Source organism: Streptomyces sp. NPDC059201 (genome assembly GCF_042754585.1).
Lineage (GTDB): Bacteria > Actinomycetota > Actinomycetes > Streptomycetales > Streptomycetaceae > Streptomyces.
The window spans coordinates 1-53512 of sequence record NZ_JBHZBB010000021.1 but is presented as its reverse complement, the minus strand read 5'-3'; the positions used below and the strand labels follow the sequence as shown (position 1 = coordinate 53512).

Here is a 53512-nt window from a genome sequence, read left to right as displayed (position 1 = left end):
GGGTGGGGCGCGGCGGGAGACCGCCGGCGACGCGGCACGCGTCGAGGTCGAGGTGGTAGACGGGCACGGTCAGGCGGTCCTGTCCCGGGTCGGGCACGGGCCCGAACCAGGTGTCGCCGGGTCCCTGCGCCGTGATCCGTTCGCCGCAATGGGCGCAGCGGGGTACGGGCGGAAGATCCCAGGACGCTTCGATCGCGGCAAGGTCGTCGGTGCGGCTCACCGGCCGGCCCCGGCCGTGGCGTAGGGGTCGGGCAGCGGGGTGGCGGTCGCCCAGGTGCCGTCGGGGCGCTGGTAGGCCATGGACGCGGTGGCGTGGCAGACGGTCGTGTCGGTGTCTCCGTCGAGCAGGACGCGCAGGTACTGGCCGGCGGTGTCGGTGATCGTGCCCTCGCGCTCTTCGTGGCGGACCCGGACGCCGAGCGCGGCCGTGACGCCCAGGCGCTCGGGCAGGCGGTAGTAGGTGTTGATGTGGTCGAGTTGGCCGGCCTGGCGGCGCCGGGTGAACGCGGCCTCGTCCAGGTCCTCGTCGTAGTCGGTGTAGTCGGGCACGGGGGGTTCTCCCGGGGCGTGGGGCTTCGCCGGTGGCGGAGCCGGATGGTGGGGCGGGGAGCTACGGGGTGATGTGGGGCGGCTGGATGGCGAAGCCGCTGCCGAAGAGCGGCCGGCTGATCTGGTAGCCGAAGGAGCGCAGGACAGTGCCGAGTGCGGTGTTCATCGTGGTGCGGACGGTGTCGTAGCGGGTGACGACGTCCTCCTCGGGGCGGTTGGCTTCCACCATGTCGAGGGCGGCGGCGTCCAGGCGGCGGTGGGTGAGCCAGTCGACCGTGACCTGGTGGTTGTCGTCGAGGTAGACCGCGACGCCGCCCTGGTCCTCGTCGGCTGACGACTGCGGCGGCGCCACGTGGAATCCGGCGCTGGCCAGGTCGAACCGCACCCGGTCAAGCAGGAACTGGGCGGACTCGTGGCCGTTTCCGGGAGTGGTGGGGTGCTTGTCGTCGTAGGGCATGGGCGCGGTCAGGCGAGGCGGGTGAGGTGCAGCGTGTGATGGCTGTGGCCGGGGCGGTGGAGGGTGAGGGTGTCGGCCGTGGTGGAGGTCAGAGCGGAGATGTCGCGGTAGGAGGGGTGGGCCAGGATCGCGGGGGCGACGATGGCGGACAGCGGGCCCGCGGGTGCGGGGCCTGGAAGGTGGTCGGGGAGGTAGCCGTCCAGGTCGGTGTGGAGGGTGAGCGCCCACGTGCCGCCCTGAGCGGTGAAGGTCAGGTCCGGTTCGGGGGTGAGGTGCGTCGGGAACGCGTGGGCGTCGGTGACGTCCGGGTGCGCCAGCAGGGCTTCCGCCAGAGCCATGATTTCCTCGTCGGCTTCCGCGAGCGGGCTCTTGTCCCGATCGGTGTTCCGAGCGTTGAGGATGTCGGAGACGCTGATTTCTGGATATGGGTCTGATTCAGGCACGAAATGGCCTTCCTTTTGAGCCGAGGCTCGATAGTTGTCACCAGGGGAGTTGGATGAGCTGCCGGAAAGAGGCGATCGGAGCATCCTGGTTGTGATAGGCGAGGCATCCGGCCTGTCACACAACCTCGTTCAGCGACCCTGCTGTCACCAGAAGCCGCCCCCACGGACCTGTACGACGCTAGCGTCAGTGCATGATCGTATGGCTCAACGGCACCCACGGTGCAGGCAAGACAACGACCAGTGTGCTCGTGCAGCGGCTGATCCCCGGTTCACGGGTGCTCGACGCCGAGAAGGTCGGCGAGACGCTCATGGACATCACGCCGGGGCTGCCCGCGACGGACAACTTCCAGCACTGGCCGCCGTGGCGGCCCCTCGTAGTTGAGACCGCCCGTCGCGTACTCGATTACACCGGTGGAACCCTGGTGATGCCCATGACCGTCCTGGTCGAGGAGTACTGGCGCGAGATCAGCTCGGGCCTCGCCGAGCACGACATTCCGGTCCGGCACTTCGTGCTCCACGCCGACCAAGACACCCTCCGCGAGCGCATCGCCGGCGACACCGTCCTCGGCCCCGACTCCCCGTTCCGCCTCCGATACCTCGATCCCTACGCCAAGGCGGCCCACACGTGGCTGCACGCCGAGGCCGAGGTCGTCGACACCACGCACCTCACCCCCGCCCAGGCCGCCCAGCACATCGCAGAGGCCATCAAGAGTTGAGATCTTCCAGCGCCGCGCCCTCGCAGGTGACGACAAGAGACCGCCTATGTGACAACTACCGTGCGTCGGCTCACCTTTTAGGTTTGATTTCCGGTGGGTGGTGTGGATTTCAGTACTCGAAATCGATGTAGTCGATCGAGTTGAGTTCCACTTCGTACAGACCTGATGCGCGTCTTCCGCCGTCCTGGAAATAGACCTCTTTGAGTCCGTCGGCGACGATCTGGCGCATCATCTGGTCGGCGGCGCCGGAGCGGCGGGCGTCGAACAGTTGTCGGGCGTAGTAGTTGGGGAGGTGGACGGTGAGTCGGCGGAAGCGGGGTTCGTCGGTGGAGCCGATTGCGGCGCGGTAGCCGATCTGGGCGCGGAGTTCGACGGTGATGCCGCCGCTGTCGGCGGCCTGGCGCTGGCGGCGCTGGCGTACGCCGGGCTGCCAGCGCTGCCGTACGGCGGCGTCGATCTTGGCGGCGACGTCGGCGCGGGGGTGTTTGCGGGCGCCGCGTCGGTAGCGGGTGACGGAGTCGGCGGTGACGCCGATCTCTTCGGCTACGGCTTTGGCGCTGCCGAGTTGTCGCAGGAGGTAGCCGATCTGGCCTTTGAGGGTCTTGGGGGGCTCCTGGGTGAATCCGTCGCGGTCGGCGCGCTCCAGGGCGTCCTCGATCTCTCGCACGGTCACTCTCCTGCGTCGAGGACGGCGTCGTGGCCGTCGCCCTTGATGTGGCGGGCCGGGTTGTAGCCGTGCTCCATCAGGTCGACGGCCCAGGCCATGGGCTGGACGCCTTCGAGCTTGGCCAGGCCCGGGGTGGGGCCGAGGCGGAAGCCGCCCTGGGGCTTGCCGGAGATGGACCGGGGGAGGAGGTCGAGGGGGCTGGCGCCGGGCGAGGGGTAGACGACGCAGTCGGAGAGGACGGCGAGCGGGAACAGGCCCGTCAGCGCGGCCATGTTGCGCATCTTGCGGTGCATGTTCACGCGGGCCTTGCTGATGATGTCGGCGCGGATGTCGGGGCGCCAGGTGGGGCGTTCCAGGGCCGGCCAGCGCTCGCCGTCGCGGTACTCCTTGCCCTGGGGGCGCTCACGGAGCTTGCCGAGTCCGCCCTTGATGGTGGCCTTGATGGCGGCGAGGACGGCGGTGAGCGCGGGATCCGCCTGCTTGTGGTGCTCCATGGCGGCGAGGAACTCGGCGTCCGTCATGTCCCGGGTGACGCCGAGGTCGGCGAGGGTGTCGAGGTAGGCGGTCTTGAGGCGTTCGTGCCAGGGGTCGAGGTAGGCGCCGGTCTCGTGGCGGAGGTACGCCTCGGTGGGGTGGACGTCGTGGCCGAGTTCCTGGGCGTAGGCGAGGGTGTGGGTGCGGTACCAGGCCGGGCCGGTGGGGCGGGTGCCGTCCGGGGTGAACGGGGAGGGCATCCGCAGGTCGGTCTCGATGTGGGAGAGGTCGGCCAGCCAGGACCCGGGGGTCTTCGGGGAGAACTGGGGGGCGTGGACGTGTTCGGGGGCGGACAGGCCCACGGCGAGGCGCGCGGCGGCGGCGAGGAACGCGGCGTTCAGGTCGAGGCCGAGGGCGTAGGGGAGGGCGGTCTCCGGGCCGGTGAGGAGGTCGACGGGCCGCACCCACTGGTACGCCTCTTCGTCCAGGAATCCGCCGTTCCAGCCCTGGGCGACGGGGTGCTCGGTGATGGCCTCCGGCGGGGCGGGGTCCATGGGGTGCTTGCCGAGAGAGCCGGGGTTGTGGCCGGAGACCCAGGCGTTGGTGGACTTGTCGCGGACGGCGCGGGTCGGCGGGCGGAGCGCGGTCATCAGCTCCAGGCCGCAGACGGCGGTGGCGCCGCGCGGGGTGAGGACGCGCTGCGCGTAGGTGCCGAGCGCGCGGGCGATGTCGGCGGGGTCCATGTCCGTAACGCCGGGCCAGGAGCGGTCGTCGAGCGCGTCCCAGGACAGCACGGCGAGCTGGACGCACTGGCGGGTGCCGCCCTGGGGGGTGCGGTAGATGCGGGGCCAGGGGCCGAAGCCGCGGCGGGTGAGCTGCCAGCCGGCCTGCGTGACCTCCTGGACGACGGGGTGGTCCTCGGGCAGGCGCAGGGAGCGGCGCTGCTCGTGGCCTTCCAGGCGCTCGGGAAGGCCCAGCTTCGCGGCGGCGGCGGGGGTGAGGACGACGAGGGGGTCGGAGTCGCGGCCGTTGCGGTGGAGGCGGGGGGCTCCGAGGTGGGAGGCGAAGGCCCACTCCACCAGGTCCACAACGGTGCCGGCGGGGCAGTCCAGGACCCTGCCGCCGATGTCGTACGCGGTGCCGTCGCCGTCGAGGACGACGAGCGGGCCGTTACGGAACCGGGGATCGGTCGAGGCGGCGGGGGCGGCCTTGGGGGCGGCCGGGCGGCGGGACGTCGCGGGCCGCGCGGCCGGGACCGGCTGCGGGGCGGGGGCGGGTGCGGGGGGCGTCGCCACGGCCGGGGCCGGCTCGGGAAGCGTCGGCGCAGGGGCGGCCGGGGCGAAGGCGGCGGGCGCGGCCGGGGCCGGCTGCGGCGCGGGGGCGGGGTAGGCGGGGTACTTGGCGGCCCAGCCGTCGAGGATCCGCTGGTACGCCTCCAGGCGCGGCGGCTTCGGCTCGGTGCGCCCGTTCTCCCAGTTCTTCACGGTCTGCGTGGTCGTCTGGAGCGCGGTCGCGAGGCGGGCCTGGGTGATGCCGGCCGCTTCGCGGAGGCGGGCGCGTTCAGCGGGGGGCGGGAGCTGGGGTTCCTCCGCGAGGAGCGCGTCAGCGGCGGCGAACAGGGCGTCCGCGTCAGGGGTCTTGGGGTTCTGGTTGGTTCCCATGCTCCCGACCATAGCAGCGCTTAACCCTTTCGCTTACCCTTTTCACTTAACCCTTTTGATTGAGTGAAGAGGGCGGGTGCTGACGGTCGGCACGGACGTCCGGGAGCGCGCCCGGCATCCCGGCGGCCTCCACCGCGCACACGGCGGCGCCCCGCCCGGGGGACTTCCCCGGGCGGGGCGCGGAGGGCCACGAAGGGCCTTGTGAGGACGGTGCGGGCCCGCCGCTACGCGGGGGCGTGAGGGAGCGTCAGCGGAGCCGTACGCAGAGCGGCTGACCGAGATCGCGGAACTGAATGCAGATCTTCGTGCCCTTCGGGTACTGGGGCCCGGTCCTGCCGTCGCGGCCCCAGCCGGTCTCCACGAAGGACGTGTCCGCGCCGGGGCGCTTGGCCTTCTTCCAGCCGGTCGCGGCCGTCAGCTTGCCGCCGGGCCGCTGGTACAGCCACCGGGCCTCGTACGTCCTGCGCTGCCCGGTCATCTCCGTCGAGGCGTACACCCAGCCGACGCCGCGCTTCGCCGCCCCCTTCTTGTGCCAGTGCTTGACCACGATGCCCGGCATGCACCGGCCCGGCCCCCGCGCCCCCACGCGGCAGTCGGCCTGCCGGTCGTACGCGTACGACGCTGCGGGGGCCGGGGTGGCACCGATGGCCACCAGGAGCAGAGCGAACGCCGTCGACGCTGCGGTACTGATGAATCGCTTCATGATCAGACAACCGGCCGGCGCCCGTGCGGGGGACGCCCTCGCCGCGCACACCACACCCCCGAGTGAGCCGAGGAGAAGTCGGAGGAGGAGTCGGCGGACGCGCGGGGCCGGCCGGGGCGGGGCCCGGTACGGCTTGCTGCGGGCCGGACGGAGACCGCCCCGCCCAGGGGAGGCCGGATACGGCGGGATGGCCGCCACGGCGGCACAGGGGGCGCAAATGGGCATCTCCGGCCCTGGTGACCGGGACGCGGCGGGGAGAGTATGGAGGAAAGGCAGAGCTTGCCGGGCCGGGGCGAGCACGTCCCGGTCCGCACCCCGCTCGCGGGTCACCCGGGACATGCGGCTTCATTGCCCATTTCGGACAACCGGGTGGCCCGTGTCCTGCCGTCTCCGGCATGAACGCGGTCAGACGGCGTCGGCGTGCCGTGGGCGCCCACCGGATCCTGCTGGGCGGGCTCCCCGAGGTGCCCGCCGGACCCCCAGGTGCCGACCCTTCCGGGCGACCGGCCGGTCAGCTTCGCGATGTCCCGGACCCCGTACAGGGCGTCAGGGTCGATCGCGTGCACGTGGCCGGTCAGGGGATGGCGCCTCATGGGGGAGCCCTCTCTACGGGTGGCTGATGCGGCTGGCCGTGGGAGGGCGGGCCATCCCCGCGCGTGCGGGGAGCAGACAGCGAGGACGCCACCGGTCGACGTCGAGGAGGGGAAACGGCGGGGAGCACCCCCGCGATGCGGGGGGGCCTCGCTGTGGAGGCGGGACCGCCGTACCGCGCGGGAGGGCGCCCTGAGGGGCTTTCCGGTCTCCCGGGACGCCCAGGGGGCGAGGGCCCGGATCCGGGTGGCCTCGCCCCCTGGTGCCGCTACGGGCGGGTGAGGTGGGTGCAGCGGATGCCGCCGGCGGGGTGCCACTCCATGGCGGGGGCAGCGGCGGTTCCGTGGTCGGGGCAGTAGGAGGTGGGGATGATGCCGCCGCAGTCCTGCGAGGGGCACGGGCAGTCGGCGCCCGGGGCGGCGTAGGGGAGGGCGTGGCGGAGGAGTCCGCCGACCGCGTCCGGGGCGGCGTGGCCGCGCAGCCGGCTTGGCCAGGCGAGGGTGACCCGCAGTCCGCCGGACCCGGGGCGGAACCGGTCGGTGACCCGGACCCGGCCGGGGACGGCGAGCGGGGGCGTCCCGGGCGCGGTCAGCCGGTCGATGGAGGAGTCGGCGGCGAGTACGGCGAGCGCGTCGGCGTCGTCGTCGGTCATCCATCCCGAGAACCGGTCCTCCGCCTCGGGGTCGCCGCTCAGCTCCAGGCAGGGGGCGCCGAGGTGGAACCGGCGGGGTGTGTCGCCGGTGGGGTACATGACGAGGGTGGCGGTCGGGACGGTGGCGGGGACGGCGATCTTGTCGTGGGCGAGGAGCCAGGCGACGACGGCGGACCGGGCGAAGGCGGGGTGGACGGTGGCGGGGCCGGCCGGGGCGGGGAAGTCGGCATGGCGGCGGCGCCAGTTCACCACCGCCGCGCGCCCCACCCCGGCGATCCGGGCGACCTCGGCAAGAAGCACGACGTCTTCGCCCGGGTCGGTCGGGGTGAGCGCAGCGAGGGGGGAGCGGCGGCCGGCGGGGGTGGTGGTGAGGGCGTGCCAGTCGACGGCGGGGCGGGTGAGGGGCAGCAGGGCGACGTCCTCGCCCGAGTACAGCGGGATCGTCGTCACCCCGCCGTGGTGCTTGTAGTCGATGGCGACCGTGCCGGTGGGGGTGATCCAGCCGAGGCGCACGACCTGGTCGAAATCGGTGCGGCGGACGCCGAGGCGTACGGCGGCCTGGTCGGGGCCGAGGGGGACGTGCCGGTCGAGGAGGGCCGCCAGGTCGCGGCGGCGGCCGAGGGCGGCGACCTGGTCGGGGTGGACATCGGGGTAGGCCGGGTCCCCGCCCAGGTAGGTGAGGAGGCCGGCTCGCACGAGACGGCCGATCGCGGAGGCGGTCACACGCGGGCGGCAGCGCGGCAGCGGGTCGCCCAGGGCCGCGGTCAGCCGCTGTGCCGCCCAGGAGGCGGCCACCGGCCCCCGCAGGGCCGCCCTCACCGCCTCCGCGTCCACGCTCTCCACCACGGCGCGGGACCACAGCCCCTCACCCGCGTCGGCGTGCGGGGCGATCCCTGCGGCGGTCGCCCACCTCCAGGCCGCCACCGACACCCGCAGCCGGCCCGCCGCCTGATCCTCGTCGTACGTCTCACGCATCACGTCACTCCGCTCTCGTGCCAACGGCGCGGCCCCGATCAGGGCCGCGCCGGAAACATGCCGAAAGATCCTGTTTGCTGTCAATAGCCGGAATTCTGGTGGGAGTTGGGGGCGGACCGCACAAGTCGCGCTCACGTACGCGAGGGCAGATCTTCACCCGGACGGGTGAGCCGCGGCGGGCCCGGAAACGACGAAGCCCCCTGCGCCGAGGCGCAGGGGGCGACGGGGCCGGCGGGCGGGGCGGCCAGGCCGGCGGCCGGTCCCCCGCCACGGGGAGTGCGGGGGACCGGGACGGGCCCGCAGGAGTAGGGACTTGACCAGTCGTCACCTGCGGGCCCGGGAGCAGAGTAGCGGCGGTACGAGGGCGGGTCAGACGTCGTCAAACCCGCTGTCGAAACCATGGAGCAGCGGGGACAGCTCGGCGGACACACCGCACAGGACACCGCACGCCCGAGTGAGCGCCGGGACGGTGGCTGCTACTTCGCGGGGGTGTGGGTGGTGAGGAGGTCGGCGGCGGCCAGCCACGCCTCCAGGCGCAGGGCGGCGGCCGCGCACAGGGCGTCGGCCAGGGTGAGGGTCCAGCCGTCCTTGGCAGCGGTTTTGGTCAGGCCGACGGCGACGGCGGTGTCGTGGGCGAGCGTCGCGCGGTGCTTGGCCGGGCCGGGGACGCGGACGCCGAGGGCGCCGAGGTCGGCGAGGAGGGCGTCGAGGCGGTCGTGGATGCCCGCTTGGGCGAGGGTGGTGACGAGGTCGGTGACGGCGGTCTCGGGCAGCACCGCGCAGGCCAGGAGGCTATCCGTGCGGTGGTCGTCCGGAGTGGTGAGCCAGGACAGGACGGCGCGGGCGGTCAGGACGACAGGCTGGCCTTCCCCGTAGAGCCGCTGGAACGCGCGGGGGTCGTGCGCGTCCTGCCCGAGCACCGGGCACAGAGTGGTCATCCCGGGCCCGGTGAGGCGGGGAAGGCCGGCGGGGTCGGGAAGGTCTTCCGGTTCGAGGTCCCGGCCGCCAATGTGCAGAACGATCGGCCCGGCGGGGGCGTGCCCGGTGAGCAGCGGGCCGTAGGTGGCGCGCAGCCGGGTCCGGAGCGTCCAGAGGGGTTCGATGGTGATCGTGCCGTCCGGGCTCGTGCGCAGGGCGACCTTCACTCCCTGCCGGATGTGGGTGGCGGCCTGGACCTGGGCGGGGAGGATGATGCGGCCGCGCTGGCCGATGCGGGTGGTGGTGACCGTGACGGGGTCGGTGTGCTCCATGACCGGACCGTAGGCCCCTGGCCGCACCGTAGTGAGCAGATGCCGAATTGCTCACCCTCACGTGGGACGGTCCGCCGAGGCGGCCCTCGGTGGTGGTGTCCGCCTCGCAACGACGTCGCCCCCTGCGCCGAGGCGCAGGGGGCGACCGGGCCGTCGGGGTGAGGCGGCGGGGCGAAACCGCCGGTCCCCCGCCACAGGGGGCGGGGGACCGGGGCGGGCCCGCAGGAGCGGGGACCTGACCAGTCGTCACCTGCGGGCCCGGGCCAGAGTAGCGGCGGAGCGGGGGTGGATCCGCCCGCGCGTGGAGACCAGGTTCCTACGGGGCGGGGGTGTAGTGGACCACGGTCGTCTCGCACGCCTCCGCGTACACGGCGAGCGCGTCGGCCTCTGCCTGGTCGGCGGACAGTCCCCAGCGCAGCTTCGTGGCGGTCCACTCCCCCGCGTACCGGCAGTGGACCTCGGGCAGCGGTGGCATCCACTCGGCCGGATCGCGGTCAGATTTCGACTGATTGACGCGGTCGGTGACCGCGACGAGCGACGTCGCGGAGTCCTGGTCGTTCGCGTACGCCTCCCGGCGCGTCGCGGTCCAGGCGCTCGCGCCGGAATCCCACGCCTCGGCCAGCGGCACCATGTGGTCGACGTCGACGTCGATGGGCTTTGTCAGGGTCCGGCCGTCGTAGTAGCTGAACCACCGGCCTCCGCTCAACTTGCAGCGCTCGCCGACCAGGGGGGCCTCGATGGCCTCGTTGAGCATGACCTCGTAGCGGGTGTGGCAACCGTCGGCGGGGTCGAGTCCCTTGTTCCAGTGCTTGAAGCTGTCCCTGGCGTAGCCGGTGCGATCCTCGACCGCGACTGGGATCCGGCCGACAGCGTCGGCAAGCGGCAGAACCCCCGCGGCCACCGGCGCGGCCTGGGAGGCCACGGCCGGAGTGGAGATCGTGAGGGGGGCAAGAGCGAGGAGAAGCGCGGCGCTGTGGCGCGCGAGGTTCTTGATCACGAACGCAGAGCCTGCCGTACCGGTGGCCTGCGCCGTACGGAAAGGTACTGCACGGTCCGTCATCCGGGTGGTGGATTCACCGGCGAAACGATCAGCCGCAACTGCCGGTTGACGTCCACTCGTACAGCCTGCCGGTGCTGGTCTACACCGAACTAGCGGAAGGGGTCTACCCCTGCTGGGTTGGTCGGCGCGCCTGCTTGGAAACGCGCCAGGAACCTCAGCGCGACCGGCACTTTCGAGCACGCCGTCTCCCACGAACAGAGCGAGCGGCCACTGCCGGAGCCTGCACCTCCGACGGGGGCCGCTCTCAGGAAGGTTCCTTACGTCACCCGAACGCGTGTTGGCGAAGAACTTCCTCTCCTTGCGCTTGTGCCACCACTGGTACCAGCGGGCGTTGTAGGAGAGTTCCTCCCGGCAGACGTCGAGGAAGACCCTCTGTGCGGCGACCACCGCGTCCGCCTGGTGCTGGAAGAGGGCCTCGTCCTTTGCGTTCAGCTCCAGGTCTCCGGCGGCCGCGACGAGCTTCTCCGCGGCGTCGATAACTTGGACGCTCCCGCACAGACGGACCCCATTGAGCGCGCTGAGTAGTTCGCTGCCGACCTCCCACATAGCGGGGGCCTGCGCCATGAAAGTTTGTTCGCGGCCTGCTTCGCCTCCCGCCTCAGGTGGGTGAACTGGTAGCCGTAGCCGAAGGAACGGGTGGAGGCGTCCAGAAGCCGGCGGTCCGCCGCGGCCCGGCCCTCCTTACTGCCGAGGCGGGGCGCACCCACAGGCCGGTAACGGCCTATCAGGGCGCCGAGCGGACTGCCGGCGGCCATGATGCCCGCGGCGGCCGCGCTGGAAGTGATCAGGTCCATGCCCGGTTCTGCCACCCGGCACCGACACAACCGTCCCCTCTACCGTGTGTTACCCATCGCCGACGAAGGAGCGTTCGTCCTGCGGTGCTGCTTCTGGAGCCCTGACGCCCAGAGCGCGGCGCCTGCGGCCGGGCGTACGGGTGGGCGGCGGGCCGAGGACTCCCCGTGCGCGCAGGCCGTTGAGGTCGGGGAACCCGATGCCGGGCAGGTCGCGGACCAGGTCGGCCTCGGTGGCGCGGATCGGGGTGCGGGGGCCGTCACCCAAGGAGCGGCGTGCGGGTGTGGTCACGCGTGCATCGTAGGGCGCCCGGCTTGGTCTGGGGTGCGGCGTCGGTCCGGTGCGGGGGCCCTATGCGTTTGGTCAAGCGGTTCGAAACTGTTGCTCAGCTCTCGGTGGCTGGCTCAGGGCCGGTGTAGGCGTAGATCCAACCGGCCCGGACGTCGGTTGAGCGGACCGCTTCGTAGGCATGGCGAATCGGGCCGGCTGAGCCGCCGGATTTGCGTATGACGGCGGGCGGCATTCCGTCCTCATCGAGAAGCACGATCTTGGTCCGGTCGTCGACCGAGCCGCCGGCGATCTTGATGCCGACTGCGTTGTTGACGGTTTCGCCCTCGACCCAGTGGTGGATGAGCGCCAGGTGCTCAGAATTCTTGTCACGGCATGGGCCATGGGGAAGGCGGAGTTGAACCGTCGTTCCCATCGGAATGCACAGCTGAGTCGGCCGCCCGATAGTCAGCCGAGGTTCAGGGGCGGGGCGGGCAGTCAAGGATGAGCGCAGCTCATCACCGCAGGCGTCCTTGACGGCCCGCCTCGGCCCGCGCACTTCGAGTTCGGGCGGCCCCCCTCAGCCGGCACGGTCGTGGCGATGCCAGCGCGTGGGGACAATGGAGGTCGAGATGGGGAATTGCGTGAACGCTGACACGGGCTCTACAGCGGCCGTGCGAGCACCAGAGCCAGGGCGGCGAGGGCCGCAGTCAGGACCCAGGTCTGCCACCAGGCCCACCACGGAGGTGGCCGTCGGCGGCATTTTCGGCGGCGGTTGGTGCTCATGGGGCGGGATGGGTGGCGGGGGTGATCGGGGCGGGGTCGGCGAGGGCGGAGACGTCAGTGGTCCACTCCGTACCGCCGCCGGCCGGGAGTAACCATGCCTTGGGGCTGGGGTCGTCGCCTTCGGGGGCGACGGCCCGCAGGATGCCGCGGCGGCCGGTCATCGTGTCCTCGACGTCGCGGCCGAGCCAGCGGTGCGGGCAGTGCAACAGGCTCATGGCCTCTCGCCTCCCGCCGGGCGCGGGCCGCATGGGCTGGTGGGGCGGAGGCGGTCGAGTTCCGCGTGCAGGCCGACGACAAGACGGGCGCGGACCAGGGCGGGGTCCAGGGCGCCGGTCGGGCTGAGAGCCGGTCGGGCCAGCAGGGAGGCGGCTTCCGTGCACACCTCCTGGACCCGTTCCCCGGCCGAGGTGGTCTGGGGCACGGCGGCGGTGGCGCGGCGGAGTTCATCGACGAGGAGGCGGGCGTATCCGGCGAGGACCAGAGCGGCCTGGTCGATGTCCGCCCGCGCAGGCGGCGTGCCGCCTTCGCGCCCCCAGCCGAGAACTTCTGCCGCCAACTGTTCGTGCGGGGCGCGGTCAAGCGGGAGGCGGGTGTCGAGGGTACCGGTCGGGTCGTAGACGGTCCGGGCGCGCTTCGCCGTACCGCGTGGTTCGGGGCGGCAGTCCGGCGGCGGGTGGGTGTCGGGCACGGGTCTGCCTCCTGGGGTGGGCTGTCGGCGTCCTGCCTCCAGCCAACCGCGCGAACCGGCGGCGGGTGCATAGCGAAGTCGCGGAACCTTCCCGCCCGTTCCCTAGCGACTTGACTGTTCTTTGACCTTTGGCGGGATGCCCCGACGCTCTACCGTGAGGGGATGGCTCAGCGGAACGAGGCATTCGTCGCCTGGATGGAGCGTGAAGGGTGGTCGGCGCCCGCGCTCGCGAAGGAACTGGACGCCGCCGTGCGGCGGCTGACACAGCGGACCGGGCCGGGGCGGGGACTATCGGAGATCACGGTCCACAAGTGGCGCTCGGCCGAGACGCGCTGGCCTCAGCAGAGGTACCGGATCGCGCTGGAGCAGGTCAGCGGACTTCCCGTGACGGCCTTAGGGTTCGTGCCCCGGCGCAAGCCCGCACCCGACCCAGCGCTGTCCGAGGATCCCGACATGCACCGTCGCACGCTCTTCGGCGCGGCCGCCGGCACCGCGGCCGCCGCCCTTCCCCTGGCGGCTCTCGCCCCGTCCCGTCCCTCGCGGGTGGGCACAGCCGATGTGATCCGGCTGCGCGACGGTGTCGAGCGGCTGATCGCGCAGGACGCCGACCGCGGCGGCCACGGCCTGGATCAGGCCGCGCTGTCCGGCGCCGCCGAAGCGCTTCGGCTCCAGAAGGAGTCGGCCCCCCAGAGGATCCGCCGGCGGCTGTACGCGCTCGCGTCCGACTTCACCTCGACGGCCGCCTGGTCGCTGATCGATGCCGGCCGTCTCGACGGCGCCGGCGTTCATCTGGACCGGGCGCTGGCGCTCGCGGGCCTGGCGCAGGACTCCGAGCGGCTGATGCAGGCGTGGAACCTGCGGGCGATGCTCGCCCGGCAGCGCCGCGACTATGCCGAGGCCGTCGCGGCGGCCCAGGCCGCCCAGGCCACTGCCGTCACCCGCCGCTCCCCCCTGCATGCCTCCCTTGCCCATGCCCGCATCGCCGTCGGGCTCGCGCACAGCGGCGACCGGCGCGGCGCGCTCGCCGCGCTGGGCCGCGCACAGCACTGGCTGTCCCGGGCGGACCTCGCGCAGCCGGTCGCCTCATGGATCGCGTTCTACGGGCCGGCCGAACTGCACTCTCTGTCAGCGATCGTGCACGACGTCGTCGGTGACGCCGCCGAGGCAGAGGCCGCTTCCTACCGGTCGCTGGCCTGCCTGCCGGAGAACTTCCGGCGCAACCGCGCCTACACCACCGTCCGGCTCGCGCTCGCGCAGCTGCACCAGGGCGACGCCGAACAGGCGCATGCGACCAGCACTAACGTCTTCGCCATCATGGCCGGCACGCCGCTCCCCGGACGGATGCGGCTGCTTCTCGGCGACTTCCAGCGCGACCTGCTCGCCCTGTCCCCGGCCCTCGCCCACACGTGGGCGGACCAGCACCGCACCCAATGGAGCAGCTCATGACCTCGATCGACATCCGCCGCTTCACCCACGCGGACCTGCCGGTCATACGGCAGACCCTCCTCGACGTGCACGCGGACGCCTACGCGGCTGAGATGGAGGACGAGTTCGTCCAGAGGTTTCCATGGTTCGTCGACTACTGGGGCAGCAGCCCCTCCTTCGCCTGCGTCATCGGCTACGACGGGAGCGAGCCGGTCGGCTTCGCCTACGGGGCGCCGGCGACACGCGGTCGGGAGTGGTGGCGCGAGCACCTTGACCGGGCCCCGGCCGACGATGCGACGTTCTCCGTCTCGGAGCTGATGGTCCGTCCCCACTGGAGGGGAACCGGCGCCGCCGGGCTCCTGCACACCGCGCTGCTCGCCGCCCGTCCTGAAGCGCTCGCGCAGCTCCTGGTCGACCCCGGCCACCCCAAGGTGAAGGCGCTGTACGAGGAATGGGGCTACAGGGACATCGGCCGACGCCAGCCCTTCCCCGATTCCCCGAACTTCGCCGTGATGCTCCGCAGCCTGGCACCGGAGGCGGGCCACGAGGCGTAGGCCCCGGGCGACAAGCGTCCGGGGCTTCCCTTCGGCCGGCGGCTCCGTCGGCCGCTGCCCGGGGCCCCGGCAGCGCCCGGTCGAACGCCTGCACTCCGTCGTCATGCTGGTGCCGTTCATTCCCCGACGGAGGACGGCCACCGCGAGCCGTGGGTGGAGACAAGCCGTCAGCGGCATCCACCGCCTGGGAGCCGATGCCGGCGCCGCGCACACCAGCCACCACAACATTTAACCTGCTGCGACACCTAGGGCGATCGTCAGCCGCCGAGCCGCACAGCCCCAGCCCACCCGAGGGGACACCCATGCCAGACCGCGACCGCGAACCCGCCCCCGCCGACCAGCCGGGCCTTCCCCACCAGCAGTACGTCGAGGCCGTCGCGCACATCGACGGCGGGCCCTCCGGCCGGTACGCGCCGGACGAGTGGGAGGCCGACCGCGAGGGCGATCACCTCGTCGCGCACCTCTACTACCGGCACACCGAACCGCGTACGGCCCTGGATCCCTACGACCGGCCGGTCCTCTCCGAGCCGGTCGTCTCCGCCACGCACTGGCCGGAGGGCGTGTGCGTGCGCTGGGACTCCGTCTCCGGCTGGCAGTACGGGCCGATCGAGGGCCCGTACATCCCCGGCGCCGTCTGGCTGGAGCCTCTGCCCGTCCCCCTGCTCGCCGCGCCGGCCGCGATCCTCCGACTGCTCCCGGCTCTGCTGCGGGGAGAGCGTGACGCCCTGCCGGAGTCCGCCCAGCAGTGGACCGAGCCAGGGCTGCGGCGGAGCCTCGCCGAGCAGCTCGGCCTCGCCGAGACGCTGGCCCGCACCGAGCCGACTCCCGCAAGGAGGCCCGCCATGCCCGCGGGCGCCGGGCAGAGGCCTGCGCCCGAGGAGGAGCAGCGCCTGGCCGCCACGGTGGCGGGCCATCCGATGCTCGGCAGCGTCGGCGCCCTCGCGTCTCTGCTCGCCCGGCTCCCCTCGGACATGCCGCTCGCGCTCGACCATCTCGTCCGCGCGGATCCCGACGAGCGGGACGCCGTCTACACCGTCACCCCGCGCGTCACCGGGCTCGTCTGCGCCATCGGCACCGAGGACGCGCACATGACGCCCGGCCTGGAACTGGGCATGGTGTACGTCCCCGCCGGCGCCGATCCGGCTGCGCAGGCCGCTGTGGCCGTCCGCCGGGACCTGCCGCCGTACGGCGTCTACGACCGTGCCGAGGAGCGGATCGAGTCGGGCTCGCTGCCCGACGGGCTCGCGGATGTCGCCACCGTGCTCCGGGACGCCGCCAGCCTGCTGTCGACCGCGCGGGAGTGGCTGGAGCAGCACTCCCCGGAGGCGGAGTCCCTGAACGTCGAGACCGCGAGGATCTCCCAGGCCGCCGCGCGCGTCGCCCAGCTCGCCAGGAACATCACAAAGGGATCCATCTAGACCGAGGCTGGGAAAGGCCGAGGTCGTTCTCGGGCGGCGGGCACGCGGCCACCCTGCCCTCGGCGAGGATCCGCACCTCGAAGCATGCCGCCCAGCTCTCCTCCAGGTCCGCGGGCGGAGCGAGGGGGCCCCGCACGCCCCGTGCGTCCGGACGCGGTCAGCGGCCGGTGACGCGGACCCGCAGCTCGTACCGGGCGCCACGGCTGATCGCCTCGGCCTGCTCAGCGAGGTCGGCTCCGGTGAAGCCGAGCAGGGCGACGTCGGCGGCGCGACGGAGCAGGGGGACGATCTCGGCGACGGGCCGACCGCGATGCGTGGCGGCGATGTCGGCGAACGCCTGCTGGTAGGACCCGACGGCGGGGCGGGCGCTGTCGTCGAGGAGACGGTGCACGTCGTCGGCGGGGATCGAAAGGGTGCCCATGGCGGTCTCCCGCGGGGTGGGTGGCCCGGCCGGTCCGGGCCCTCGATTCGACGGTAGGGCCCGGGACTGACACTTCCCGGTGGGTCAGGCGTTCTGCGGGACCACTGGGGCTGGGGTGTCGACGTTCTCGTCGTGGCCAGGGCCGCGGCGGCGGCACAGCGGGCACCAGGGCTGGAGCCTGCGGTGGGTCTGGGTGCTCCAGATCTCCGCGGCCAGGTAGGCCGCCGGCAGGGGCTTGACGATCCGGATGAGCCGACTGTCGCTGTCGGCCACTGCGAGCAGGATCAGGGGGAGCGCGTAGAGGCTCCCGAGGATGCCGAAGCTGCGCCACATGGTGATCCAGTGGGTGTAGCGCAGGAGCGGGAGCCTGGTCTGCGCTTGTTCTGCGGCGTCGAGGGGCATCTCGCTGATGCACGTCTCGCACAGGGGGCCGCGGAGGTGCCCCATCCACAGAACGCAGCCCAGCGCGGTGCCGGCGGTGGTGACCCAGCCGAGGATGCTGCGCAGAGGACCGTCCGGCAACACCCAGGTGAGAAGGGCGCTGGCGAGGAATCCGCTGATGATGATGCGCGGGCCGTAGTGCCGGTGCGGTGAACGCGCGAAGGGCCCGAGGAAACGGGGGGTCGAGTGCTCCATGGCCGGACCAACGAGTCAGCGACGTCAGGGGGCTCGGGCCCTGGACAAGGCGATCCTGGCAGGCCCTTGCGTCAGCGGACGGGCTCGATACGGACGTCAGTGACGCCCGGCTCGTCCCGCTTGTAGCCGGCGTAGTCCTCGGCCGCTGTCTCGCTGTACTTCACGACGGACTCCTGACGGCCCTCGCGGCCCGCCTGGGTCCAGGTGATGCGGTAGTCGTCCATGGCGCGCTCCGTCGCTGCGTGGAGGGAAGGATGCCCGGCGGCGGCATCGGCTTCGAGGTGATGGGGGCGCCGCCGGACCCGTTCAGCGTGCCATGAGGGTCTGACAGGTCGGTGGAGGGCCTGGGGGATTAGTCCTCGAACACGAGTTCCTTACCCCAAGGGGTATCGGTTACCCCATGGGGTAACTATGATGGTGGGTGTCGGAGGGAGAGACCCCTCCGACACCCGTCCGGGACGGTCTTGCAGGACCGGCCCGACAACCCCGAAGGGTAACCGCCATGACCGAGCTGTCGATCCTCCCCACCGGCGCCACCGAGCTGCACCTCCAGTACAACGGCCAGAACGAGCCCCAGCCCGCCTACCTGGAGCTCGACCTCAAGGCCGGTCAGCTCTACGCCGACACCGACTCCCAGATCGGCAGCGGGGCCCCGGCCTCCGTGCACCACGGCTTCGACCGCCGCTACGGCATTCCCGCGCTCACCGGCGCGGCCGCCGACCGGCTCCTCGCGGAGATCGGCCCGCTGGCCCAGCGGATGCTCGCCGACTGGGAGGAGGTCTGGGACGGCAACAACATGGTCGCCCGTCTCGGCAAGGACGCTGTCGCGGCCGAGGAGGAGATCGAGGAGATCGTCGCCCGGTACGAGGACAAGTACGCCGTCGATCCGGCCGAGCTGATCGCCGTGTGGGACCTGGACGGTGCGACCAACGGCTGCGAGGCCGAGGAGTACGAGATCACCGCCGACACCACCGACGAGCGGCTGGACGAGATCGCCGCGCAGATCCGCGCCGACATGGCCGACTGCGACAGCACCGGCCGGACCTCGGACACCGTCGTCGTCGTGGGCCTGAACGCCTACCTCCGCGACCTGCGGAGCAACGCGGCCACGGACGACGAGGACTGACACCTCCTGCGCCACCGCCTCGCTCCCGGCCCGGCCGCACCCGCGCGGCCGGGCCCGCCACCCTGGAAGGGCACCCTCATGACCGACGACTACCTCACCCTCATCGGCGCGGCCGAACAGCGCATCGACCACGGCACCCGGGAACGCTCCGCCGGCGCCGACGACAAAGCCCGCGCCATCGCCGACGAGGCCGCCCGCCGCGGCCCCGGCGGCCCCAAGGCCATCGCCGACGAACTCGGCGTCAGCAAGAAGACCATCAGCCAGGCCATCTCCCGCGCACGCAACGCAGGCGACCCCCACCGCGGCCTGCCCTACGACACCCTCGACCGGCTCCTCGCCGCCGAGCTGCGCGACGTCCCCCCGCTGCCCGCCGTCCACTGGCAGGCTCTGGCCTACATCGTCCGGGGCACCTTCATCGACCCCACCTGGATCGAGGACCCCGGCCCGCTGCTGGCCGGTGAGGTCGAGGACCTGGACGACGACTACGACGACGCGCCCGCGCTTGCCGCCGCCTGCCGGACCTGGACCCGCGTCCAGGCCCTCGCAGTCATCGACGCGCTGCTGCGCGACGACGTCGCCGCCCTGCCGACCACCGAGGACTGACCCGTGCAACTGCGCCCCTACCAGCACGAAGCCGTCACCGCGATCACCCGCGCACTCGCCCCCGGCGGGACGGGACAGCTGCACGCCGCCTGCGGATCGGGCAAGAGCCTGATGGGCCAGCAGGCCGCGCTACGGCTCCTGCCCCGCGGCGGTACCGTCGCGGTGCTGGTCCCCTCCATCGCCCTGGTCGCCCAGACCATCACCACCTGGCGCTCCCTGCACCCGGCGGGGACAGAGCTGGACGTGCTCGCGGTGTGCTGGGACGACACTGTGACCGACGCCCCCACGCACCTGCCGGACGTTCCCGCCCGTGCCACCACCGCCACCCCGGCCATCGCCGCCTGGCTCACCCGGCCCACCGCCGCCGGCACGCTGCGCCTTGTCGTGTCCACCTACGCCTCCGCGGACCGCCTTCACCAGGCCCTCCATCAGACGGCGTCCGAGCTCGATCTGCGCATCCTCGACGAAGCGCACCACCTGACGGGCCGCGCCGAGCTAGCGATCCGGCGCATCACCGAGCCCGGCTACCTGCCGGCCCGGCGACACCTCTATATGACCGCCACCCCCCGGTTCAACGCCGCGGCCGCCGAACGCCACGGACACCTGTCGATGGACGACACCAGCGTCTTCGGGCCCGTCCTGTACTCCTACTCCTTCGCCCGGGGCATCGCCGAGGGCTACCTGGAGGACTACCGGCTCTACGTCGTCGGCCTGCGCGAGAGCGAGGCCCGCGCCCTGCTCGCCGACAAGACGCGCGAGTACGTCAGCGGCCCCGGCGCTCCCTCGTTGCAGACCCTCATCGCCCAGGCCGCGCTCGTCCGCGCCGCCGAGAAGTTCAGCGTGCGGCGCGCGGTCTCCTTCCACCACCGGGTCGAGCACGCCGCCGAGTTCGCCCGCACCCTTCCCGCCGTCGCCCGCCGCCTCGCCCCCGACCTGCCCGCCCCGCACTCCGTCTCCGTCCACGGCGAGATGAGCCACGACCTCCGCGACAAGACCCTGGCCCACCTGCACACCCCGCCGGCCGGCGGCTGGACTGTCGTCTCCAACGCCCGCCTGCTCGGCGAGGGAGTCGACGTCCCCGCCATCGACGCCGTCCTGTTCAGCCACCCCAAGAGCTCAGCCGTCGACATCGTCCAGGCCGTCGGCCGCGCCCTGCGGCGCCACCCCGACACCCCGGGCCCCTCCACCATCATCGTGCCGCTCGTCGTACCCGAGCAGGACGGCGAGATCGGCGACCTCGACCCCGGCGACTACGCCACCCTCTGGAACGTCGTCCGCGCCCTGCGCGCCCACGACGAACCGCTCGGCATCGAACTCGACGTCCAGCGCAGCCACGCCGCGTCCAGCAACCCCACCCTGCCGTCCAGGATCACCGTCGAACTGCCGCAGGGCACCGCCCGGCAGATCGCCGCCCAGGTCGCCCTCCTCCTCGTCCGCCAGACCACCTCCGTGTGGTGGGAAGGACTCGGCGCCGCCACCGCCTACCGCGACACCCACGGCCACCTCGACGTCCCCTCCGGCCACGTCACCGAAGACGGCCACCGGCTCGGCCAGTGGATCCGCAACGCCCGCCAGCACCACAGCAAAGGCTGGATGCCCGCCGCCCGCGTCACCGAACTCACCAAGATCGGCATGATCTGGAACCTCGACGAGCACCGCTTCAACGTCACCCTCGACGCCGCCCGCGCCTACCGCGACACCTACGGCCACCTCGACGTCCCCCAGAACCACCGCACCCCCGACGGTTTCCCCCTCGGCCTGCGCATCAACGTCCTGCGCCGCTCCTACGCCAAGGACACCCTCGCCCCCGAGCGGATCACCGCACTCGAAGAGATCGGCATGGTCTGGAACACCCTCGACCAGGCCACCGAGGAACTCCTCGCCGCCGCCCGCGCCTACCGCTCCGCCCATGGCCACCTGCGCGTTCCCCACGACCACGTCACCGCCGACGGGTACCGGCTCGGCAACGCCCTCCGCAGCCGCCGGGCCCGGCACGGAACCGGAACCCTGCCCGCGGACATCGTCCGGGCCCTCGACGAACTCGGCATGATCTGGAACCTCCAGAACGCCCGCTTCGACCACGGCCTCGCCGCCTGCCGCCGCTACCGCGAACGCCACGGCGACCTCGCCGTCCCCGTCACCCACACCGACCCCGAGGGCTACAACCTCGGCGACTTCATCGCCTACATGCGCGCCCTGAACAACGGCACCGCGAAAGCTCGTACCCGTCTCGCCCCCGAACGCCGAGCCGCCCTCGACGAACTCGGCATGATCTGGACCGCCGCACCCACCCGCAGGCCCCCCACCGACCAGGAACTGGCCACACTCCGCGCCCTGCCCGCCCAGCGAGGCGGCCCCCTCAACAACGCCCTGCTCGACCTCGTGGAGAACCACCACATCGAACAGAAAGCCCTCGCCACAGCACTCGGCATCACCCCGAGCGCACTGAGCACCCGCCTCAAAACCGCCCGCGGCTCCCGCAACACACACTGACCTGCACAGCCGGTCCAGCGGCCAACCCCATCGCCCGCCGACACCAACCCCGCGCACGAGGAGAACTACAGATGCACGGGGCCGGAGCGCCCGCTGGGCTGCTGGGTCCCGGCCGCCGCGGTCGGCCGGGGCGGGCACCCGCAGCGCGTGATCCAGAGGAGCGCGAGGATCGCGAGAGCTCCCCCAGGACCACGGGCTGACGAGGTTTCTCAGCCACCTGCCGGCTCACCTTCCTCCGGCCCGGACGCTTCCAGTTCACGGATCGTCTCCAGCGCGTCCTGGAGGGTGAGCCGCCACTGGTACCACTGGATGCGGTAGCCGACCCGCGTCTCGCGGTGCTGGTGGCGATGCGCGTTCCGTGGGCTGCGGCGGAACTCGGGGTCCGAGTAGGAACGGCCCAGGAAACCGGTGTTGCTGTCAGAAGTTTTGACAGGCCGTGATCCCGCGGGCTGTCGGGGTCGACGTGCGGTGCCGTGCATCCACCGAACACGGGAGTCTGCTCGACGGCGACCCCGACGCTGGATGGGACGCGGACGGCGAATACGAGCGGGTGCGGTGAACGCACCAAGGCGCCCGGGTGCGCCTCGCTCCCCGGGCGTCTTGAGTTCGTAGGGCTGCCAGTGTTGCCGGGTCAGCCGCAGGTCCCAGCCTTCCGCGCCGCGGATCAGGGCGGGGGTGTAGGTCTCGGGCCGGGGCGGCCGGTCTTCCCAGGCGGACCAGCTTGTCCGCAGGATGGTGAAGGGGACGGCTGAGTGCTCAGCAGGACCAGGTGTGGGAACGCAAGTACGTGCCCACACCGGCCAGGTTGGTCTTCCCGCCCATGGGAAGGCAGAAGACCCGGGTGCCGCCGTAGTTGATCGCGGTGTAGGCGGACACCGGGGCCCCGGAGGTACCGTTGTTGAACGCGGACTGGACCCGGGTGCCGGGCGACCAGCTGCACCGGCTGGTGCCGTTGTTCCAGTCCGGGTCGTCTCCGCTCCACGCGCAGACCGATCCCGTGCCGTTGTCGCCGGTGTAGACGCAGAAGGAGCCGGTGTTGCAGTTCCAGGCGGTGGCGGCAGCAGTCGCGGGCGCCGGCAGGAGCCACGTGCTCGCGGTGATCGCTACAGCAGCACCGACCCCGAGCCGTATCCGCTTCTGTACCTGTCCCATCGGTTCTCCTTCCATTGGCCTGCCCGAGGGCACGCGTCTGAAGATCAGCGAGCAAGAACCTACTCTTCGGCGCTGAAGCGGCGGCAGGTCGCAGGCCGGCAGCTGATGGGGCGGACGAGATCATGCCCAGGGCGTACGACACCTGCCGGTGCGCCCCCACGCACGCCCCCGCTCCCCCAAGGCTGCGCTCTCACAAACGAACCTTTCCCGGAGCAAGATCGGTACCCGGGGCCTTCTTGCCATCCTGATTCGCCCTGTGCCCAGAACGCCGGAGCGCCCGCCTTCGGGTGAGGGCGGGCGCTTCCTGGTTCCGGGCGGTTCAGCTGACGGTCTTGCGGACCCATTCGCGGCTGCGGCGGGCGGCGTGGGCGATGGCGACCTGGGGCATCTGCATGCGGGCGGCGCTGCCGGCGACGCGGGCGAGCCGGTCCTTTGCGTTGTTGATGGCGGTCTGGTCGCTGGCGACCTGGGCCTCGTGCTTCTTCTTCTCCTCCTCGAAGTGGCTGATGTCGTCGGCGATCTCGCGGAGGAGCTCCGCGGTGGCCTGCCACTGGCTGTCGACGCCGGTGGAGGAGGTGGCGAGGGGGACTCCCTGGGGGACGGGCCCGTCCCAGACGAAGACCTGGATGATGGGGATGGGCTTGGTGCCGTCGTCGTGGTAGAGGGACGTGCGGTAGAAGGTGTTCAGGACGTCGGCGGCGAGTTCGTGGGGCACGAGCTCCTCGGCGCCCGGGCGGAGGTACTCGCGGCCGGCGGGGATCGGGGGCGCGGTACGCCAGGTGGCGCCCTGGTCGAGGCTGTGCTGCATGGTGACGCTGTACGTGGTCATTTACGCCAACTCTCTCTCGGTAATCCTTCATTGCTCCACAAGGAATCATCCCCCATTGCGGTAATGCCAACTCTAGGAGAGTTGTTGGCGTCAGCGCAAGAAATTTGCGATCTCCTGCGCGCGGCCGCTGTTTACCGATACGTTGTCCGAATCGGTAAACGACACGGCGCTCCTCTGCTCCACCCACGCCGCCTCGCCGAGCAGGCCGAGGCGATCAGCCGTGGCGCCGGTACGAGCTGCGGGTCCGCGTCACCGGCCGCTGACCGCGTCCGGCCGTACGGGGCGTGCGAACACGACGCGGGGCTGCATAGCCTGAGGGCACAGCCCTGGGGGGCGTCTGGAGGACGTCGATGCCCCGACCTTTGTGGAGCGGCGCAGTCACGTTTGGCCTGGTCAGCCTGCCTGTGACGCTGGAGGCCGCGGTCGAGTCGCACGACGTGCGCTTCCGGCAGATCCACGCCGAGGACGGCGGCCGCATCCGCAACCGCAAGATCTGCGAGGTCGACGGCCAAGAGCTCAGCGAGGACGAGATCGGCAGAGCGTACGAGGTCTCCAAGGACCACTTGATCCCGGTCACGGACGCCGACCTCGACCAGATGCCGCTCCCCACCGCGCGGGCCGTCGACATCGTCGCGTTCGTCGACGCGGACTCCATCAAGCCGGAGCAGTACGGCGCCGGCGACTACTACCTACGCGCCAAAGGCGACGTCGCACTCAAGCCGTACGTCCTCCTGCGCCGCGCGCTCGACCGCACCGACAAGGTCGCCGTCGCGAAGTACGCCCTGCGCGGCCGCGAGCGTCTCGGCATCCTGCGCCCCCACGGCGACGCCCTGCTGATCCAGGGGCTGCACTGGGGCGACGAGATCCGCTCCCCCGCCGGCCTCGCACCGCCGCCGGTGGACCTCACGGAGGAGGAGATCGAGCGGGCGCTCACACTGCTGGAGTCGATGACCGTCGAGCGCCTGGCGGACCTCGGCGACACCCTCACCGACCACTACACCCAGGCCCTGCACGAGGTGATCGAGGCCAAGGCGGAGGACCGTGAGCCGCGGGCCATCGAAGGCAAGGGGGCGCCGGCCGGGCAGGTCGTGGACCTGATGGCCGCGCTGGAGGCGTCGGTGGCGGAGGCTCGCGAGCGCCGGGGCGAGCCCCCCGAGGGCGGCGGTGGTGAGGCGACGGTGCACGAGATGCCGAAGCCGAAGAAGAAGGCCGCGGCCGCGAAGAAGACGGCGGCCAAGAAGACGACCGCGAAGAAGGCCCCGGCGAAGAAGACAACGACGCGGCGGCGGAAGTCCGCGTAGCCGCCGCCCAGCGGGTCAGTCGAGGCCGAGTTCGTTCTCGGGCCGGCAGTACGGGCATGCGGCGACCGTGCCCTCGGCGAGGATGCCGCGCGCCTGGTCCCGGCTGAGGGGTTCGGTGTGCTTGGCGGCCATGCCGCAGTCGCCGAGGTGGACCCGGTCGGGGACCGGGCGGCCGCGCTCGCGCAGGTAGCCCAGCACCCAGGTCGGGCCCTCAAGCCGGGGCCGCTGGGGACGCATCGCCGCCTGCCGGGCCTCGATCTCCGCGATCCGGGCCCGGGCGGCGGTGCCGAGGATGTCCGCGAACCGGGCGATCGTACGCAGCTGTGGCAGATCGTCTGGGAGCGGTATCTGCCCGGTCACACCGACACGAGCGCAGGCGACCGGTGCGTCAAATGCATCGCGGGCGCCGACGCCTGGCACTCCTGGCACAGAGGACAGCCGCCGGGGCCGTACCGGTGGCACCGGGCATGGCAGAGGGCGCAGAGCCCGACCTGATCGGACGGACACATCTCCGGCCGCATGTTCTTCGGGGAGGGCTGGTAGGGGGCGGGACTGGTCATGACGACGGCTTTCTGGGGCGGGGCGGAGGGCGTTGCCCGGAGGGTAGGCGGGGCGATCCTTCCTGGGCTGGGTGGCACGGCTTGCCAACGCTATTCGAACACTGTTTCTATTTTAGACATGGAGCGCACCACTTTCCCCCTCGACCTGCTCACCGCGCAGATCCGGGCGACCGCCGCCTACCAGGCCCTCGCCGTCCCCCGCCCCGTACATACGGCCGCGCTCCGCCGTGCCCTCATCCGCTGGGAGACCGCCGTGCACTACCACCCGTACTGGTCCCGGCCCCGGCACGCCGGCGGCCGGGCCGACCTGCGGCTCGCCGCCCACGCCGAGCTCACCCGCCGCAAGGACGAGGAGGCGGCAGCATGAGCGAGCGCGACCGTGACCACGTGGTCTGGCACGTGCGGTGCCACCCCGACACCGGCCCGGACGCCTACCGGCACGTCCTCGACCTCGCCGCGGAATACACGCCGGTCGTCCAGCCCCTCCCGCCGACCGCGTTCGTCGCCCAGCTGCGCGGCGCGAGCAAGGTGTTCAGCGAGGCACCCCGCCGCCTCGCACAGCGGTTCCAACTGCGGGCCCTGGCGATGTACGACGTCCCCGTCCACGTCGGCGTGGCCGACACCTGGTCGACCGCCGCGACCGCCTCCGCGCACCCCGGGCCGAACGGACTGCTCCACCTCCCCGACCGCCGCGCCGCCGAGGCGTTCCTGCACCCGCTCCCGATCGACGCGCTCCACGGCATCGGCCCCGCCCAGGCCGCAACCCTGCGCCGCTTTGGCCTGCACACCGTCGGCGCGCTCGCGGCGATGCCCGAGGACGTCGTCTGCCGTCTCCTCGGCGGCAAGCAGGGCCGGCTCATGCGTGACCGGGCCCGCGGACTCGACCCCCGCACGATCACCTCGCAGCGGATGCCCGAGTCGACGAGCGCCCACATCGCGTTCTTCTGGGACGAGACCGACGCGGCGAGTGTGCGCGCCGCCGTCCTCGACCTGGTCGTCACCATCGGCGAGCGGATCCGGCGCCGCGACCAGGTCGCCCGCAAGCTCACCCTCACCGTCGGCCTCGCCGGCGGAGCCCGCGTCGCCCGGACACGGGCACTGCCGGCCGCGTCCGGACACACCGAGGACCTGCGCAGCACGGCGTACCGAGTCCTCGACGGAATGGCGCTCCAGCGGGCCCGGGTGCGGCGGCTCGTCCTCACCGCCGAGGACCTGGTGGCAGCCGAGGAGGGACCGGGTACCCAGCTCTCCCTGGACCCCGAGAGGGAGGCGAGGCTCCGCATCGAGCCGGTACTCGACCGGCTGAACTCACGCTGGGGCCACCCTGTGGTCCGACCGGCAGGCGCCTACCGACACGCCTCCTGACGTGGGCGTGAAGACGTTCCTGCCCTTCCGGGACGGCGTGGCCGAGGGTTACGGTCAGCCCATCGGCGCAGCACAGGGCGTCGAGCACGAGGGAGGGGATTGCCATGAGCAGCGCCAGCGGATGGGGATACGCCGACACCGGGTGGGGCGTCACCGGCGAGCCGGAGTGGGGCCGCCGGCCCGGTGACGTCGGCTGGGGCTACGACCCCGAATGGGGCGTACGGGGCGACACCGGCTGGGTGTGACCGCCCCGGAAGCTTGTGAAGCCCGCACCCTCGGGGTTACGGGCCTCACGCCTTCCACTCTCACCACGACGCTCGCCGGCGGCGGGCGTTGTGTCTCGCGGAATCGGGGGTTGAGGAACATCCATGCCAGATCGTGCGCTAGGGGCGGATCGGGGCGTGCGGGTCTCCAAGCTCGGCACCCGGCACCAGGCACCTCCATCACCGCGTCAAGCCGCTGTTGTGGTCGTAATCCGAGGTGCTCGTGCCAGAGACTTCACTACGGTCTCCTCGTGACTACGAATAGCTGGCAGCGCCTGTCCGCCCGCGAGGCGGGACTTTCCATCGATGAGACCCAGTTCGATACCGCTGCCCCCCACATCGCCAGGCCGCTCCGGGACTGGATACAGCAGTACTCGACAGCCCACTTCTCCAGTCGGGTTCTGTTGAAGCTGCGGATCCCCTCCGACGGCTCCGACGCTACCTCGCAGCTTTCCGACAGGACCGCCGACGAGCAGCTCCTGGACGTCATCGACTGCATGCTGCACCTGGACATCACCGGCGAGGCGTTCAGGGATTCCTTCTACCGAGGCGGCATAGAGCACGACCCGGCCGCACAGCTCGTGGAGATCCTTGAGGACGGCAACTCGGCGTACACCGTGGCCGTAGGCCCGGACGAGCGCGCCTACCTCCAGCGAACCGTCGACCCGACCGTGACCACCGCAGCCACGGGCGCCCAGCAGGCCGCAGTGGCCGCTGGCCGCCCCGACGCAGCCGCGCACCTGGCGTCGGCCTGGGCGAAGGCGTACGCACGGGAAGCAGACCCCAGCGGCTCGTACACCGACTCGGTGAAGGCCGTCGAGGACGTCGCCCTCCCCCTGCTCCTGTTGCCGCAGAACAAGCCGACACTCGGTACTGTCCTGCGCGAGCTCCGAGAGCATCCGGACCAGTTCGAGCTTGTGATCCTTGGCGGGAACGCGGAGCCGGCGGGCCCCGAGGCATTCAAGGCGATGGCCACGCTCCTGTGGGAGGGCCACCGTGACCGGCACCCCGGCGGACTGACCAGTGCCCCCGTCACCCTCGAAGCGGCGCAGGCAGCCGTGCACCTTGCCGTCACCCTGGTCCAGTGGATCGCCACTGAGACCATCCGCCGCAAGCCCTGACCGGAGCTGCCGACGGCTGTACCGCTGGTCCCCAGAGCCAGCCTCCGTTGCCGAGTTCCACCGCGTCGATTCTGGGGTGACCGAGTCGAGGAAGGCGTTGGCTGGGCTTAGCGCACGTTTTGACGTCGCTGTTCCTCAACCCCCGACTCTTCCGGCGGATTCTGCGAGGTCTGTCAGCCATCGGTCGCGGACCGGGCCAGGGTCGTCCCGGGCGGCGGTCCGGGCACGGGTCGCCGGGCGCTGGCGGGGGGTGAAGGTGGTGCCCTTTCCCTTCGAAATCTTGATCAGCACCTGTCGTGCGGCTCGCAGTCGCCGGCGGCCCGGTGGTTGCCGCCGAGGCGGAGCCAGCTCGCCCGGCTCCAGGGCCTCCAACTCCCACTGCACAGGCCGGTCGACGTCGAATCCGCGCTGCCGGGCGAACGCCGGCCACCGCGGGTCGCTCTTCTTCCCCTCCGCAGGGGGGGAGTCCGTACTCGCGCACCTGGGCGTGCGTCAGCAGCACCCGTTCCACCCGCTCCCAGCAGCCGGTGCGCTGCACCCAATCCCGCTCGATATCGGTCCCCGAGGCGTCGAAATCGCCGCAGATTCTCCGGGGCGCCGCGAGCGTGCGGTTCGTCTTCTCGCAGCTCAGAAGCGGTCGGAGCGACCATAGCGCTTGCAACAGGTGTGGTACACGGAAACTCGGCGGAGTTCACTCGCCTTGGTCATCCGCCGTGCACGATGATGCCGGGCATGAACACGGATATAACGGTGGCTCTGATCGGAGCGACAGGTGTGTGCGGCACCATCGTGGGCACTGTCTTGGGTGCCAAGATCCAGGCTCGCGGCGGCCATGCCCAGGCGCAGGCGGCGCGGGACGCCGCCGAAACAGCGGCTCAGGCCGCGCAGCGCCAGGTGATACGAGAACGCTCCTGGACAGTCCTCACGGCCTACCTGCGGGCGGCTGCCGAGCTCGTGGAGGCGACAGACCAGCTCTACAGGTCGGCGCAGGCGCGGGAAGACGTTGAGCGGGCCTATCACGCATTCGGTCTCGTCCACGCCGAGGCCGAACTCGCCCTCCCGCCGGGTATGGACGAGGTCCTTGCCGACCTGGGCCGCGCAGTGCGGCAGGTGTACCACACAGCGCGGATGCGGTCCTCGACCGAGCGGGCAGTGCGAACCTTGGATGAGATATGCCAGGCAGGCGACCCGGCGGCAGCGCGGGCGAAGGAAGCCCTCACCCGGCTGCGGGCCACCAACCCGCCTCTGTGGAACGCGCGCTTGGGCCGTGAGGCGCCGCCACAGTACTCAGAGCTCATTGAAGCTCTGCATGCCGTACCCGGTCTCGCGGGAGACCAGGTACGAGAGTTACTCAACAGCGCGGCGGTCCCTCACGAATATGAGTCGCGCAGAGAGGGTCTATGGAGTGCGCGGGAGGAGCGCATTGCGCGCCGGAACACCTACCGCGATGCGCGGCAGTCATTCATCGAGGCCGCAAGGAACGTGCTCGGTACGAACGAACTGCAAGACCACAACGGCTGAAGGCTCTCCAGTCCGAGTCCGGCCGGCCAGCCCGATCAGGAACCGCTGGTCGTCCCGTATACCCTATTCCGGACCAATCTTTCACCCGGGATGAGCGGGCACATCGCGTCCGCGGTTGAGCTGGGCCATGAGCTCGCGGTTGGCCGCGCGGGCTGCGGCGAGGTCGTTGTCGCGGTCCTGGAGCGTGAGCTCCAGGTCGACAACCTGTTGTTCGAGGGTGGTGATCCGGGCCTGGAGCTGTTCGGCGTCGTCTGGGCCGCCGACACCGGACTCGCGCCAGACCTGTTCGCCCAGGACCTCGCTGAGGCGGGCTTCGAGGCGCCGGGTGTGTCCGGAGAGGCGGGCGGTGCGGGCGTCGGCTGCCGCCAGGTCGGCCTGCAACAAGGCCCGGCTGACCGCCGGGCCCCGGACGCCCGGGATTGTGGGCGGCTCCGCGGCCTGCGCATGGATCTGCCCGAGCGAGTCGCGGTGGTGGTAGAGGAAGGTGCGGTCGACGCCCACGCGGCGGGCGATCGCCGCGACGCTAACCTCGGAGCCGTCCTTCGCGGCCTCGGCCAGGGCGGCGAGGACCCGCTGGCGGCGCCGGCCGGTGTCGGCCCGGCGGCCCTCCAGCATGGCCTGAACGGCGGGGTCGGTCGGGGTCATGCGGGTCGCTCCGGTCGTAGGTCGGGCAGCGGCTGGGGAATGCGGGGCATGCCGAGGAAGCCCTGGCGGGTCTTGCGGACCATGGCCGCAGCCTGCTGGATCTCGGCGCGTTCGGCGTCGGTCAGTTTGTCGGCCTCCTCGGTGACGCGACGGATCAGCCGCCGGACGCGGGAGATCTCCTCCTCAGACGGGGTGGCCTCGGCACGACGCGGGTGCGGTCGAGGCGGAACCAGCCGGCCATCTCCTCGCGGAACGCGGCGGCGTCCGGCCAGCACGGCGGGACGTGCACCTCGCGGACCATGTCGATCAGGTCGGGAAAACGTCCGTCCCTGCGGGCCTGGGCCAGCTGCGCGGACAGCCGACGGTAGGTCGGCGCGGAGTTCGGCACCAGCCCGGCGGCGACGAGCCGGTACATGACCTGCCGCACGGTCACCCCGTCGTCGTACCCTTCGACGATGTCCCGCGCCCGCTCGATGATGACGGGCCACTTGATCCTCGGACTCATCCCGCACATCTACCAGGGGCCCTTCTGCCGGGCCAGCCTCGCCCCCGGCCCCGCCCCCGGCCCCGCCCCCGGCCCCGAGCCCGGCCGGGGCGCCGCCCGGCGGACGGCGGGGCCGGGACCGGGCGGTTTCCCCGACGGCGCGGCGAGGGTGCCCGGCCGCGTCCGGATCCGTCCCGGGCCCTACCCTCGAACGCGCGGCGCCCGCAGTCAGGTCGAATGACTGCGGGCGCTGCGCGGCTTCACGGCGCCGGGAGGTCCGCCCTGCCCGCACTGCGGGCGCGGCCCCGGTCCTGCGGGGGCCGGGTCACCTGAACATGCCGGCCAGCGGGCCTTCGTCCTCGTCGCGGCCGGGCTGCTCCTCGCCTTCCAGGGCGGTGCGCAGGGTGCGGACGGCCGTGTGGGACAGGCCCGCGTCCCGGCCGAGCGCGGAGTCCGTGTCCCGCTCCCCCTCCCAGCCCAGGATCCGGGTGACCAGCACCGTGCGCCTCTTGCGCGCAGGCTTCAGCCGCTCCTCCAGGGACGCGATCTCGTCGCGCACGGCGGCGAGCTGCTCGCGCACGGCGGTGCGGCGGTCTGCGCGGAGCTGCTCGACCCACCGGCCGGCGCCGATGAGCTTGAGCCCGCGGGCGGCGGCGTCCTGCTCGGCCCGGCGGGCCGCGGCCGTGAGTTCGGCGTCCGTGCTGTCGTCGGTGACGTGCAGGGCGTGGTGGGCGGCCCCGTCCCAGCGGGTGGCGTCCACCGGGGTCAGGCCGCCCGCCTGGTCCAGGCGGTATCCGTGGAGCCAGGCCCGCAGACCGTAGACCCGCGCGGCACGCAGTTCCTCCTCCCCCGGGCCGGGCAGGGTCCCGCTCGCGAGGGCCACCCGGACGAGGTCCTGCGGCATCTCCTTCACCCGGTGGAGGTCGAAGTCCAGGGCCGCCCCCTGGATCTGGTGGTCCGTCGCGTCCCTCCACGCCGGGTCGATCAGGCCGGGCAGGGCGCTGAACAGCGCGGCGGCGTCGACGCCATGGGTCCCGCCGTAGGGGTAGTCGTGCTCGGTGCCGCGGTAGGGGTAGCGGTCGGCGAGGTGTCGGGCCCGGTCGAGGGCGTCGGCCGCGCGGACCGTCCAGTCCCAGCCCGGCCCGCCGGGTACCGGCAGCAGGTTGTCCAGGATCTCCCCGGCCAGCGGGGCCAGTTCCTCCATCAGCGCGGCCACTCGCTCCGGCCGGGCGAGGTCCGCCGACGTTGACAGGTGCAGGCCCCCGACGCGCAGCAGCGGCGGCACCACCCCCGCGCGCATCTCGGAGACGAACACCTCGTGGCCCGGGTCCTCCTCCCCCTGGGCGTCCTGGCCGACCGGGTGAGCCGACAGCTCGCGTGCCCTGATGTCGAGGACGAAGACGATCCGGGCCCGGTAGCCGTCGCGGACGTCGGACGCAGTGCGCTTCCAGCCGGCCGGGGGCTCCCAGCCTTCCGGCAGCGGCACCAGCTTCACGGTGCTTGCCGGGGTTCCGCTCGTGCTCCTGGTCGCGGTGGTGGTCATCGTGACGTCCCTTCCGTCCGGCAGAGCCGGCAGCTCTGCAAGTTATTTCAGAGTGACAGTCAACCTTCATGAATTGAAAGTGGTTCCACTAAAGTGAAGCACTTTCGACTTGTTCCGGCGGCCCATCGGCCGGAACCCTCCGCCCGACCCGCACACCCATACGACCCTGTCGCACATTCGTGCAGGCCCGGGCGGCGCCGGCACTGGAGCCCGGCACGGCGAAGGGCGGCACCCTCCCGGAGGTGCCGCCCTTCGCCGTACGGTCGCCGGGAATCAGGCAAGGAGGGCCAGCGCAGGCCACAGGCGGTCATCCCGGCCCCACACAGGGTCGAAGACGTGCACGGTCGTGCCGCGGCGCAGCTCCCGCAGCGCGCGCCGACCGGTGCCCGCCCACTCGTGGGCGAGGTGGTCGCGGCCCGGCCGCCATGGGCCGAGCACCAGCGTGGGCTCCCCGTCCCGGTCGGTCAGGGCCACCGGCTCCGGCGGGCGGCCGACGATCACGGTCAGGCCCTCCCGCTCCAGCGCGGGCAGGCGGGCCAGCAGCGGGGACCGGGCCCGCACGGTGCCGCTGACGAAGGCCCGCTGGCGCCAGTGCGCGCCGTCGGCCCCCCGTCCGTCGGCAGCGGGCTGGCTCAGGGTGGTGAGGAAGCCGCTCCGGTTCGCGGCGGCGAGAGGGGCGACGAGGTGGCCGGTGCCGCTCTCCTCGTAGCCGAACTCGGCTCCGTAGCCCGGCCATTGGGGAAGCCGGCCTTCCAGCCACAGGGCCATGAACCGGCCGAGGTCAGGGATCGATCGAGCGGTACGCCACGGGGATGTCATCATGCGGGGCTCCTGGGAGGAGAGGAAGGAGAGCAGGCCGCGGGCGGCACGCAGAACGGGGGCGCCCCCGCCCGCAGAAACGCCTGCGGGCGGGGGCGCCGGGCTACGCCTGCCGGCGGATGAGCCGGGCGGTGGCGGCCGCGAGGGCGGCCCAGGCCGGCCAGGCGATCCACAGGGCGGGCACGAGCCAGCCGGCGTCATGCCGGCGGACGGTCGCCACGGCGAGCGCCACGGCGCAGACCGCGAGCGCGCCGACGGACGCGCGGAGCGTGTTCGTCATGGTTTCTCCTTCCTTGGTGGGTTGCGGTGCGGGAAGGTGCCGGGGGACCCTGGAGGGCGGGGCCCGGAGTTGTCGTCAGCATCTCCGGGCCCCTGTCTGTCAGCGCTTGCGGTGGCGCCCCTGCCGGGACTTCCGCTTGGGCTTTCCTCCGCGTCGGATGCTGAGCAGGATGCTCGCCGCCGAGAGCGTCGCGGAGATGGAGCCGATGATCACGCTGATCTCTCCAGGGGTCACAAGTACCTCCCCTCACTGTTGAGTTGTTCCCTCGGGGTCTCCCCCTCGGCTGTGATCACAGTTTATGCCAACCTCAGTTGGCATGTCAAGCGTGATTGGCCTACCACTATTGGCCAACTGGAGGTGTCGAGAGAGAAACGGGATCGCGGCCACCATGGGCGAACTGCGCCCGGCCGAAACAGCGGTGGACGCCGAACACGCAGCCGCGCAGCGCCCCTCCACCCGGCGGGGACTCCCCGTACAGGCCATACCCGCACCTCACCCCAGGTGCGCCGCAGCCCGCCACCGGCCTGGGCTGCGGCGCCCCACAGGGCGAGGTGCGGGTCAGCGGGTGAGGATCGCGGCGGCGGTCACGGCGACCGCGACAAGGGACACGTCGCCGGCGAGGCGCAGCAGCTTCATCTTGGCCAGGGCGATGCGGGCGAGGGCCTGGAGCTGGACCACGCGGTGGTCCGCGGCGAGGGCCTCGGTGACGGCGGCCGGGTCGGCGGCGGCGAGGTAAATGAAGCCGGTGCGGTCCTCGGATCCCCGGGCGAGGCGGGGGCGGATAACGAGGAGCGCCAGGACGACGCTGCCGACGAGCGCGGTCGCGGCGAGGACGGCGAGGACGAGGGAGAGGCCGGCGAGGTCGGTCCCGGCGAGGCTGAGCCCGGCGACCAGGAGCCCGTCGAGGGTCAGGAGCAAACCGGCCTTCGTGTCGGTGCGGCCGATCTCGGCGGTGGTGTGGGCGAGGGCGGCGTCGAGCACGGCCGAAGTGCGGTCCGGCGCGGGCGTGGACGTGGTCGTCGTGGTCACGGCGGGGTCCTTCCGGGCAGGTCGAGGGGCGCGCGGGCGGTCGGCCCGCACGGACGCGCTGAGTGAAGCGGAAGGGCTGTACGGCGATCTGGGGCGGGATCAGCACCCCGGATGACCATGGAGAGTCATCCAGGACCCCAGGGCCGCCAGATCGCCACATAGGCGGCTTCCTGGGTTAGTTGGGGGTGATCACGGTCTGGGTGCCGCCGAGGGTGGCGGCGCGACGGGCAGCGGGGAGCCGAGACAGGGCCCGGTCCGGCCCGCACAGCAGATCGGACGCGGGGATGCCGTAGTGGGCGGCGAGCCGGTCGAGGTCGGCGAGCGTCCAGGACGCCCGGCCGGACTGCTTGCGCGAGACCTGCCCCTGCGTCAGGGCGAGGCCCTCCGCAAGATCGGCCTGGGTCTCCCCCGTGGCGAACAGGAGCGCTGCGACGGTGAGCCGCAAGTGGTGCTCTGAACTGGGCATATGAGTCTCCCTCATAACCTATGCGCTGGGCTCATAGGTGGGCGTGACCTGCGGTGATGCACCTGCGGAGCCGTATTCGCCGAACCACAGGGCGCCATGCGGCGATTTGAGGCCCGTTCCGGCCCCCGGATGATCAACGAGACCCGGGCGGGGGCGCGGGGCCGGGAGATCGCCGCACAGGCGGCTTCCTGGGTCAGCTCTGATTCATGTCCGTGATGCGGCTGTAGTGCATCTGTGCGGCAGCGGTCACCGTGGCCCGGGGCCCGAACCTGTTCTTCTCGACCACGAGGTCGACCTCGCCGGCGCGGGGGGACTCCGGCTCGTCCATGTCGGGGCGGACCACGCAGATGACCACCGAGGCGTCGTTCTTGATGCTCCTCGATTCGCGCATCAGGCCGTCGTCGTTGAGCTGCGACAGGGCGATGATGTGGCAGTTCAGGCTGACGGACAGGTTCTTCAAACCGCGAGAGACGGCGGCGACTGCCTGTTCGCGGGTGATGTGGCGGGCCTGCTGGACCTCCACCAGCTGGAGGTAGTCCACCACCAGGACGTCCAGGCCGTCCGCGCGCACGCAGGCGCGGGCCGCAGCCTCGATGTCGGCCAGGGACGCACTGTCCGGGCGGTGGATTCGCATTGGCAGCTTCCTGAACAACTCGCGGCCCAGCCGCTCGACCTCGGCCCAGTGCTCGGCCTTCAGCCCGCCCTGCCGGGTCAGGTAGTGCATGGGGATCTTGCCCTCGGCAGCAACGAGCTTGTTCATCAGCTCTCCATGGCTCATCTCCAGGGACGAGAACATCACCCGGGCCCCGGTCTTGGCCGCCGCCGTCGCCGCGTTCAGGGCGAGAGTGGACTTGCCGACGCCGGACTGCGCGGCGATCACGGTGACGTTGCCCGGGTGCATGCCGGAGGTGACCGCGTCGAGGTCGGAGATCCCGTAGGGCAGGCCCATCTGCCTGCCGTTCTGGACGCCCTCCAGCTCCGCCACGTAGTCGAGGTAGAGGGCGTCCACGGTCGGCGGTTCGGCGGTCAGGCCGGGGATGTCGGCCACGATCGCGGTCAGCTCCTGCTCGACGAGGGCGCGCACGTCCTCTTCGTCGCCCTCCTCGCTGTAGGCGTACTGGAGGATCTTCTGCGCGGCCTCGATCGCCCGCCGGCGGTACGCCTTCGCTCGGACGATCTGGGCGTAGCGGGGCCCGCTCGCGGGGGAGGGCACGGCCTGCACGCAGGTGTGCAGGTACGAGGCGCCCCCGACCCGGTTCAGCTCCCCGTGCTGGGTCAGCTCCTCGGCCACGGTGATGGGGTCCACCGGGGCCCCGGCCCCGCGCACCCCGAGAATCGCCTGGTGGATGGTCGCGTGGGCCGGCCAGTAGTACTCCTCCGCCGTGATGCCGGTCTCCAGGGTCTCCCCGAAGAACCTCGCGGACGCCCCGTGGCTGTTCATCAGCGTGCCGAGGGCCGCCTGTTCGGCCTCCTTGCTTCGCGGGGGCGTGCGCATGAGCCCAGAGCCCTGGCGGAGGTCGTCGGACCGCTGGTCGGGGAGGTCGAGATCGGTGTCCGTGCTGGACAATGGGTGCTCCTGTTCGGGTGAGTCGGGCAGGGCCTGCGGGTCGGACCGCTGCAACGGTCCGGCCCGCCTTCGTGCGTCAGGCCATGGTGCAGGGGATGCAACGGCTCCCCGAGCGGTACTGCGGGTGCTGCGGGCACATCCCGTCCGGGGACGCCCCGCCGGAGGCGGATGACGCCGCCGCGGCGGCGGCCACGACCGCGTAGCGGGGCAGGTTCGGGATCCGGTCCCGCTCCAGCAGTCGGTACGGGTTCGTGATCCGCACCGGGTTTTTCGTGAGCTGCTGCGTCAGCAGCCCCTTGTCGACGGTGTGGATGCTCGGCCAGCCCTGCTCGCCCATCACCCGAAGCAGCTTCGGAGCGAGTCGGCGGGCGTTCGGCCGGCCCTGGGTCCACGGGTCGGGCAACAGCTCCAGCACCTCGGCGGCGGCTCGCAGGTCTTCCTCGGCGCAGCCAGCCCCCTCCCCCTCCTCCCGCTGTGACGGCACCGACGTGTGACCGGTGGTGCCCGTGAGGGGGTTGGGGGAGGAGGAGGTAGTTACCTCCTCCGGGGGGTGTGGGGGGGACGGCCTTCCGCTTCGCCTGTCAGGAGAAGCGGTCTGACCTGCGGAAATGTCTTGTCTTCCGCTTCGCCTGTCAGCGCGTGCCTTGTCAGCGCGTGCCTTGTCAGGAGAAGCGGTCTGACCTGCGGGAATGCTGTTACTTGCAAGTAGGGTTGTACCCGCTTCTCCTGACAAGGGAACCGGGTCATTCCCGTCCGAATCGGATGTCTCCGGAGGGGTCCAGTAGGGGTTCGTGGCGGGGAACTCGTAGAACGTGTACTCGACGGAACCGAAGTTCCCGCCGTTCTCCTGCGCCCGGTGGAGCCAGCCGCCGGCCCTCAGCCGCGCGACCGACTCGTAGACCGCCTTGCTGCCGATCAGCCCCTTGCCGTTCGCGCTCCGGATGCCCTCACGGCGCAGCACCGCGACCAGCTCGTCCACAGAGAAGGTCTTGCCGTCCTCGCACATGTAGTGGATGTGGTTGAGAACCAGGAAGTCCAATTGATGACTCAAGCCGGAGCCGTAGAGCATGTGGCGATACAGCGGTACCGACGGACGAAGCGCCGGCGCCCGCCCAGTGATCCGAGCCGAACCAGGCTCCTGAAGAAGGTCCCCGGTCACAGGGCACCGCCTTGCACGCGAAGGCCCCGCACGGCACCGGCCGCCGCCAGGCGGCACAAGGATTCACGGACTTCCTCCACCGTGATCCGGCGCCCCCCCGGCCAGGCCACCCCGGCCGCCTCCAGCCGCCGCAGCACAACCGACTCGCTGAACTCCGGCTCCGGATCACCCCGCCTTCGGGGCTCCCCACCCCACCGCTGCCATTCCTCCAGCACCACCATGGCGTGCAGCATCACCGGATAGTCCAGTGGAGAGGTCAGCCCGCTGCCGATGCGGTCGAGACGCACAACCAGGTCCTCGACAGGCTCCTCGCCGCGCACGAAGACGGCATTGGCGAACCTGTCGTCCGGCAGTCTGTTCTGGCGATTCACCGGACCTCCTCGGTCCGGCAGTGAGCCTGCATGAGCGCTGCTCCGTCCATCACGGCGAACACTCCGCATTCCGTCTTGCCGGTGGCCGATCCGCCGGTCCACCCACGCAAGGAGTCGTAGAGGCTCAAACGTGACAGTCCCGATCCGGGAGGCTTCGCGCTGGTGGGCCGGAGCCCCCGCGGTCCTCGTCCGCTTGGCGCAGCGGCATCCGCTGATGAGCAGGACCGGACGGGGCGGTGTGGCGTGCTGCGCTGTACATCTCGTACGCTCAAGGAGAGCGCACCTCCACTCATCTCGTGTGCTTCGCGGTCTCGGGGCGGCAACCCCGAATCGACCCCCGTCAGGCCCCGCTAGCGCGGGGCCTGTTGTGGTTTACGTGCCTTACCGCAGTGAGGACGGGTAGAGCAGCGGAGTAGCTCCACCGACGACCTTTACCGCGACCTCTACGACCCGCTCGTCTGCCAGGTGCACAGTGCGGATCACCTGAGTCACAGGCGCGGGATCGATCGTTAGCCCCAGAGCCGCCTTCTCGGCCCCCGTAGCGATACGTGAGGTGACCTCCTCCAGCAGGCGGTCCTGAGGGACGCCCAGGCGCTCGGCGGCCAGCTCACGGGACGCGCCTGTGGAGACAGGCTCGGCAAGCTCAGGTGTCGCAGCCACGACGTACGCGGGGTAGAAGCTGCTGCTGAGGTGTACCGGGACCCCGCCGCGACTGACCACTCGCCGACGGACGTGAACCGGCGTGCCCGGGGGCACGTCAAGCCGCGGTGCTACCAGCTCGTCCGCGCCGACGGTGCCGACCTCCAGAATCCGGGAGGTCTCTCCGCGCGCGAGCGCAGAGCCAGTGCTGGCGTGGAGCGCCACACGTGTGGCGATGCTGGTGCTACTCGGGCCCGCTACCACCGTGCCTACTCCGGCCTTCGGAAGCGTCAGCCCTTCTCCCTTAAGCACCTTGAAAGCTCGGTTCACGGTGGTTTGAGCCACATTGAACCGCTCTGCGACTTCTCGCATAGAGGGCATGGTGGCGCCCGGCTGCAAGTCGCCGTCCTGGATCTGCTGACGGAAGTGCGCTGCGATCTGCGCGTATCCCACCGAATGAGCCATTTCCAGTCCTCTCCTCTCCATGACTCGGTGCTGCTCTCGCAGTCGAGTGCAGCGCTGTACTCAGAAGACTAAGCCACAGCGACACCTAGCGCTAGCACTAGCGCAACGTGGCGCTAGTGCTCTACATTGATTCCAGGGCAGCCCGCCGGGCCAAACGGTCGGAGTCGCTGCTCTGTTCGCTGACCTGGAGAAATGCAGCTCAGCGGCACTTTCGCCCGGAAGGGTCGCGATGCGGCCTGAAAGGAAGCGAACGCACCTTTTCAACTGAAACGAGAGTTTCCGGCGCTACGACAAGCCGACACGTCCTACAGCAAGGGGGTGTCACGGGCGAGTCCTCTGGCTAACCGGCCCAGTCCGCAGGCGAGGTGCGGACCGTCAGCCCGCAGGCGAGGTGCGGGACAGGCATCGGCGACAAGCCGGCCCTGCTGCGCGGACACCAACGCACGCACCTTGTGTCATGCCGTCCTCACGGGCGGACACGCACCCGAACGCGCAGTGCAGAGGGCGAATATCGCGGGCCCCGTAGAGAGAACCCCCGGTGCGATTCCGGGACGGGGCGCCGGCGGCAGTACGACAGCCGCCTCACCAGAGATGGGAGGTGCGAGCGAGATGAACAACGAGGTTCGGAAGCAGCAGCCGGAGAGGCCGGCCATATGGTTCCGCGTCAGCCGGGACGGTGGCCGGAGCTATGGCCCGCAGACCACGGTGTGGCTCACCGAGGATCGAGAGATTCCCGCCGTGAACCCCCTGATCTGGCCCGCGTGCGAGTGCCCGCAGCACCGATCCGACCAGGAGGCACCCCAGTGATCCAGCTCATCACCACCAACCGGCTCCGCGCCCTGGAGGAGGAGGTGGAGCGCTTGCGGGACGAGGCCGCGGCGGCGGCCGGAGCGCTCGACGCGGCGCAGCTGGGCGAGGAACTGGCGACCGACGCGGCGATCCGTTTCGAGGGCGACGTCGAGACGCTGGCCGCGCGGCTGAGTGAGGCGCAGGCGGAGACCGACGAGCAGTACGAGGGACTCCACGCGGTGATCCGCCAGATCACCGCCGAACGGGACGACGCGAGGGCGGCGGCCGACGCCGCCCTGGGCGAGGCCGAGGCGGCCCGCGCCCAGGTCCTCCTCGACGCCGAGGACCGCGTCGTCCTGCGCGCGCTGCTGCGGGTCGCACGGAAGAAGTCGGCGCTGTCCCGCGTGTTCGCGCTCTTCCAGAAGGGCGAGTTGCACAGCCTGCACATCGCCCAGGAGGACGCGGAGGCGGCGGCGGAGGCCGAGGGCGCCGCGCCCAACGGGTGGACCCAGCACAGGCCGGGAGAGGCGCTGCCCCCGGCGCGGGACGTCCAGTGGCGCGTTCAGCAGCTCCCGGTCAGCGGCGCCACCGCGAAGTAGACCCCGGGGGCGGGCACCCGCCCGCCCCGAACAGTGACGGCCCCGGGGGCGCAACCCCGGGGCCGTCTGAGTCCTGTGTGGAGGACCCATGATCAGCATCGCACGACCGATCCCCCGGCCGAGTGCCGGCGTCATCGACGACATCGAGCGCGAGGACAACCGCCGCGGCTTCGAGCCCGACGACGTCACCGCGCTCCACTCGCTCGTCCGGCACCTCACCGCCGACGGAGACCGCCGCGCCGCGTACGCCGGCCGCAAGGCCCGCCGCAGGCTCGCGCAGATGACGGGCCGGTGACCGCAATGATCCTCAGCCTCACCGACGAGCAGCGCAAGGAGCTGTCCGACAAGGTCGCGGACGCGAACCGCCGCTCGGGGAGCCACAAGAAGTGACCACGCCCCGCCAGAACCCCCTGTACCTCAAGTACATGGGTGCGTTCGACATCTGGAGCGAGCACGCGGCCGGCTGCACCTGCACGGCCGAAGCGCCCTGCGCGACGGGAGAGCCGCTGTTCGCACGGCTGTCCCGCCTCCAGGAGGCATGGAACAACCACCTCAACCAGCGGTAACACCCCCCGAGAACGGAGCACGCCATGGCCCAGCACATCACGGTCACTCAGTCCGACGGCACGGTCACCGAGATCACCGTCAGCGACCCGACCATCGCTCGCGAGTACGAGTCGCTCCCCTTCCAGGCGGACCACATCGCCAGCGTCACCGTCACCGTCACCGACGACTGACACCACCTGACCGACAGACCACACCCCACACAACTACGGAGGAACCCGTGGCCAACACGACGCTCTATCACTTCGTCCTGACGCTCCAGGCGCCGGCCCCGAGTGGCGACATGGAGGTGCAGACCTGGTCCAGCACGGTCAACGTCGAGCCCGGCCAGGGCCGTTTCGAGATCTACCAGATCGTGCGCGCGGAGCTGGCCGGCAGCGACCCGTGGTGGGCCGACGCCAACGTCACGCACTGGTCGCTGGACCGCGACGACCTCGACGCGCCGGTCGCGCCGTGGGCGCCGTACGTCCCGCCCACGCAGGACCCCACCGGCACCACCGAGGTACGGGGCCACCTGCCGCAGCAGCGCGGCTGACCCCCTGCCGCTCGACACAGAAACCGCCGCCGGGCTCCCGCACATGAAGGGTGCGGGGGTCCGGCGGCGGCGCTCTCACAGTAGAAGAAGGAGTAGCGAATGATCCACTTCGGACAGCGGTCGGGCGAGTCGGCGGCGCGGCTGGCGGAGGCGCTGGCGCAGGCGGGCGGTGCCCGGTGAGCGGCGAGCGTGAGGCGCGGGAGCGCCTGCTGACGGTGCTGACGATCGGCATCGCGATCACCGGCCAGTCCGTGGAGCTGTACTGGCGCAGCCGCCGTGAGGCGGACGAGCCGGCGGGAGGCGACCGGTGAAGGTCACTCACATCTTCTTCGGTCTCGGCTCGCCTGTGTACGAGCACGTGGTGAGCGAGGCCGAGGCGCACCGCCTGATCGGCGCGAACACCGTGGCGGGCTTCACGCCGGTGGTGATCACCGAGGGCGCGGACAGTGCCCCGCTGACCACCCCGGACGGGTCTTTGCTGAAAGTCGTGGCCCTGCACGGCACCACCGTCGGCGTGTACGCCGCCCTGGCCTTCACCTGGAGGCCGTGATGCACGGACAGACGCGCATCCTCCTGGTCGACCGTGCGGCGGCCGCCGTGGCGCGGCTGGCGCGGGTGGCCGGCCTCGCGGTCCGGCTCGCGACGCGGACCCGGATGTCGCCCGGCGACGTGTACGCCGCCCTCGCGACCGCGCGGTACATGGCGGCGCACGAGCTGATCGAGCGGGCCGCGGACGCGGTTGAGGCGTCCGGCGACCCGGACATCGAGCTGGACCACATCTCCACCCCGGCCTGGTTCGGCCGGATCACCCTGCACGACGACCACGAGGAGACCCAGCGATGAGCACGACCTCTCCGGGCCCGTACGACTGGGCCTCTGACGCGCAGGGCGGCCTGTCGGCCGTCCCCTCGCAGCCGCAGCCGCAGCCGCAGGTGGTGCCGCCGATGTCGGCGCAGCCGCCCCAGTCCCAGCCGCAGGCGGCCCCGTCGGGCCGGTCGCGGACGACGCGGGCGGCCTCGGCCGTCGGCGCGGCGGCGGGTGGTTTCGCCGGTGCGGCGGCGAGCGGGTTCATCCCCCCGATCAACGTGAACATCGGCGGCGGCAACGGCAACGGTGGCGGCAACGGTGGCGGGCGGGCGCCGGCGCCTGGTGCCGGTGACCGTCACCAGGGCGACCGGATGATCCACCTGGTCGAGCGGATCGAGCTGCGCTCGGACAAGGACATCGTGAACCTGTGCCGGGCCATCAACAGGCTGGGCCGGGAGCTCCACCTCATCCTCGGCATGCGCGCCGAGGAGGTGCAGGGCGTCCTGTCGACCTACAAGGGCAAGTGGTACCACTTCGGCGCCTCAAACCGCGTCCGCGCCCGCCTGGTCGCCGCGCACCTGCGGGTCGGGGCGGAGGCCGCCAGGGCCCTCGGCGTCGCCGCCCTCAAGACCGCGCACGCGTTCGACAGGCACTTCGTGGCGCCGGAGCGCGAGGCCAAGCAGCGTGCCCGCGGCGAGACGCCCAAGAAGAAGTCGTTCACGATCGGTGAGGAGTAGAAGCCATGGGGAAGAAGTCCGAGTCCGCCGCCGCTGACGCGGCGGCGGCCCCGGCCGCCGGCTCCGAGCTGGTCGCCGCGGGCAAGAGCGTGCTGCGGGCCATCGGTTCGCACGCCCTGGGCAAGACCGTCCCGTACACGCCGCCGTGGATCGCGGCGGCGGCGCTGCCGCCGCTGGCCGGGTGGGCGACGAACTCCATGTGGGGGGACGAGCCGCTGTCGGCCGGTCTGGCGTCGGCATCGATCGCGATCGGCGGTGCGGCCCTCTCTGCCGTCGTCTGGAAGAGCAGCGGCGGCAGCACGAAGTTCCGCCGGGCCCGCCGGGCGCAGGCCACTGCGACGGTCGCCGCCTCCATGGGGTGGCTGACCTGCGCGACCGCCGCCGGTCCGTTCGGGTCGCCGGTCCTGGACCTGTGGCTGATCGGCGGCGCGCTCCTCGCGGCGAGCTGGAACGCGCGCCAGCTCATGACGAACTCGCCGGGAGCGGACCCGGAGGAGAGCGTCAACGAGGGCGGGGGGACGCTCGCCAAGCTCGCCTCGGCGATCGGCTGGGAGAAGGTCAGCGTCAAGAACGCCGAGGGCACCGGGAAGGGCACCGTCAAGGCGGTGCTGGAGGTGGCGCCGGGCAGCACGATCGCCGCGGTGCAGTCCACGGCCCCGGCCGTCGCCGCCGCCCTTCAGGTCCCGCCGTCCGGGGTGATCGTCACCCCTGACCCGGAGGACGCCTCACGCGGCACGATCAGCGTGCGCGTCGCCGACCTCCTCAAGGCCGGCGTGCCGTTCCAGATGCCGGATGCGCTCGGCCTGATGCCCACCCACCCCATCGTCCTGGGCCGTTACGCCGACGGTGAGCACTGGTGGATCGATCCGTTCTCCGCGCGGATCCTCCAGCACGTCCTCGTGATGGGCGTGACCGGCGCCGGCAAGTCGGAGCTGCTGCGCACGCTCCTGACGCACCTCGCCACCCGCCGCAAGATGTCGATCTTCCTGATCGACCTGTCCAAGGGCGAGCAGACCGTGGGGCACATCTCCCGCGGCATCGACTACCTCGTGCAGGACCCGAAGGAAGCCAAGCGGCTGCTGAAGTCCCTGCCCGCCGCGATCAAGGCACGCGGCGACGTCCTGGCCTCCGAGGGCCTGGACCAGTGGACCCCCGACTCCTCCCTCAACGCCCTGCTGGTGTGGGCCGAGGAAGCGGCCGACATCGCGGACTTCGACGAGCTCGACCGCATCGCCCGCGCTGCCCGGTCGGTCGGCATCTGGCTCGGCATCAGCCTCCAGCGCGCCACCTGGACCAACCTCTCCACCGACGTCCGGGCCAACCTCCAGGGCTCCATCTGCATGGGCGTGGACGACGCCGGCGACGCGGGCTTCTGCCTCCCGGACCGAGTCGTGGAAGCCGGCGCCGTACCCGACTGGGGATCGGACCGGCCCGGCTACGGCTACGCCACCGGCATGGGCATCCCCCAGGAGCGATGGACGACGGAGGCCCGGTCCTCCCTCACCAACCGCTCCATCCTCACCGCCCTGATCGACGCCGCTTCCCCCTACCGTGACCCGCTGGACGAGACGACGGCGGCCGCGCTCGGCCAGACCTACGCCCAGCGCTCCCACCGCGGCACCAACCGGACCACGGCGGGCGCCGCCGAGACGGCCGAGCGGGCCATGCAGTGGCTCTCCTCCATCGGCGCAGTCTTCGGCTCCCCCGCCCCGGACCCGGCCGACTGGGCCGCTCCCCCCGCCCCGGCCACCGCTCCCCCGGCCCCGGCTGCCGATTCCCCTGCGGCCGCACCGGGCTCCCCCCACCCGTTCGAGGACGACGAGGACGACGAGATGGACGAGCTGTCCGTGGCCGCTCAGATGGAGATCGAGGACGCCTACGAGGAGGTGCTGGGCGCGATTCCCGGCGACCCCGAGCCGGACGCCGACTACGCCCACCTGGGTCTGGACGACGACGTTCCGGACACCGACGACGACACCGGCATGGAGTTCGAACAGACGGAGCCCGTCAGCCCGGAGCAGGCCCGCCACATCCTCTACACGGAGATCGACGGATGGGTGCGTGCCGGGCGGCTGGAGTTCTCTCCGGCCGACCTCGGCCCGGCCACCGTCGCAGCCGGCCGCAAGCGCCCGTGGCTCCAGGGCCTGCTCAAGAAGATGGTGGAGGACGGCCTGCTCCAGAAGGACGGTCACGGCTCCTACGTCATCCTCCACTCCCCGCTCCAGCCCGCGTAGAGCCTCACTCACCGTCACCGTCCGACAGTCAGGGGCCGCCCTGACTCCTGACTGTCGGACGGCCGGGGGGCCTAAAGAAGAGTCACAGATTTCCGCTGGTGAAACCCATGACACTGCCCCTGTGACTGTCAAGAACGGCCCCTGACGCCCTCCCTGACGTTCACTCACCGTAAGGACGCTCATGTACACCGGACGCTCCGAGGAGCTGCGCCGCAAGGAGCAGCAGGCCGCCGCCCTCGCCGCCCAGGTCAGCCTCCTCCTGACCCAGATCGAAGCCCTCGGCATCGGGAACGTGCTGCCCGCCGCCGGCCGGATCGCCGGCCCCGGATTCGACCTGCGCCGCACCGCCACCGGATGGACCACCATCCGCCCCGCACGCCCGTGAAGGAGGACCCGATGAAATCGAACACCACGCCGTCCGGGGCGCCTTCGGCCCCCGCCCCGTCCGCCGTCGCCGCCGACCTGATCGCCGCCGTGGAGGAGGCCGTGGCCGCCAGCGCGGCCGCCGCTCCCGGCACCCCCGTGACCACCGCCGCACACGGCCCCGAGGCCGCAGAGGGAGCCGCCGCCCAGCCGCCCGTCCTCGGGCTGACGGCGTACCGCGACCCCTCCCCGGTCCCGGCCGTCGGCGACGCCCTCCCCGTCGTCCAGCCCGGCCGGCCCCCGATGTCCAAGCGCGCCACCGACGCCTCCGTGGTCATGCTCGCGGGCGGCGCCGGCGTCCTGATGGCCGGAGGGGGAACCGGCTTCGCCCTGTGGGCGCTCGCCGGGGTCAGTCCCGTCACCCTCGCCCTCGCCGCCGGCGCCCCCGTCGCCGTCGTCGCCGCCCTCGCCCGCCTGGTCCGCCGCGTGGGCCAGGCCGCCGCCCAGGCCGGCCCCGTGACGCACCACCACACCTACGCGGGCCCGGTCACCCAGACGACCACCTCGACCACGAACACGACGGCCCGCGGGATGTTCGCCCGCAACCTCACGAAGGGGAGGTGACCCGTGCGCTGCCGCGGCTGGATGCCCACCCGGCTCCTCACCGATACCGCGATCCGGCCCACCGAGCACGCCCGCTGGGCCGGCGTGGAGCGGCTGTTCGCCCGGCACGAGCGGGACCGCCGGATCATGGCGGACCTGCTGGCCACGATCCCCCGACGGGGCCTGGAGGTCCCCATCCTCCTCGGCGTCGACGACCGCACCCGCGAGGTGTACGTGAGCGACGGCCACCACCGTGCCCTCGCCCTCCGGGCCCTCGGCGCCCCCCGGTTCCCGTTCGTCTGGTGCTGGCTGCGCGCCTACCGCGTCGAAACCGGCCGCGAGCCCTTCCCCTACGGCCTCCTCGGCCTCGACCCGCCCGCCTGACCCCGCCCCGCCCGACCCGCCCGACCCGCCCCGCACACGCGGACGGGGCCAGGAGGTACGAACTCCCGGCCCCGTCCTACGACACGGAGGTCCCCGTGACGCAGCTCGAAACCTACCCCTCGCCCACCCGGAGAAGCCCCGGCCAGGGCGATTCCCCCGCCGCGAGTCCTCCTCCCACCGAGGCGCGTACTGTGCCCTTCGCGCCCGACCCCGCTCCCCCCACGGCAGGGGCCGGTGCCCCCACCGCCACCGACCCGGGGGAGACTGCCTCCATGCAGGACGTCATGACGACCGCTCAGCCCACCGCCGGCCCCCGGCCCACCGCCGCCGTGCCCTCCGCACGCGCCGCCGCTCCCCCCGCCACCGGGACGGCTCCCCCTGACGGCAAGAAGGATCCCGCCGCGCCGGCCGAGCCGCCCCGGCGGATGTCGCAGCGCGCCATGCGATGGGTCATCCGCGTCTCCATCGTGGCGGCTGTCGTCGTCGCCGCGATCGGCTTCACCGGCTCGTACGAGGCCCTGCGCACCCTTGCCGAACAGAACCACTTCGGGTGGTTCGCCAAGTTCTTCCCGATCGGCGTTGATGCCGGAATCGTCGGCATGTACGGGCTGGACCTCCTGCTGGCCTGGCTGCGGATGCCCAAGGCGCTGCCCCGCCTGATCGCCCACGTCCTCACCGCCGCGACCATCGTCTTCAACGCGGCCGCGCCCGAGGGGCCGATCACTGCCGACCCGCTCGCCGCCGGGATGCACGCCATCCTTCCGCTCCTGTTCGTAGCTGCTGTCGAAACCGCCAGGCACCTTGTCATCCGTCTCCAGCACCTCACCCACCGCACCGAGACGGACCAGGTGCCGCTCCACCGTTGGCTGCTATCACCCTGGTCGGCGTGGGTGACCTACCGCCGGATGCGGCTGCGCGGCATCTCCAGTTACAAGCGGATGGTCAAGCTCGACCGCGAACTGGACGTGTATGAGGCATGGCTCCGGCACACCCACGGCAGGCAGTGGAAGAAGCAGGCCGGCGCCGCCGCCCTGCTGCCCTTCCGGATGATCGAGTACGGCCTGTCAGTGGAGGAAGCCCTGGACCAGCCCCGCCTCCAGCAGGAAGCCGCCGACCAGCGCGCCGCCGCCGAGGCCGCCCGCAAGGCCGCCGCCGAAGCCGCGAAGCGGGACCGCGAGCTGGATGCCAAGGAACACGACGCGGACGCGGCGATCCGCGAAGATCGGATCGCCGCCAAGGTCACCCGGGCCGGGTTCGACATCGAGGTGGAGACCGCCGCGGCCGAGGCCGGTGCCAAGACCGCCAAGGCCCTCGCGCTCGTCGAAGCCGACACCGCTGCCCAGACCGCGACCCTCGCGGCGGAGGCCACACGCCAGCAGGCGGAGTATCAGGCCCGCGAGGGGGAGCGTGATCTCAAGCGCCGGGAAGCCGACGCCGCGCGGGAGGAAGCCGCGGAGAAGACGGCCCGGGAGGCCGCGGCCGAGGCCGACACCGCCCGCGCCCTCGCCCAGAAGAAGACCGCCGAGAGGCTTGCCGCCGAGGAGGAGAAGAAGGCCGCGATTGCGCGGGCGGAAGCCGCCGAAGCCGACCGCCGCGCGAAGGCGGAAGCCGCCGCGGCGCAGAGGGAAGAGGAAGCCGCGGAGGGAGAGCGCACCGTGCGCGCGGCAGAGAAGGCCCGCCTGGAGCGGGAAACCGCCGAGGACCTCGCCGCAGCGGCCCGGCTCCGCGAGGAGGCCGCCCGCCGGGAGCAGGCCGCGGTGGAGGCCGAGGACATCGCCCACATGGGAGTTGGCGAGCGCGCCGACCGGAAGGTCGCCCGCATGATCCTCACCGCCCACTACGCGCTCCCCGAGGAGGAGCGCCCCGCACAGATCGACAAGCTGCGCGTCCCCCTGGTGCAGATCGAGGAGGCGCTGGGCGTCAGTACCTCCGTGGCCGGCCGCCGCCGTGACGCCGCCATGGACCTCATCGCCGGCGGCTACACCGGCTGACCCGCCCCCGCCCTGCCCACTCCGGCCCGCCACCGCACCCTGCGGCGGCGGGCCGGGCCCGTCTCAGACAGGAGCCCCACGTGACCCACCTCCCCGATCCCGCGGAGATGTCCCACGCCATGCTGCTCGCCGTCCTGATGCACCACGGCGGATCCATGGACCTGCCCGACTCGGCTTTCGAGACCGACGCGCTGGGCGACGCCGCAGGGACCTTCCACGCCGTACAGCTCGACCCCCTTGCCGACGGCCGGGTGCGGCTCTCCGTCGTCCCCCGCCCGCCCGGCGACGCCGCCGGCATCGAGCACCGCTGACCCACACCGAAGGGCGGCACCCACCCCGGGTGCCGCCCTTTTCTGTGTTCCAGGCCCGCTGGGCGCTCCATTCCAAAATTTTGGAATGGACCAGGGCGAGGTCCAGGAGAGGGGGTTGTGGGGCTAGGTGGCCGCTCCTTCATGCTCGTGCCCTGTCCGGACGGACGAGCCGCACCCGGCCGGCGCCATGACCGTGTCCGGGTGGGAAGCCCCTCCTTCCCGCCTCTTAACCGCCTGGTCCTGTCCTTGCCCTTGCGGCCTGCCTGTGGCCGCCGAGGCGCCCGACGGCCGCCCCTCGGCTGCACCGCAACCTGCGTCAAACATGGTTGGCCTATCGTGATTGGCCAATTGAAGTGGCATCATGGAAGGATGAGCATCCTTGACGAGATCGCCGCCGCCATGACCGAGCTCCGCCAGGCCGAGGAGGCCGCGGATGCCAAGCGCGCAGCCGCGCACGCCCTCATTGCCGCCGCCAGCGCCGATGCGGGCATCAAGCAAGTCGAGATCCAGCGGGTCACCGACTACTCCCGCGAGACCCTCCGCAAGATCGCCCGCGCCGCCGAAGCCGGCGCATAGCCATCCTCCGGGGCGCACGGGTGAACCTCTGGGGGGTGAGCCGACCGCCGTCGCCGGCTGCCCCTGATGGCCCTGCCGAACAGGAAGGAAGTACCCAGGGGGCTCGATCTCGCCCGGTTGGCCAACCAAGTTGGCCAACCGTATTGACATCGCCTATCAAGGTTGGCCAATATGGTTGGCGTAACGCCGACGAGGGAGGCCAACATGAGCAAGATCTACGAACGCACCGAGACCAACGGCACCGAGAAGCTGCCCTTCCTGACCCGGGTCACCGCCGCCGGCCTGTACGGCAAGGTCACCCACTCCCGCACGGGCCTCTGGGACGGCAAGCTGACCATCATCTACACCGTCGAGTACCTGGAGGATGAGGGCGGCGAGGGCTACCACCCGGCATGGGAGATCAGCACCGTCACCGCGATCGGCCGACAGGACGGCCTGGCCGAGATCGAAGCCGCCCAGATGGGCGAGACGAAGAAGACCGTCCGCACCATGTCGAGCATCAGCCGCACGGACTACGCCATCGACTAGAAGGACGGGCGCCGCGTCCGTCTCGTCCTGGTCGACGCCCCCGACGAGGACACCACCGAGGACCGCGCCCCGTGGACGCTGGCGAGCCACCGCAGGCTGCTCCACAAGTTCACCGAAGCCACCGAGGACGGCCGGGCGGTCTGCAACAAGAGCTTCCGGCCCTGGCGGTACGGCAACGGATACGACTTCCGCACGAAGGCCGAGCACCAAGCGTCCAAGTACGCGCACCTGTACACCTTCTGCCCCCGCTGCGACGCGAAGTAGGAACTGGCATGCGCATCAGTGACCGTCTCGTCGCCCGCCTCCGGGAAGAACTGCCCGACCTGGGCATCCCGGAGGGGGCGACCCTCCACCGCACCTACGCCGAAGCGACCCCCGACGAAGCCCCTTTGAGCTGGTTCGCCCTCGGCCCGGACGGCACCGACCTCCGGATCGGAAGCCGGATCCCGATGGGCCGCCTCCTGCGCGAACCCGTCTTCGTGGCCGCCCGCGAGCCCTACAGTTCCAGCTTCGACCCGCACACCGAAGTCGGGATTCCCGCGGACATCGGCCCGGCCGTCCCGGACACGTGCACTCGGTGCGCGAGTGCCGCGGAGACCTCGTGCCGGATCTGCCGCACGCTGCTCTGCCGGCAGTGCTTCACCAGCCACCACCATGAGGGCTACGGCACCCCTGCCGCTTCTCAGGACTGGTGACGCACCTCCCGGCAGGGCCTCCTGCACCTCGCACCGCTGACCCGGACCGAAGGGCGGCACCCACCCCGGGTGCCGCCCTTTTCGCGTTCCCGGCCTGTCGTCCTGGCCCATTCCAAAATTTTGGAATGGGCCAGGACGACGGGCCGGAGAAGGGGGTTGCGGGGCTAGGAGGCCGCTCCTTCATGCTCCTGCCCTCCCCGGACGGCCGGGGCCCTACCGAGCCGGCGCCACGGCCGGCACTGACAGGAGAGCCCGAGATGACACCGCACGCCCACGCCCCCGCCCAGCACCCTGCCGCCCCGCCCCGGCTGCCGCTCGTCCGCGTTGTCGCGCTCGTCGTCGTCGCTCTCGCCGCCTGTGTCGCCGGGCTCGGCGCCGGCATCGGATGGTCCCTCCTCGGGGCCGGTCCGCTCGACTCCGTGGCGGCCGGCGCCCTCGCCTTCAGCGGGGCCGCCACCCTCGGCCTGGGGGCCGCCGCCTACCTCACCCCACCCCCGGCCCCGCCCGTCCCCTGCGTCCCGCCGCCGGCACCGGCCGCCGGCCCCGCAGCGTCCTTCCCCTGCTGCACCCCGTGAGCCGGCCCCGTCCCGGACGGGGCCGCTTTCCCCGAACGCGGCCGGTACCGGAGGGCGTTCGGGGAGGCTCACGGCATGAGCACCAGACCCCGCGTCTGCGGCAGCGACCACGACGACCCCGGGCCGCAGCCCGGACGGACCTACGCCGAGCTGATCGGCGGCCCCCTGGACGGACAGCTCCTCGATGTCACCGGCTCCCCCGAGACCGACCTCGCCGACGGGGCCGCGCTCCTCACGGAGGCCGGCCTCTACGGCCCCGGAGGGCGCGCGCTGCACGGGCCGGGCCCGGCCGCGCTCTACCGCTGGCACTGGGAGGGTGACGTCCCGTAAGACGCCGAAGGGCGCCATTCCCAAATTTGGGAATGGCGCCCTTCGGCGTCGGTTCACCCCTGTGAGGTCTTGCTGGTCGGTGTGCCGGCGAGGAGCTCAAGGATGGTCTCGAACACGCTGTCAGGGGAAGTTCCGGACCCCGCTGCCGCGGTCACGATCCACTTGCTCAGCCGGTCGATCTGCTCCTCGCTCATGGACCACCCGCCTTCATTCCCGGATTTGGGAATGACCTCGGACGGCTCCACCGCATCCTTCGTGCGCCTCTTCTTCGCAGCCTTCCTCGGGCCGGGGAGCTGCCGGGCCGAGAACAGGCTGTCCAGCTCCGGCTCCGGCTGCGGTGCCGCCTCCTCGTCCGCCTTCGTGTGGGCCTCGCCGCCGGATCCGATGGCGGCCGGTTCCGATGGAGCCGGGAGCGCGCGGCCGGCGCCGAGGAAGTCGGCGAGGTTCTCCACCACTCCGGCGGTCACCCGCTGCCGGGTCGTCTTCCCGTAGCGCCGCAGCCCTGTGTACGCCTCGGCGACCGGCTCAATGCCGAGAGACCCGGCGACGCCGAGCAGGGCTTGAACGTGGGTGCTGGGGACCGCGCGGCCGAACGTCGCCGCGATCTGTGCGGCCAGCGGCCACTCCTCGATCTCCCGGTAGGCGGCCGTCTCGCTCAGGCCGTCCCACTCGTCATCGAGGTACTCCTGACGCGTCCGCGTCCCCTCCTCGCCGCGGTAAAGCCGCCGGCTGAAGACAGCCGCAAGGGCCTTGCCGCGCATCCACTGGGCATTCCCGTGGTGATCACGGGCCATGTGGGCGCGCTTCAGGTACTGCTGCTCCTTCGGGGACAGGGGCCCTTCGGCGTCTTCGACTTCCAGGGGAGGCGGGAGGAGTTCGGGGACGAATGCCTGCGCCCGCTCCTCACGCGGGGTGTAGCCCGCGTTCTCGACAGTGCTCACGCGAGTGCCTCCGGGGCGGGCAGCAGCTTGCGGGCGCGCAGTTCGGTCACCAGCTCGTCGAACGGGGCCTTCCTGTCCCGCCGGTCGCAGGGGGCGCCCACCGCGTTCGCGATGCCGACGTGCAGCGGAATCCGGGTGGTGAGCACATCCCACTTGGGGAGAGTGCCCTCCGTCCCGCCGTCGCGCAGCAGCGCGGCGTACTCCCCCGGCTTGGTCGAGGAGCTGTTGCAGCGGTTCAGCAGAGCGACCGTGGGAGGCGCCTCCCCGGAGTCCCGCAGCGAAGCCGACCGCTTGATCATCTTTGCCAGCGGCACCCCCTTCGCCGGCTTGGTCAGGCGGGTGTAGTCAGGCTCGGTGGGGGAGATCACGAGGATCACCAAATCTGCCACCTCAAGGACACTGTCCGCGATCTCCGGATGGTTCTCGGCGTGCCCCGTGTCGACCACCGCCACCCTCCGGGGGTCCATCTCCGGGTAGACGGTCTCGGCGAAGGCCGGCGTGTCCGCCCGCACCACCTCGCACGGGAAGTCGGGTGCCTGCCGCTGCCAGGCGAGGAGCTGGAGCGACTCGTCCGCGTCGAACGCGGCGACCGGGTACCCCGCCCGTTCCAGGGCGTACGTCAGCAGACCGGAGCAGGTGGTGCCCCCCATGGTCCTTGGCTTGAGGAAGGCGATCAGCATGCGGGCAGCCTAGCTGCGCGCCCTTCGCCGGAGGGGACTGGAGGGGTGGCAGGCGCGCGCGCCGGAGAATGCACCGGGCGAAACTCGGCCGTCTGCACCCACTTTCAGCCTCTCTATGTCCAATGGCTGTACATGTCTAATCGCTGGACATGATGCTGTGGGCGTGAAGAAGCCCACCGCCATAGAGGCTGATGCGTGACAGCGATCTTGGGTCAGTTGTCACTGAAGCTGAGTCGACGCTAGTTCGTGTCAGCGAAGATGGGCTACTGCACTGTTTGTGACAG

Annotated in this window: 66 protein-coding genes (1 of these 66 cut by a window edge); 32 read left to right on the top strand and 34 right to left on the bottom strand. The window is 71.8% G+C overall.

Annotated elements, in window-relative coordinates:
- The 4 genes from ACFXMG_RS38355 to ACFXMG_RS38340 form a co-directional block, all read right to left on the bottom strand.
- Nucleotides 1-220 carry the 5' portion of a hypothetical protein gene (locus ACFXMG_RS38355; RefSeq protein ID WP_384339038.1) on the bottom strand. Its footprint begins 11 nt before the window's first position, so the window shows 220 of its 231 coding nt (coding positions 1-220); it begins with the start codon at nt 218-220; its stop codon lies off the left edge, out of view.
- Nucleotides 217-549 (bottom strand): hypothetical protein, encoded by a 333-nt coding sequence (locus ACFXMG_RS38350; protein WP_384339036.1) that lies wholly within the window; start codon nt 547-549, stop codon nt 217-219. Before ACFXMG_RS38350 ends, ACFXMG_RS38355 begins: the two co-directional genes overlap by 4 nt.
- Nucleotides 550-610: 61 nt before the next feature.
- Nucleotides 611-1006 (bottom strand): hypothetical protein, encoded by a 396-nt coding sequence (locus tag ACFXMG_RS38345; protein WP_384339034.1) that lies wholly within the window; start codon nt 1004-1006, stop codon nt 611-613.
- Between the two features lie 8 nt (nt 1007-1014).
- Nucleotides 1015-1344, bottom strand: coding sequence for a hypothetical protein (locus ACFXMG_RS38340; protein WP_384339032.1), 330 nt, complete (start codon nt 1342-1344; stop codon nt 1015-1017).
- Nucleotides 1345-1640: 296 nt separating this feature from the next.
- Here ACFXMG_RS38340 and ACFXMG_RS38335 point away from each other — a divergent pair, with 296 nt between their 5' ends.
- On the top strand, nt 1641-2165 hold the full coding sequence (locus ACFXMG_RS38335) for an AAA family ATPase (RefSeq protein ID WP_384339030.1): 525 nt from the start codon (nt 1641-1643) through the stop codon (nt 2163-2165).
- Nucleotides 2166-2274: 109 nt separating this feature from the next.
- Here the strand turns inward: ACFXMG_RS38335 and tpg are convergent, their stop codons facing one another.
- The 10 genes from tpg to ACFXMG_RS38285 form a co-directional block, all read right to left on the bottom strand.
- Nucleotides 2275-2832, bottom strand: a complete 558-nt coding sequence (tpg, locus tag ACFXMG_RS38330; RefSeq protein WP_384339028.1) for a telomere-protecting terminal protein Tpg — start codon at nt 2830-2832, stop codon at nt 2275-2277.
- A 2-nt stretch (nt 2833-2834) separates the two neighbouring features.
- Nucleotides 2835-4967 (bottom strand): telomere-associated protein Tap, encoded by a 2133-nt coding sequence (tap, locus tag ACFXMG_RS38325; RefSeq protein ID WP_384339026.1) that lies wholly within the window; start codon nt 4965-4967, stop codon nt 2835-2837.
- 247 nt (nt 4968-5214) lie between these two features.
- Entirely contained in the window at nt 5215-5670 is a 456-nt protein-coding gene (locus ACFXMG_RS38320) for a hypothetical protein (protein WP_384339024.1), read from the bottom strand.
- Nucleotides 5671-6529: 859 nt separating this feature from the next.
- A complete protein-coding gene (locus ACFXMG_RS38315) occupies nt 6530-7888 on the bottom strand; it encodes a hypothetical protein (RefSeq protein WP_384339022.1) in 1359 nt (452 codons plus the stop codon).
- A 476-nt stretch (nt 7889-8364) separates the two neighbouring features.
- Nucleotides 8365-9138: an AbrB/MazE/SpoVT family DNA-binding domain-containing protein gene (locus tag ACFXMG_RS38310; RefSeq protein WP_384339020.1), complete on the bottom strand. Its 774-nt coding sequence runs from the start codon at nt 9136-9138 to the stop codon at nt 8365-8367.
- 316 nt (nt 9139-9454) lie between these two features.
- The gene (locus ACFXMG_RS38305; RefSeq protein WP_384339018.1) at nt 9455-10135 is read right to left on the bottom strand and encodes an HNH endonuclease family protein; all 681 of its coding nucleotides are present in this window, start codon (nt 10133-10135) and stop codon (nt 9455-9457) included.
- Between the two features lie 906 nt (nt 10136-11041).
- A complete protein-coding gene (locus ACFXMG_RS38300) occupies nt 11042-11281 on the bottom strand; it encodes a hypothetical protein (protein ID WP_384339016.1) in 240 nt (79 codons plus the stop codon).
- Between the two features lie 94 nt (nt 11282-11375).
- Nucleotides 11376-11693 (bottom strand): hypothetical protein, encoded by a 318-nt coding sequence (locus ACFXMG_RS38295; protein ID WP_384339014.1) that lies wholly within the window; start codon nt 11691-11693, stop codon nt 11376-11378.
- A gap of 346 nt (nt 11694-12039) precedes the next feature.
- A complete protein-coding gene (locus ACFXMG_RS38290) occupies nt 12040-12258 on the bottom strand; it encodes a hypothetical protein (protein ID WP_384339012.1) in 219 nt (72 codons plus the stop codon).
- Complete coding sequence (locus tag ACFXMG_RS38285) at nt 12255-12731, bottom strand: DUF6415 family natural product biosynthesis protein (RefSeq protein WP_384339010.1); 477 nt, start codon at nt 12729-12731, stop codon at nt 12255-12257. Before ACFXMG_RS38285 ends, ACFXMG_RS38290 begins: the two co-directional genes overlap by 4 nt.
- A gap of 162 nt (nt 12732-12893) precedes the next feature.
- On the opposite strand from ACFXMG_RS38285, the gene ACFXMG_RS38280 reads away from it, so the two are divergent.
- The 3 genes from ACFXMG_RS38280 (at nt 12894) to ACFXMG_RS38270 (ending at nt 16128) form a co-directional block, all read left to right on the top strand.
- On the top strand, nt 12894-14177 hold the full coding sequence (locus ACFXMG_RS38280; RefSeq protein ID WP_384339008.1) for an XRE family transcriptional regulator: 1284 nt from the start codon (nt 12894-12896) through the stop codon (nt 14175-14177).
- Complete coding sequence (locus ACFXMG_RS38275; protein WP_384339006.1) at nt 14174-14710, top strand: GNAT family N-acetyltransferase; 537 nt, start codon at nt 14174-14176, stop codon at nt 14708-14710. Before ACFXMG_RS38280 ends, ACFXMG_RS38275 begins: the two co-directional genes overlap by 4 nt.
- A gap of 302 nt (nt 14711-15012) precedes the next feature.
- On the top strand, nt 15013-16128 hold the full coding sequence (locus tag ACFXMG_RS38270) for a hypothetical protein (RefSeq protein WP_384339004.1): 1116 nt from the start codon (nt 15013-15015) through the stop codon (nt 16126-16128).
- 157 nt (nt 16129-16285) lie between these two features.
- On the opposite strand, the gene ACFXMG_RS38265 is transcribed toward ACFXMG_RS38270, so the two are convergent.
- The 3 genes from ACFXMG_RS38265 to ACFXMG_RS38255 form a co-directional block, all read right to left on the bottom strand.
- Nucleotides 16286-16549, bottom strand: a complete 264-nt coding sequence (locus tag ACFXMG_RS38265; RefSeq protein ID WP_384339002.1) for a hypothetical protein — start codon at nt 16547-16549, stop codon at nt 16286-16288.
- A gap of 84 nt (nt 16550-16633) precedes the next feature.
- Entirely contained in the window at nt 16634-17185 is a 552-nt protein-coding gene (locus ACFXMG_RS38260) for a hypothetical protein (RefSeq protein WP_384339000.1), read from the bottom strand.
- A gap of 71 nt (nt 17186-17256) precedes the next feature.
- Nucleotides 17257-17409 (bottom strand): hypothetical protein, encoded by a 153-nt coding sequence (locus ACFXMG_RS38255; RefSeq protein WP_384338998.1) that lies wholly within the window; start codon nt 17407-17409, stop codon nt 17257-17259.
- 278 nt (nt 17410-17687) lie between these two features.
- Here ACFXMG_RS38255 and ACFXMG_RS38250 point away from each other — a divergent pair, with 278 nt between their 5' ends.
- The 3 genes from ACFXMG_RS38250 to ACFXMG_RS38240 all read left to right on the top strand — a co-directional run bounded on the left by ACFXMG_RS38250 (nt 17688) and on the right by ACFXMG_RS38240 (nt 21407).
- Nucleotides 17688-18311 (top strand): hypothetical protein, encoded by a 624-nt coding sequence (locus ACFXMG_RS38250; protein WP_384338996.1) that lies wholly within the window; start codon nt 17688-17690, stop codon nt 18309-18311.
- Nucleotides 18312-18389: 78 nt separating this feature from the next.
- A complete protein-coding gene (locus ACFXMG_RS38245) occupies nt 18390-18914 on the top strand; it encodes a hypothetical protein (protein ID WP_384338994.1) in 525 nt (174 codons plus the stop codon).
- A 3-nt stretch (nt 18915-18917) separates the two neighbouring features.
- Nucleotides 18918-21407 carry a Helicase associated domain protein gene (locus ACFXMG_RS38240; protein ID WP_384338992.1) on the top strand — a complete coding sequence of 830 codons (2490 nt, stop codon included), beginning with the start codon at nt 18918-18920 and terminating at the stop codon, nt 21405-21407.
- Between the two features lie 756 nt (nt 21408-22163).
- On the opposite strand, the gene ACFXMG_RS38235 is transcribed toward ACFXMG_RS38240, so the two are convergent.
- Together ACFXMG_RS38235 and ACFXMG_RS38230 are read right to left on the bottom strand one after the other, a co-directional pair.
- On the bottom strand, nt 22164-22559 hold the full coding sequence (locus ACFXMG_RS38235; RefSeq protein WP_384338990.1) for a peptidase inhibitor family I36 protein: 396 nt from the start codon (nt 22557-22559) through the stop codon (nt 22164-22166).
- A gap of 319 nt (nt 22560-22878) precedes the next feature.
- Complete coding sequence (locus ACFXMG_RS38230) at nt 22879-23388, bottom strand: hypothetical protein (RefSeq protein ID WP_384338988.1); 510 nt, start codon at nt 23386-23388, stop codon at nt 22879-22881.
- 350 nt (nt 23389-23738) lie between these two features.
- Between ACFXMG_RS38230 and ACFXMG_RS38225 the strand changes: the two genes are divergently transcribed.
- Nucleotides 23739-24689, top strand: a complete 951-nt coding sequence (locus tag ACFXMG_RS38225; protein WP_384338986.1) for a Ku protein — start codon at nt 23739-23741, stop codon at nt 24687-24689.
- A gap of 15 nt (nt 24690-24704) precedes the next feature.
- On the opposite strand, the gene ACFXMG_RS38220 is transcribed toward ACFXMG_RS38225, so the two are convergent.
- Entirely contained in the window at nt 24705-25049 is a 345-nt protein-coding gene (locus ACFXMG_RS38220; RefSeq protein ID WP_384338984.1) for a DUF6233 domain-containing protein, read from the bottom strand.
- Between the two features lie 563 nt (nt 25050-25612).
- Between ACFXMG_RS38220 and ACFXMG_RS38215 the strand changes: the two genes are divergently transcribed.
- The 4 genes from ACFXMG_RS38215 to ACFXMG_RS38200 all read left to right on the top strand — a co-directional run bounded on the left by ACFXMG_RS38215 (nt 25613) and on the right by ACFXMG_RS38200 (nt 29519).
- On the top strand, nt 25613-26614 hold the full coding sequence (locus tag ACFXMG_RS38215; RefSeq protein WP_384338982.1) for a hypothetical protein: 1002 nt from the start codon (nt 25613-25615) through the stop codon (nt 26612-26614).
- Between the two features lie 104 nt (nt 26615-26718).
- On the top strand, nt 26719-26859 hold the full coding sequence (locus ACFXMG_RS38210) for a hypothetical protein (RefSeq protein WP_384338981.1): 141 nt from the start codon (nt 26719-26721) through the stop codon (nt 26857-26859).
- A 269-nt stretch (nt 26860-27128) separates the two neighbouring features.
- Nucleotides 27129-27998, top strand: a complete 870-nt coding sequence (locus ACFXMG_RS38205) for a hypothetical protein (RefSeq protein ID WP_384338979.1) — start codon at nt 27129-27131, stop codon at nt 27996-27998.
- A 732-nt stretch (nt 27999-28730) separates the two neighbouring features.
- Complete coding sequence (locus tag ACFXMG_RS38200; RefSeq protein ID WP_384338977.1) at nt 28731-29519, top strand: hypothetical protein; 789 nt, start codon at nt 28731-28733, stop codon at nt 29517-29519.
- An 81-nt stretch (nt 29520-29600) separates the two neighbouring features.
- Here the strand turns inward: ACFXMG_RS38200 and ACFXMG_RS38195 are convergent, their stop codons facing one another.
- The 12 genes from ACFXMG_RS38195 to ACFXMG_RS38140 all read right to left on the bottom strand — a co-directional run bounded on the left by ACFXMG_RS38195 (nt 29601) and on the right by ACFXMG_RS38140 (nt 38986).
- A complete protein-coding gene (locus tag ACFXMG_RS38195) occupies nt 29601-30164 on the bottom strand; it encodes a hypothetical protein (RefSeq protein WP_384338975.1) in 564 nt (187 codons plus the stop codon).
- Between the two features lie 154 nt (nt 30165-30318).
- Nucleotides 30319-30669: a hypothetical protein gene (locus ACFXMG_RS38190; protein WP_384338973.1), complete on the bottom strand. Its 351-nt coding sequence runs from the start codon at nt 30667-30669 to the stop codon at nt 30319-30321.
- Between the two features lie 304 nt (nt 30670-30973).
- Complete coding sequence (locus ACFXMG_RS38185) at nt 30974-32191, bottom strand: hypothetical protein (protein ID WP_384338971.1); 1218 nt, start codon at nt 32189-32191, stop codon at nt 30974-30976.
- A gap of 273 nt (nt 32192-32464) precedes the next feature.
- Nucleotides 32465-33013, bottom strand: coding sequence for a DUF6919 domain-containing protein (locus tag ACFXMG_RS38180; protein ID WP_384338969.1), 549 nt, complete (start codon nt 33011-33013; stop codon nt 32465-32467).
- Between the two features lie 100 nt (nt 33014-33113).
- Nucleotides 33114-33290, bottom strand: coding sequence for a hypothetical protein (locus ACFXMG_RS38175; RefSeq protein WP_384338967.1), 177 nt, complete (start codon nt 33288-33290; stop codon nt 33114-33116).
- A 99-nt stretch (nt 33291-33389) separates the two neighbouring features.
- Nucleotides 33390-33524: a hypothetical protein gene (locus tag ACFXMG_RS38170; RefSeq protein WP_384338965.1), complete on the bottom strand. Its 135-nt coding sequence runs from the start codon at nt 33522-33524 to the stop codon at nt 33390-33392.
- A gap of 324 nt (nt 33525-33848) precedes the next feature.
- Nucleotides 33849-34319, bottom strand: a complete 471-nt coding sequence (locus tag ACFXMG_RS38165) for a Pycsar system effector family protein (protein ID WP_384338963.1) — start codon at nt 34317-34319, stop codon at nt 33849-33851.
- A 175-nt stretch (nt 34320-34494) separates the two neighbouring features.
- The gene (locus tag ACFXMG_RS38160; RefSeq protein WP_384338961.1) at nt 34495-34785 is read right to left on the bottom strand and encodes a helix-turn-helix domain-containing protein; all 291 of its coding nucleotides are present in this window, start codon (nt 34783-34785) and stop codon (nt 34495-34497) included.
- A 193-nt stretch (nt 34786-34978) separates the two neighbouring features.
- On the bottom strand, nt 34979-36352 hold the full coding sequence (locus ACFXMG_RS38155; RefSeq protein ID WP_384338959.1) for a replicative DNA helicase: 1374 nt from the start codon (nt 36350-36352) through the stop codon (nt 34979-34981).
- Between the two features lie 76 nt (nt 36353-36428).
- Nucleotides 36429-37421, bottom strand: coding sequence for a hypothetical protein (locus ACFXMG_RS38150; RefSeq protein ID WP_384338958.1), 993 nt, complete (start codon nt 37419-37421; stop codon nt 36429-36431).
- A gap of 86 nt (nt 37422-37507) precedes the next feature.
- Nucleotides 37508-37882, bottom strand: a complete 375-nt coding sequence (locus ACFXMG_RS38145; RefSeq protein ID WP_384338956.1) for a hypothetical protein — start codon at nt 37880-37882, stop codon at nt 37508-37510.
- Between the two features lie 381 nt (nt 37883-38263).
- Nucleotides 38264-38986 carry a GntR family transcriptional regulator gene (locus ACFXMG_RS38140; protein WP_384338954.1) on the bottom strand — a complete coding sequence of 241 codons (723 nt, stop codon included), beginning with the start codon at nt 38984-38986 and terminating at the stop codon, nt 38264-38266.
- A gap of 803 nt (nt 38987-39789) precedes the next feature.
- On the opposite strand from ACFXMG_RS38140, the gene ACFXMG_RS38135 reads away from it, so the two are divergent.
- From ACFXMG_RS38135 to ACFXMG_RS38040, 20 genes are all read left to right on the top strand, one after another.
- On the top strand, nt 39790-40374 hold the full coding sequence (locus tag ACFXMG_RS38135; RefSeq protein WP_384338953.1) for a hypothetical protein: 585 nt from the start codon (nt 39790-39792) through the stop codon (nt 40372-40374).
- A gap of 88 nt (nt 40375-40462) precedes the next feature.
- Nucleotides 40463-40669 carry a hypothetical protein gene (locus tag ACFXMG_RS38130; protein WP_384338951.1) on the top strand — a complete coding sequence of 69 codons (207 nt, stop codon included), beginning with the start codon at nt 40463-40465 and terminating at the stop codon, nt 40667-40669.
- 91 nt (nt 40670-40760) lie between these two features.
- Nucleotides 40761-40940, top strand: coding sequence for a hypothetical protein (locus tag ACFXMG_RS38125; RefSeq protein WP_384338949.1), 180 nt, complete (start codon nt 40761-40763; stop codon nt 40938-40940).
- Nucleotides 40941-40964: 24 nt separating this feature from the next.
- The gene (locus ACFXMG_RS38120; RefSeq protein ID WP_384338947.1) at nt 40965-41111 is read left to right on the top strand and encodes a hypothetical protein; all 147 of its coding nucleotides are present in this window, start codon (nt 40965-40967) and stop codon (nt 41109-41111) included.
- A gap of 47 nt (nt 41112-41158) precedes the next feature.
- Entirely contained in the window at nt 41159-41473 is a 315-nt protein-coding gene (locus tag ACFXMG_RS38115; RefSeq protein ID WP_384338945.1) for a hypothetical protein, read from the top strand.
- 176 nt (nt 41474-41649) lie between these two features.
- Nucleotides 41650-41784: a hypothetical protein gene (locus ACFXMG_RS38110; protein ID WP_384338943.1), complete on the top strand. Its 135-nt coding sequence runs from the start codon at nt 41650-41652 to the stop codon at nt 41782-41784.
- Nucleotides 41781-42023, top strand: coding sequence for a hypothetical protein (locus tag ACFXMG_RS38105; RefSeq protein ID WP_384338941.1), 243 nt, complete (start codon nt 41781-41783; stop codon nt 42021-42023). The genes ACFXMG_RS38110 and ACFXMG_RS38105 overlap by 4 nt, the downstream gene beginning before the upstream one ends.
- Nucleotides 42023-42316, top strand: a complete 294-nt coding sequence (locus ACFXMG_RS38100) for a hypothetical protein (protein ID WP_384338939.1) — start codon at nt 42023-42025, stop codon at nt 42314-42316. The genes ACFXMG_RS38105 and ACFXMG_RS38100 overlap by 1 nt, the downstream gene beginning before the upstream one ends.
- Nucleotides 42313-43017, top strand: a complete 705-nt coding sequence (locus ACFXMG_RS38095) for a hypothetical protein (RefSeq protein WP_384338937.1) — start codon at nt 42313-42315, stop codon at nt 43015-43017. The genes ACFXMG_RS38100 and ACFXMG_RS38095 overlap by 4 nt, the downstream gene beginning before the upstream one ends.
- A 5-nt stretch (nt 43018-43022) precedes the next feature.
- The gene (locus ACFXMG_RS38090; protein ID WP_384338935.1) at nt 43023-45251 is read left to right on the top strand and encodes an FtsK/SpoIIIE domain-containing protein; all 2229 of its coding nucleotides are present in this window, start codon (nt 43023-43025) and stop codon (nt 45249-45251) included.
- Between the two features lie 181 nt (nt 45252-45432).
- Nucleotides 45433-45636 carry a hypothetical protein gene (locus tag ACFXMG_RS38085; RefSeq protein ID WP_384338933.1) on the top strand — a complete coding sequence of 68 codons (204 nt, stop codon included), beginning with the start codon at nt 45433-45435 and terminating at the stop codon, nt 45634-45636.
- Nucleotides 45637-45647: 11 nt separating this feature from the next.
- Nucleotides 45648-46238: a hypothetical protein gene (locus ACFXMG_RS38080; RefSeq protein ID WP_384338931.1), complete on the top strand. Its 591-nt coding sequence runs from the start codon at nt 45648-45650 to the stop codon at nt 46236-46238.
- 3 nt (nt 46239-46241) lie between these two features.
- Nucleotides 46242-46601 (top strand): hypothetical protein, encoded by a 360-nt coding sequence (locus ACFXMG_RS38075; protein ID WP_384338929.1) that lies wholly within the window; start codon nt 46242-46244, stop codon nt 46599-46601.
- 284 nt (nt 46602-46885) lie between these two features.
- Nucleotides 46886-48592 (top strand): DUF2637 domain-containing protein, encoded by a 1707-nt coding sequence (locus ACFXMG_RS38070; protein ID WP_384903475.1) that lies wholly within the window; start codon nt 46886-46888, stop codon nt 48590-48592.
- An 80-nt stretch (nt 48593-48672) separates the two neighbouring features.
- Nucleotides 48673-48903, top strand: a complete 231-nt coding sequence (locus tag ACFXMG_RS38065; RefSeq protein WP_384338925.1) for a pRL2-19 — start codon at nt 48673-48675, stop codon at nt 48901-48903.
- Nucleotides 48904-49272: 369 nt separating this feature from the next.
- A complete protein-coding gene (locus tag ACFXMG_RS38060; protein WP_384338923.1) occupies nt 49273-49479 on the top strand; it encodes a hypothetical protein in 207 nt (68 codons plus the stop codon).
- Between the two features lie 204 nt (nt 49480-49683).
- Entirely contained in the window at nt 49684-50007 is a 324-nt protein-coding gene (locus tag ACFXMG_RS38055; protein WP_384338921.1) for a hypothetical protein, read from the top strand.
- A gap of 272 nt (nt 50008-50279) precedes the next feature.
- On the top strand, nt 50280-50702 hold the full coding sequence (locus ACFXMG_RS38050; RefSeq protein ID WP_384338919.1) for a hypothetical protein: 423 nt from the start codon (nt 50280-50282) through the stop codon (nt 50700-50702).
- Nucleotides 50703-50959: 257 nt separating this feature from the next.
- On the top strand, nt 50960-51277 hold the full coding sequence (locus tag ACFXMG_RS38045) for a hypothetical protein (RefSeq protein WP_384338917.1): 318 nt from the start codon (nt 50960-50962) through the stop codon (nt 51275-51277).
- A 75-nt stretch (nt 51278-51352) separates the two neighbouring features.
- The gene (locus ACFXMG_RS38040; RefSeq protein ID WP_384338915.1) at nt 51353-51607 is read left to right on the top strand and encodes a hypothetical protein; all 255 of its coding nucleotides are present in this window, start codon (nt 51353-51355) and stop codon (nt 51605-51607) included.
- Nucleotides 51608-51660: 53 nt separating this feature from the next.
- Here ACFXMG_RS38040 and ACFXMG_RS38035 read toward each other — a convergent pair whose 3' ends face one another.
- Together ACFXMG_RS38035 and ACFXMG_RS38030 are read right to left on the bottom strand one after the other, a co-directional pair.
- Nucleotides 51661-52548 (bottom strand): hypothetical protein, encoded by an 888-nt coding sequence (locus tag ACFXMG_RS38035; RefSeq protein ID WP_384338913.1) that lies wholly within the window; start codon nt 52546-52548, stop codon nt 51661-51663.
- Nucleotides 52545-53228 carry a plasmid partition protein gene (locus tag ACFXMG_RS38030; RefSeq protein WP_384338911.1) on the bottom strand — a complete coding sequence of 228 codons (684 nt, stop codon included), beginning with the start codon at nt 53226-53228 and terminating at the stop codon, nt 52545-52547. Before ACFXMG_RS38030 ends, ACFXMG_RS38035 begins: the two co-directional genes overlap by 4 nt.
- Nucleotides 53229-53512: the final 284 nt, after the last annotated feature.

Coding starts and splice junctions, on each gene's coding strand:
- ACFXMG_RS38345 (WP_384339034.1), bottom strand. CDS start 1,006: ATGCCCTACGACGACAAGCACCCCACCACTCCCGGAAACGGCCACGAG.
- ACFXMG_RS38340 (WP_384339032.1), bottom strand. CDS start 1,344: ATGGCTCTGGCGGAAGCCCTGCTGGCGCACCCGGACGTCACCGACGCC.
- ACFXMG_RS38335 (WP_384339030.1), top strand. CDS start 1,641: ATGATCGTATGGCTCAACGGCACCCACGGTGCAGGCAAGACAACGACC.
- tap (WP_384339026.1), bottom strand. CDS start 4,967: ATGGGAACCAACCAGAACCCCAAGACCCCTGACGCGGACGCCCTGTTC.
- ACFXMG_RS38320 (WP_384339024.1), bottom strand. CDS start 5,670: ATGAAGCGATTCATCAGTACCGCAGCGTCGACGGCGTTCGCTCTGCTC.
- ACFXMG_RS38315 (WP_384339022.1), bottom strand. CDS start 7,888: ATGCGTGAGACGTACGACGAGGATCAGGCGGCGGGCCGGCTGCGGGTG.
- ACFXMG_RS38310 (WP_384339020.1), bottom strand. CDS start 9,138: ATGGAGCACACCGACCCCGTCACGGTCACCACCACCCGCATCGGCCAG.
- ACFXMG_RS38295 (WP_384339014.1), bottom strand. CDS start 11,693: ATGGGAACGACGGTTCAACTCCGCCTTCCCCATGGCCCATGCCGTGAC.
- ACFXMG_RS38290 (WP_384339012.1), bottom strand. CDS start 12,258: ATGAGCCTGTTGCACTGCCCGCACCGCTGGCTCGGCCGCGACGTCGAG.
- ACFXMG_RS38280 (WP_384339008.1), top strand. CDS start 12,894: ATGGCTCAGCGGAACGAGGCATTCGTCGCCTGGATGGAGCGTGAAGGG.
- ACFXMG_RS38275 (WP_384339006.1), top strand. CDS start 14,174: ATGACCTCGATCGACATCCGCCGCTTCACCCACGCGGACCTGCCGGTC.
- ACFXMG_RS38270 (WP_384339004.1), top strand. CDS start 15,013: ATGCCAGACCGCGACCGCGAACCCGCCCCCGCCGACCAGCCGGGCCTT.
- ACFXMG_RS38265 (WP_384339002.1), bottom strand. CDS start 16,549: ATGGGCACCCTTTCGATCCCCGCCGACGACGTGCACCGTCTCCTCGAC.
- ACFXMG_RS38260 (WP_384339000.1), bottom strand. CDS start 17,185: ATGGAGCACTCGACCCCCCGTTTCCTCGGGCCCTTCGCGCGTTCACCG.
- ACFXMG_RS38255 (WP_384338998.1), bottom strand. CDS start 17,409: ATGGACGACTACCGCATCACCTGGACCCAGGCGGGCCGCGAGGGCCGT.
- ACFXMG_RS38250 (WP_384338996.1), top strand. CDS start 17,688: ATGACCGAGCTGTCGATCCTCCCCACCGGCGCCACCGAGCTGCACCTC.
- ACFXMG_RS38245 (WP_384338994.1), top strand. CDS start 18,390: ATGACCGACGACTACCTCACCCTCATCGGCGCGGCCGAACAGCGCATC.
- ACFXMG_RS38235 (WP_384338990.1), bottom strand. CDS start 22,559: ATGGGACAGGTACAGAAGCGGATACGGCTCGGGGTCGGTGCTGCTGTA.
- ACFXMG_RS38230 (WP_384338988.1), bottom strand. CDS start 23,388: ATGACCACGTACAGCGTCACCATGCAGCACAGCCTCGACCAGGGCGCC.
- ACFXMG_RS38225 (WP_384338986.1), top strand. CDS start 23,739: ATGCCCCGACCTTTGTGGAGCGGCGCAGTCACGTTTGGCCTGGTCAGC.
- ACFXMG_RS38215 (WP_384338982.1), top strand. CDS start 25,613: ATGAGCGAGCGCGACCGTGACCACGTGGTCTGGCACGTGCGGTGCCAC.
- ACFXMG_RS38210 (WP_384338981.1), top strand. CDS start 26,719: ATGAGCAGCGCCAGCGGATGGGGATACGCCGACACCGGGTGGGGCGTC.
- ACFXMG_RS38200 (WP_384338977.1), top strand. CDS start 28,731: ATGAACACGGATATAACGGTGGCTCTGATCGGAGCGACAGGTGTGTGC.
- ACFXMG_RS38195 (WP_384338975.1), bottom strand. CDS start 30,164: ATGACCCCGACCGACCCCGCCGTTCAGGCCATGCTGGAGGGCCGCCGG.
- ACFXMG_RS38190 (WP_384338973.1), bottom strand. CDS start 30,669: ATGAGTCCGAGGATCAAGTGGCCCGTCATCATCGAGCGGGCGCGGGAC.
- ACFXMG_RS38185 (WP_384338971.1), bottom strand. CDS start 32,191: ATGACCACCACCGCGACCAGGAGCACGAGCGGAACCCCGGCAAGCACC.
- ACFXMG_RS38180 (WP_384338969.1), bottom strand. CDS start 33,013: ATGATGACATCCCCGTGGCGTACCGCTCGATCGATCCCTGACCTCGGC.
- ACFXMG_RS38175 (WP_384338967.1), bottom strand. CDS start 33,290: ATGACGAACACGCTCCGCGCGTCCGTCGGCGCGCTCGCGGTCTGCGCC.
- ACFXMG_RS38160 (WP_384338961.1), bottom strand. CDS start 34,785: ATGCCCAGTTCAGAGCACCACTTGCGGCTCACCGTCGCAGCGCTCCTG.
- ACFXMG_RS38150 (WP_384338958.1), bottom strand. CDS start 37,421: ATGCTCTACGGCTCCGGCTTGAGTCATCAATTGGACTTCCTGGTTCTC.
- ACFXMG_RS38140 (WP_384338954.1), bottom strand. CDS start 38,986: ATGGCTCATTCGGTGGGATACGCGCAGATCGCAGCGCACTTCCGTCAG.
- ACFXMG_RS38130 (WP_384338951.1), top strand. CDS start 40,463: ATGATCAGCATCGCACGACCGATCCCCCGGCCGAGTGCCGGCGTCATC.
- ACFXMG_RS38120 (WP_384338947.1), top strand. CDS start 40,965: ATGGCCCAGCACATCACGGTCACTCAGTCCGACGGCACGGTCACCGAG.
- ACFXMG_RS38100 (WP_384338939.1), top strand. CDS start 42,023: ATGCACGGACAGACGCGCATCCTCCTGGTCGACCGTGCGGCGGCCGCC.
- ACFXMG_RS38095 (WP_384338937.1), top strand. CDS start 42,313: ATGAGCACGACCTCTCCGGGCCCGTACGACTGGGCCTCTGACGCGCAG.
- ACFXMG_RS38090 (WP_384338935.1), top strand. CDS start 43,023: ATGGGGAAGAAGTCCGAGTCCGCCGCCGCTGACGCGGCGGCGGCCCCG.
- ACFXMG_RS38085 (WP_384338933.1), top strand. CDS start 45,433: ATGTACACCGGACGCTCCGAGGAGCTGCGCCGCAAGGAGCAGCAGGCC.
- ACFXMG_RS38080 (WP_384338931.1), top strand. CDS start 45,648: ATGAAATCGAACACCACGCCGTCCGGGGCGCCTTCGGCCCCCGCCCCG.
- ACFXMG_RS38070 (WP_384903475.1), top strand. CDS start 46,886: ATGACGACCGCTCAGCCCACCGCCGGCCCCCGGCCCACCGCCGCCGTG.
- ACFXMG_RS38060 (WP_384338923.1), top strand. CDS start 49,273: ATGAGCATCCTTGACGAGATCGCCGCCGCCATGACCGAGCTCCGCCAG.
- ACFXMG_RS38055 (WP_384338921.1), top strand. CDS start 49,684: ATGAGCAAGATCTACGAACGCACCGAGACCAACGGCACCGAGAAGCTG.
- ACFXMG_RS38050 (WP_384338919.1), top strand. CDS start 50,280: ATGCGCATCAGTGACCGTCTCGTCGCCCGCCTCCGGGAAGAACTGCCC.
- ACFXMG_RS38045 (WP_384338917.1), top strand. CDS start 50,960: ATGACACCGCACGCCCACGCCCCCGCCCAGCACCCTGCCGCCCCGCCC.
- ACFXMG_RS38040 (WP_384338915.1), top strand. CDS start 51,353: ATGAGCACCAGACCCCGCGTCTGCGGCAGCGACCACGACGACCCCGGG.
- ACFXMG_RS38030 (WP_384338911.1), bottom strand. CDS start 53,228: ATGCTGATCGCCTTCCTCAAGCCAAGGACCATGGGGGGCACCACCTGC.